The following is a 57,671-nucleotide window of genomic DNA, read 5'->3' on the forward strand; positions in this document are numbered from 1 at the left end:
CTTCTTGGTATCGATATGCAGCAGGTCGCCCGGTGCGGCATGTTCATAGCGCATCACGGGCTCACGAGGCTGCAGATCGGCGAGCCTGGACAGGCCAGCGCGCGCGAGCACCCGGCTGACCGTGGATTCGGACACGCCAACGCTGCGGGCAATTTGCCGCTGAAGCATCCGGCGCTGGCGCAACTCCACGATCAACGGGGCCTTGGATGAATCAATGGCCCGGGGCGAACGTACCGGCCGGGACGAGGCGTCGCCCAGCGCCGGCACGCCACCGGCCAGATAGCGGCCCAGCCACTTACGAGCCGTTGGTGCTGTCACGCCATGACTCGCGGCGGCTTCAGGCACGCTCAGGCCATGTTCGGTGATGTCTTGAACCATCTCCAGTCGACGGGCAAAGGTGAGTCGGGCATTCTTATGGGTGTTCATCCGGCTGAGCTCCTGGAAGTCTGGGTGTTTGGCGACTTCCAGTTTTCCAGACTCAGATCGGATGAACCACGGATACAACATATTGAAGCTTCACAACTAGTCGCTCACCCGGCGCTTTATTCGGGGATGACGGTGGCCTTTCCTAATATTCGGCGACCCCGATCTTCGCTTGTCACGACTCCGGCCGCTTCGATGCATCGATGCTTTGCTCTCGACCTCGTTCATCGCGGCTGACAAATCCAAACTCCCACCAACATTATCGGCAGCGGTCCGCCTCAGCAGCACTCGCCTGCACCCTAGTTGAGTCGTTCGCGTCCGCGCGCCCCGGCGAATCCAGAAAGCCAGCCACTACCAGCGACGATCCGTGCAGCGCAGTCCCGTGGTGCACAGCACGCCCACCGAACCCCAAAATGCGCGCACGATCCTGACGCCATCGCCCGTTGATCGTGTCTTCTGGTCAGCCTCGCACATAGGATGTCCTTCGTGGTTGGCCAACACAACTTCCGACATCGCAGCAAGCCTCTTTCTAATAGAAACCCTTACAAATCAACTGGTTAGCGGGCTAAGCACGGAACTCCCAAAAAACGGGGTCCCTACGCAAAAACCCATGGATTTCATAACCCATTGATTTTATTGAGTTTCTACTAGAAACCGGCTCGCCTTGTATCTAGTCCACCGACAAAGCTGGACATCTGACCAACACCTCCTCAGCGCCAAAAGGCATCTCGCAAACATAGGCCCGCCGCAGTCAGCAAAAGCTAACGAAATAACACGAACGGGAATTCTCCTTCCCGTGACAGCACTTCCAGCCGATCGAACACGGTGATGCCGCCGACGTAGCCTTTCCCCACCTCAAGCTTGGACAAGCGATCGATGGCCGTGGCCGCAGCACAAGCTACGCGAGCGATGATCGTCGAATGATTAGCTGCCCCTTCTGCACGGCCATAGCGAAGCGCAGATTCACTGGGAACGACCCCCCCTGCCCCATGACGACCTGGGCATGTGCGTCAATCCGCCCCAAGCTTGTCCCGTCGCGTTTTACGACGGTCAATCCATGCGACTTAGCAAGGATCGAGCTCAGAAGGTTCTTCGCACTTTGCGCTTCAGCGGCGGCACGGATAGCACCTTCCTTGCCGGAAGCGATCGCAGCAAAGTCCAGGTCCTTTCCGGCAAGCGACCGAATGTAGGCGTATGCCTCGCGGCTCGATAGCGTCGACAGGCGTCCTCGGAATGCCGTGGCGATGTCCTCCAGTCGCTTGCCATGGCGTTTGGCGATACCCATGAGCGAAAACACCGCACGGGCAGTCAATCCGAGCTTGAGCAACCAGATCAGCGGAAGCGGGACCTTGGAAGCCGAGTCAATATCTCTGGACGGCTCGCTTGCGAATGAATTCTGTAAAGACTTCCGTTCGTTGGTATGTTCCTTATATTGGCCGTCTTCCACTGTGAGAGACGGTTCCTTGTGGATAACTTTTCGACGCGAATCTTCTTTTGATGACCTCCCGACCAGACCGAGAAGAATTTGTGCCTTCTCTGTAAGTCGAACGGGAGAGACGTGGAACCGTCCGGAACGCGCAATGCGAATCTGCTCACGGACAACGTAGCCATGCCGTTGCAAATCAGCCAGGCCGCGATAGAGAGACGACTCACTGTTGAGCAGGGATTCGGCACGCAGCAGATCGCGGCGCGGCCAGATGGAGGACGAAGGGCGAGACAAGTTGAAGAATCGCAGAATGCCAAAAAGGACCCGACGGGCGGTAGTCCCGAGGTCCAGGCAATTAAGCGGATCGAACACGGCAGCTCGGGCTTCGATGAGCGCGAGTGGCAGGGGAGAAGGGCGAGCGACAGCCTCGCCCGGCGCGTAGCGTTGCGCAATAGTCATATTGACTCCGATTTTTTAAGGACGAACGCCCTCCGGAGCTTGACTAGGCATAATCTCTCGCTACACTGAACACTCGTTGTGGCTCGTGTTCACGGTTCCCGCCGTAGATACGTGTAGGTTGAGCTTTGATCTATCAAACTCCACCAAATCGAGTTTCGGATTCCCGTCCGAATCTCAGCAGAGGCCTGGGTTCCCGCCCAGGCCTTTGTCTTTGTGGTGAGGGATGTGTCAAAAGCGTGCTTTAGTTCATTCGCTTCACTCTCTCATGTGTTTTAAAAGGCAGATATCCTGCTTTTTAGTGGTTCGTTCCTGCGTTGGCCTCGATGAACTCGCGCACCCGCTTTTCCCAGGCTTGTGCGTCTTCCGCCTTCTTGAACTTGAGCGTGACCGTCCCATTCCGCGTCGTCACGGCACACAGTTCACGCGTTCCCACCTTGATTCGATGCGTTTCCGCAGCCGCCGGCGCAGCAGTTTTTTGCCGCACGCGCGCATGGAGGAGGGCGATAGCTTGCTTCTGCGTGACCTTCTCATCGCTCAGTAGCTTCTCCACGACCTCCGTGACCGCGGCTTCCTGATCCGGGTGTTCACCCAAAAACGTTGCCATCTCGTAAGCGGCGTTCACGCCCAGGCGACCGCGATCGCTTGCCGCTTCCAGCGCGGCGATGGCGGATCCGGGTAAACGCGCGTACGAGAACAGCTTGCTCAGGTGCCCAGCCGAAATGCCCGCGGCCGCCGCAATGTCCTGTTGCGACTGCCCTGTGCGGTCGACGTGCTTCTGGAACCCCAGATACTTCTCGAAGTCGGGCAGCGACGGGGAAAGCAGATTCGAATAGAACGCAGCTTCCTCGATCTGCTCGACGTCCGCCAGATCGGCGAACACCGCCGGGATCGCGTCCCGGCCGAGCTCCCTGAAGACGTAAAACCGGTTGTGACCGGCTACGAGTTCCTTCTTGCCATCCCCACGCACGACGAGCGTGATCGGGTGAACCAGTTTGTTATTACGCAGGTTCTCCCGTAGCTCAGCGTACTGTTCAGGCGTGAGCTTGCGCCGACGTCCGGGGACTTCGGCAATCTCGTCGAGCGCGACTTCGACGGCCTTGCCGACGTTCGCTTCGAGCTCGGCAACCCGGCGTTCGGCCGCCGCCACGGCAGACTGCGCGGCAAGCATGCGGCCGGGCGATGTCTTCGGCTCGTTGGCGTCGGGCTTAGGCGGACTGGTTTTGACTGCGATGTTGGCGGTCTTCGCCAACAACTTGTCGCCGATTCTCATACTTCTTTCCTTTCTGTCCACGCCCTGACGAACTGGTCGTCGACATGCAGGGCGAGCTTGTCCAGCGGATCGCGGAAACGCTGATACGCTTCGACACTGCCGTCGGGCTTGGAGAGGTCATAGACGGTCGCCAGCTGTGCCGAAGCGCCCTTGGGGACCGATGACTCGGGAATTTCGATGCTCAGTACACGATTGCCGTAGGCCTTGACCATCCACTCGCGCACGACCCGCGACACCGCATCCTGCTTCACCTTGGTGAGCACGATGTTGATGAAGTCATAGCGCTTGGACTCGAGTACGCCAGGCAGCTTCTTCGCGATATCCGAGAAGAGGTGCCAGAACTGCGTCGAGCTGGCAAAGTCCAGCCCGTCAGGCGGGCAGGGCATCAGAATGCCATCCGAGGCAATCAGCGCATTGATCGTGATGTAGCTCAGCGCAGGCGGCGTGTCGATGACGATCACGTCGTACTGCTCGGACAGCGGCACCAGACCCTTGCGCAGGATGTCCCAGAACTCGAAGCCCGACTCGGACAGCACCTTCGACGGAATCTCGAACTCCGCGTCGAACAGTGCCGACGAGGCCGGGATCAGATCCAGATTGTGCCAATAGGTCGTCTGGACGGCATAGTCCAGCGTCGTCTGGTCACCATAGATCAGCGGCAGCAGCGTCTGCTCTTCGGCAATCTCGGCATCCGGAGCCCAGCCGCAAAGCTGGGTTGTCGTACCCTGCGGATCGCAGTCGACAATCAAAACCCGCCGGCCGAGCAGGGTGAGGGCCTGCGCCAGGCAGACCGCGGTCGTGGTCTTCGCCACACCGCCCTTGAAATTACCAACTGTGACGATGCGCCCGCGCTGGCCCTCCGGCCGCTTGGCGCGACCGTTGGCGTGTTGTACCCACGCGATGGCGTCTTCCAGGCTAAACACCTTGGCCCGGCCGTTGCCTTGCGAGGTGCCCGCTGGCAAGCCGCCTTTGGTGGCAAGATAGTGGAAGCGCGCCTTGTCCACACCGCACAGCGAGGCGATCTGGCTACTGGTAAACGTCGGAGGGATCTTGCGGGGGTAGGGCTCCAGCATGGCATCCCGAATCTGCCCAAAGACGTCATTAGCCTGCGCAGCAACGGCCGCCAGCCCGTCGATTGACAGGCCGTGGTCGTCTGAAAAGTCTGGGCGCGGGAGTTCTGCCTTGAGTAAGCTCGTGCGTGCCATAAAAGTTGTAAATCCGTTGGAAAGGTCCCGAAGCGCTCGACTGACGCCGAACCGAAAACTTAGACGCTTTCCGTCAATTAAATGGTTGGCCGTAGAATAGCGACCGTATACGTAAACCGCAAGAAGTTTACGTCACACCGATGCGTATACGCGTCATTACCGCGTCATTTCTGTGTCAGCCGGCGTTGATTTTCCATTGCAGGGCCCGTGGCAGTTCTCCATTTAACCCCTGAACTCGTCGTTGTTCGGTGAACTGGGTTGGGTGCGTATTTCCCATCCGCATTTGGCAAACGCCAATCGCATTTCAAGAAGGCGTGACGCGGACCAGGTGCTCCGGGTCCCAGCCGCGCCTTTCGCAGACGCCTCTGTATTGCGCGCAGATCACGAATCAGCTGAAGGTGAACGAGGCCTTGATCCCCGGAGGAACAGAGCGGAAGCTTCCAGCAATGTAAAGCGTCTTAGGATAAGTGGAGACTCACATCCAAACGATACGAAGTGGCAAGTGCGAACCGCCGCAGCGACGAAACGCTGGACCCTAATTGCGGACACGCGAGGCGTCACGCCCCAATTCTGTTCACCTTTATCCGAGAAGCTGACTTTGCCGTCCCTTGTGCCGTCCCCTGTGCCGTCCCATTCGAATCGAAAATGCCCTTCACCTTTGCAACTGGGGATTTGTAGGGGCCACGGCAAAACGATGTTGAGCTGAAGGTGAATCGTATTGGGGAAACTCGACCGGTATTAGCAATGGGTGAACACATTTAGGGAATTGACCGTCACCCTTTCCATAAAGGTGAAGACAATTGGGGAATGGCGATCGCAAATGTCAGGTGAAGGGATTTGGGGATAGACAAGATAGGACGCCGCCAGGACCGCAGGCACACCAGTGGATGCGCTAACCATCGTCACTGCACGATTAGGTGACACTATTTGGGGAATCCAAAAAGGTGAACGAATTAGGGGACGCTCCACTGGTAAGGACCACGGGATTCGAATTTGGACACCCAACCCACTTCGTGCTTCCTACCTATGTGTGCACCGACTTACAGCTGACAGAGCAGATCCATCATCGCCAATGACCCGCTCAAGGTGAACGGATTTGGGGTGCCAGACGGCCGACTCGTGGCTGGGAGAGATCGACAATGGAATATCGCGCACTTCAGAGACACCGTTCCTCAAAATCGTTCACCTTTTCCAGCGCTTACCCCACCGCCGCTCCCGTATTTGCCGGGCATGCCGCGCGTGTCGCCAGGTGTGTCACACCATAGGTGAACAGTTTTGGGGGCCGCACCGTCTTTCTGGACAGCAATTCGTGACGCGAACGCGCTTCATGTTGATAGGTGAACGCAAGCCGTCTAACATTTCACCCATCCAAAAATCGCAGGTAAAGTCGATGGCACACGCGAAGGCACCCAAGGGCAGCCAGATCACCCTGTTTCAGCAGCCGGAGGCGGCCGAGCCCTTCAAGAAGGCGGTTCAGGCCATCCACGTTTCACCGGTGGGCGGCTCGCTTACGCTGCAACAACGACGCCTGTTCAACGCGCTCATCAAGAATGCGATCGAACACCGCTTCGGGGAGGCCGGGACGGTTGAGACGTTCCAGATCTCGATCCCCGAGATGATGGCCAACCTCGCGCTTACCACCAAGGACACCACCTATATCAAGGAGACGGCCAAGTCGCTGATGCGTACGGTTGTCGACTGGGACCAACTTGACAGCGACGGGACAGCGACCTGGACGGGCTCAACCCTGCTGGCGGGGGCGCGGATTACGGGCTCCTTGCTGTCCTACTCCTTTGCTCCGCAGATTCGCGAAGAACTGTTGAACCCCGAGCGCTACGCGATGATCGATATGCGGATCGCGAAGCTGTTCCGTCGGGCCCATTCGCTCGCGCTCTGGGAAAACACGGTGCGTTACGAACGCGCAGGGATCACGGCGCGCATACCGCTGACCGTCTTCCGCAATCTGATCCTTGGGCGCGAGGAGAGCGAGACCAAGTACAAGGAATACAAGATCTTCAAGCGCGCGGTGCTCAACCCCTGTATCGCGGAGATCTGCGATGTGTCGGATCACGAAGTCGAACTCATCGAGCACAAGGTGGGTCGCTCCGTTACCGAACTGCAGTTCAGGATCACCCGTAAGGCGTCCGCCAGCGGCGATGTGCCGGGCGACGCGTCTGCCGGAGCCGGTGAGGCCGATATCAGCGAACTGATCCAGGCGATCGTCGATCTGGGCCTGCCGGCAAGCGAGGCCAGCAGGCTGGCCAAAGCCCATGCCCCTGCGATCCTGTTCGAGGCGATCGCCCACGTCCGCGCGCGCGTGTCCGCAAGCGATGTCCCAGTGATCGAAAACGTGAGCGCGCATTTTCGCAAGATCCTGACCGACATGGTCGCGCGCGGCACCGACAGTGGCACCAGCAGCGGCGCCGATGGCAACTTGGCCAGCGCCGGGGAGGGCGGGGCGGCGGAAGAGGAACCGGCGGTCGTGCCGCCCGTGCCGGCGAAGTCCGCGCAAGAGGCGATGGAGCGCTATATCGCCGCGCGACTGCCCAGCGCACACGGGTATTTTGTCAGCCTGGCCGCCGATGAGCAGATATCGCTGATCGAGCGATACAACGAACAGTGCGTGCTTGCGGACCAGAAACTCGCCACCCACAAGCGGGCCACCAAGGTCGCCCAGACACGCTTCTACCAATGGCTCGCCGACCAGACCTGGGGCGTGCCCACCGCTGACGATGTGCTTTCGTTTGTCCTGACAGGCAAGGTGGCAGCCTGACTCGCCGCTGCCGGGAAACCGGCTGCGCAGTCTTCGCAATATTTTTCCTCGTTCGCCTCCACTTTGCTGGCACGTGATGAACACGGGAACTTCCACCCCGCATCGCCCGAGCAGATCCTCACCGCGGCCCGACAGGTGATCGACGAGATGATCCCGCGCGGACGTGTGTTCGTGGCGGCGACACAGGTCAAGGACTACGTCCGCACGTAGCTCGCCGGCCGCGAACACGAGGTCTATTCCGTCATCTTCCTCGACGCGCTGCTCGTGGCTTTCGTAGTCGGAATTCCGATGTTCTTCGAAGTCGGGCTGGTTGTGATGTTGCCGTTGATCTTCAGTGTTGCGCGCAAACTCGAGGGCAAGGGCCGTTTCAAGGGATCGGCCTATGTCTATGTAGGCGTTCCGGTCATCTCTGCGCTGGCCGCGATGCATGGCATGGTGCCGCCCCACCCGGGGCCGCTGACGGCGATCGCCAGTCTGAAAACGTCTGTGGGTCCGACGATGCTGTACGGCTTTCTTGCGGCGATTCCAGCCATGATTCTTGGCGGTCCACTTTATGGTGCCTTCATGTCTCCCCGCATGACCACCCGGCCCGATCAGGCCCTGCTGGACCAGTTCACTCTCACGGAGAAAACCGCTGGTGACCGGCAGCCCGGCGCCGGGATCGGCGTGCTGGCAGCATTGCTGCCAGCGATCCTGATGCTCGGGCATGCCATTGCGGAGACGGTGCTGCCCAAGGGGAGTGCCGCGCTGCACGTGGCAAGTTTCCTCGGCAATCCGTTGATCGCCATGTTGTTGGGCGTGCTGTTCGCGATCGTGGCACTCGTGTCGTCCCGCGGCGGCGACCCCGAGAAACTGCGCGGTGCGCTGGGCAACAGTCTCAAGCCCATTGCCTCGATCATCATGATCATCGCGGGCGGCGGCGCATTTCAGCAGATGCTCACCAGCGCCAAGGTGGGCGATGCCATCGTGCATCTGACTCAGCAGCTCGCGTTTCCGCCGCTGATCCTGGGCTGGCTGATCGCGATGCTGCTATCGGTCTCGACGGGGTCGGCGACCGTGGGCATCGTCGGTGCTGCCGGCTTGCTTGCGCCGCTGGCCGGCAGCGATCCGAGCCTCAACCTGCCGTTGCTGGCATTGTCGATCGGTTGCGGATCGCTGTTCTTCAACTACGCCAATCACGCGGACTTCTGGATGGTCAAGGAATCGTTCGGCATGACCATGAGTGAAGCGACAAAGACGATTTCGGTGGTCCAATCGATCGTTGCGGTCGTCGGACTGCTCATGGTGCTGATCTTCAATGCGGCGATTCCCATGCATTGAGGAACAGGCAGGCGGATGAGGCTGCTTTGCGTGATCTTCCGCGAAGTGGATGTTAAGACAACGAGAGGATTCAATGAGGCGCGACGAGTTCGATCCGTCTTGCAGATCCTTGAACAGGCCTGCACGGTTGTACTGCCGTGCAATGGCCTCTTCACGGTATCGACCCGTCCTCCCGGGCTCGTGGCCTCCCCGGCCTCGTGCGATGCCGTACGGTGATCAATCGTCGAGACCGCAGCGATATTGCGCGGAACTGTTAAGGAGGAGTGAGACCATCATGTGCCGATCGCGGCTTTGATATCCGGTTCGGGTCGAGGAGAATTTCGGGTGGCGATCCAATAGAGCAGGCAACTCGATGCCGCGGCGACTGTGCCCACGATGGCGAGCGCCGTGGCCAGTCCATGCTGCGGATCGGCCAACCGCTCATTGATCCAGCCCACCGCGAACGGACCAACGCCTCCGCTGATGGCATTGGTGAGAAACACGAGCATCGCGATGGCCCGGCCGCGCATCCGATTGGGAATGGCAATCTGCAGCGGCACGGGCGCAAGCGCCATGACGACGCTCGCGGCGAAGGCGCAAACGCCGTACATAAGCAGGGCCAGCATCGCCGTAGGGGCGAGCGGCGCGAGGCAAGCCGCCGGAACGAGTGCAGTGGCAGCGCATGCGGCGATACGTAGCACCTTGCGCAACGCCCCGAGATCCGTGACCTTTCCGACGAGTAGCGTGGCGGCTATCACGCCTGCCATTCCTCCGAGCATGTACATGGGTCCAGCAAGTTTGCCTACCTCGCTGGCACTCAGCCCGAATCGGCGGATGACCATCGTTGGAAACCACGCCGCGTGTGAGTAGAACAGCAGGATCAGCGCCACATACCCGAAGAAATAGGGCAGGCAGAAGCGGTTGCGCACGAACAGTTCCTTCAGAACCTCGCGCAACGGCGGGGCGTCGCAGGTTCCCGCTGCATCAAGGACGCCCTGCCGCCTGGGCTCTCTGATGGTCAGCGCCACCAGCGCAGCGAGTCCGATGCCGGGAAGCCCCACGGTAAAGAACACCATCTGCCAGGGGCGGAGGTCATGCGCGGACAGCCATGCGGCCATTGCAGGCTGCTCCATCCACCCGAGCAGCGCACCCCCGCCAAGCAGCGCGACGCCGCCTCCCGCATACGGGCCCAGCATGAACGCGCCGCTGGCCCGCGCAACTTTCCGGGGCGGGAAGAGATCGCTGAAGATCGACAACGCTGCGGGACTCAGAGCGGCCTCGGCGATCGCCGTTCCCGCGCGCCACATCAGCAGCTCCCAAAACGTCGTGGCGGTACCGCACATCGCGGTCGAGATGGCCCAGATGGCTACGCATGCAGCACTGAGCAAGACGCGATTGGACCGGTCCACGAGCCGCGCCACGAAGACGCCCGCGGTCGCGTAGCACATCGTAAAGGTGATGCCTTGAAGCAGACCGATCTGCGTGTCACTCAGCGACAGCGATGCCTTGAGCGGCTGAACCAGAATGCTGACCACCTGGCGGTCGATATAGGAGAATGCAAAGCACAGGAAAAACATCCCAACAATGTACGCATGGGAGAACGCGCTATGCGATGCGTCGGGAGAAGGGTATCGGTTGTTCGGCATGGAGCTGGCAGGGGTATTGGTAACGGGAGCCGGTGGGACGTGACCGCGGGCGACGTGCATCGCGGCCTGCTACTGCTATTGCCACTGCGTTTCTCCCGCCAGCAACGCGATGCAGTCGCCAGGTTCCACGCGCGCGAACGTCCGTGCGCAGACCACCATGCCATCGCCCGCGAAATGCAGTTCGCGCGGCGCCTCCCATGGTGCGTGCGGATCGAAAAGTCGACCCGCCAGTTGGCCCGCCGCCACGGTATCGCCCCGTCGGAAGCAAGGCTCGAACACGCCATGCCGGGGGGCAAAGAGATAGTGGCGGGCGCCGTCGACCCGAAGCAGGGTGGTTGGGGGCGCGATCTCTGCGCGCGGGTCGTCGCGCGTGAGCCCTGCCGCCTGAAGGAAGCGGCGCAACCCGTCCTCGACGATCTTCACGCCATCGACGTTGCAAGCCGCGCCGCCGCCAAACTCGCCACACAGGAACAGCGTGCCATGGCGCTCCGCCGCGGCACCGTAGGTCCGGTCTTCACCTAGCAAATCCATGACCATCGTGTGCGGCGCGGCGAACGCGTCCACAAGCCGGATGTATTCCGCATGCCGTCCTGCATTTCCGGGAAGCGCCGCGAGCAAGGTCGGCATGTGGTCGAACGATGCGCCGCCTGCGTGCAGGTCGAACACGATGTCCGCACGCGGAAAGAGCTCCGTATCGACATAGTGCGCAATCATTGCCGTCAGCGATCCATTGCGATCGCCAGGAAACATGCGATTCAGATTGCCCCGGTCGATCGGTGAGGTCCGCGAGCCGTTGAGGAACGCGGGGAAGTTCAACGCAGGAATGACGATCAGGCGCCCCTCTATGCGCATCGCAGGCATGCGTTGCAGCAGCTTCATCAACGCCACCGGCCCTTCGTACTCGTCGCCATGATTGCCTCCCGTCAGCAGGATCGTGGGGCCTTCGCCGCGCTTGAGCACGGCGACGGGCGTGGGAATATGTCCGTAGGCCGAGCGATCGTGCGAATACGGAATGCGCAAGGTGCCCGTCTGGAAGCCCTCGCGGTCATAGTCGATGTCCGTAGAGATCAACGATTTCTGTGAAGCTGCACGGGTCTCGGGGAAGTTTTGGTTAGGCAAGTGATGTCTCCTGGAAGCCGGGAACGAACATGCACAAACTATTGACTATTTGATGAGGCCGGACAATTGCCGTTGATTGCGGCTGCCGATGCTTAGGAGGCATCGCCTCGCCTATCTTCCAGGCAGACAAGGTAGTACGACTTTGGCGACACGTAAGCGATCGTAGACAGGCGGATCAATCGTCCAGCGCGGATATCCCCAGACGGGCGGGGCGTGACGGTATCATCGCCGGACGATCGCTTTGTTCGGAAACCTTTGTTGGGAAACGTCATGGAACTCAGGCACCTTCGCTATTTCAGCGCCGTTGCGGAACTGCGCAGTGTGCGCGCCGCTTCGGAACAGCTCCATGTCACCCAGCCCGCGATATCGCGGCAGATCCAGGATCTCGAGGAGTCGATAGGCGCAGCGCTGTTCGAGCGCACCCCGCGCGGCCTGAAGCTGACGCCGGCGGGGCAGGCATACCTGGAGGAAACACGTCAGATCCTGGCGCACGTCGATGCAGCCAACCGCCTTGCGCGCAGGATTGCGGAAGGCGTGCAGGGCCATCTGCGTATCGGGTTCGTGGAGAACGCGGCCTGGAGTGGCGTCGTCTCGGAAGCGCTGCACGCCTTCGAACAAGCTGCGCCGCATATCGCCCTCGAACTCATGCCGATGAATACGCCGGAACAGCTGGACGCCATTTCCACCGATCGGCTCGACGGAGGCTTTTGCTATCGCTTCGGTACGCTGCCAGAAGGTATCGCCAGCGTTCGCATTCTCGAACAGAACGTCGTGCTGGCCGTGCCAACGACGTGGCCGCTTGCGGACCTTGCCTCCGTCGCTGCAGCCGACTTGGGCGGGAAACCGTTTATTGCCTTTCCGCGGCATGTCTATCCCGCTTACTACGATCACCTGCTTTCCGCGTGCGCGGCGGCCAGCCTCACGCTCGATATCCGCCAGGAGGCCACGACGGAAACGGCGATTCTATCGCTCGTGTCGGCGGGCATGGGTGCCGCCATCGTCAATGCGGCAAATCGCGACCGTCCGCCAACGCGCGTGCGCTTTGTCGCATTGCGTGATCTATCGGTGCCGTTGCCGCTCGAATTCTGCTTTGCGGCTGCAGAACAGAATCCCGCGCTGAAGCGCTTCGCGGCGCAATTCGGCTAGCCTGGAAGGCATGACCGTCCTACCTGAAAGGCATTGGTAGCGACCGGCGTCTTGCGCGATACTAAACGCATGTCATTTGTCAGGACGTCGCAGGCGTCCGTATGTCCATGAAGACTTTCCCACACACCCACCAAGTGGGAGCGGCAAAGATTACTCGCATCGACGAAACCAGCTTTGCGCTGGCACCCGAGCAGCTCTTTCCTGCATGGACCGAGGCGCATGGGCTTGCGTTGCGAGAGCGCTTTGCAACAGATAGCCTTGACCTGACCAATCGACGCGTACCGCTCAAGACTCACTTGTGGCTCGTCGAGATAGAAGGGCACACGATTGTCGTTGATACTGGCATTGGGAATGGCAAGTCGCGCCCGTTCAGCGCGTTGTTCGACCGCCTCGACAATCCGGTGCTTGCGCGTCTCGAAGCCGCGGGTTTTCGCACTGAACAAGTGGATTACGTGCTGCTGACCCACTTGCACGTCGATCACGTCGGTTGGAACACGGTTAACCGGGGCGGAAGCTGGATGCCGCTGTTCGACCATGCCACCTACGTGTTCGGCGAACGGGAGCGAGACTTCTTTGCGTCACCGGAAGGTGCGGGCCGACGCATGGTGTTCGAGGACAGCGTCAAGCCTGTTATGGAGGCGGGGCAGGCGCGCGTCGTGCCGGATGAGGGGGCGGAGATTCTCGATGGCATCAGGTTTATCCCGACGTTTGGACATAGCGTCGGGCATATGGCCATCGAGATCCGCTCTCGCGGAGAAACGGCGCTTTTCACGGGCGACGTCATGCACAGCGCGCTGCAAGTCCATCACCCGGAATGGAATTCGGTCTTCTGCCAGTTGCCGGAGCAGGCCCGCGCCTCCCGTCTTGCCATGCTCGATTACGCCGCAAGGACGGAGGCGACGGTCTTTTCCGCGCATTTTGCCGAGACTTCGGCAGGAACCGTCAAGCGCGCTAGCACTGGATTCGAGTGGTCCTACGCTAATCAGAATCTTGAGTGATACGCTGGCAAGCTTCAACAAACAGTCGGTAGGCCCGGTCGCAGTCGTCCGGCGCATATCGAGCCTGTCTCCTTGGCTCCCTACCACGCGTACTTCATTCCCACGCGCAGTGCGTACTGGTAGTAGCTCTGCGCGCCCCAGGCGCCTGACACGTTGGACCACGCCGTCCAGCGTTTGCCCATATCTGCATTCACGCCGAGCTTCACCTCGTAGCGGTTGCTCGGATACATGCTGCCCAGCGGCAGGTCGTTGAACGAGATGCTGCTGGAAACGCTGGTGTGCCACCAGTTGAGCGTCAGGTACGGCTGGATCTTGCGATTGTCCGCGCGAAGGAAAGTGCGATGAAAGCGTGCGCCAAGCCGGGTAATCCAGCCATGCGAGTTGGCGCCGCTGACGTTGGTGCCATTGGGCTCGGTGATGTCGGATTCGTTGTAGCCCACGTAGATCAACTGGCCCTGCGGCTCGATGACCCAGTCGTTGCGCAGCGGTACCGCATAGCCGGTCTCGCCAGACGCGGCCCAGCCCTGCGCGTTGTAGCGCACCGAGGGCAGGTACTGGCCGTCGACATGGTTGGTGAACCAGCCGTACTGCAACCAGGTGTCGACATAGGCACCGAGTTTTCTCTCATCGTTCTGGTACCAGGTGGCATAGCCACCCACGCTCCAGCCCTCGACGGTACCCTTCGCGCTGAACGGATTGCCTTGCGCGTTGGCATTGGTGTTGGCGTAGCCGTAGCTGCCCATCAGGCCGAGGTGGCCGCGATCCGCGCCGTTGCCGAAGACCTTCCACTTGGCCAGTTCGGCACCGCCGTGCAGCAGGAACGAGTTGGTGCTGGCCTTGAAGATGCCATTCGCGCTCTTGCTGCCCTGCCAGTTGCCCACCGCGCGCAGCCATCCCGAACGGGGCTTGTCCTGATCGGGAATGAAGCCCTGGTCCTCGACGTACTGCGGCTCGCCGAGGCGGTCATGCAGACTGTGCACGAACATCTCGCCGACCAGGCGCTGGTTGGCGAGGTAGGCGGCGATTTCCGGGCGATACAGCGGGTTGGGCGGGTCCGGTGGCGTCGGCGGAACCGGGCCCGCCTCCGAACGCAGATACCACGCATCGGCGTTGGTGCCATCGGTGCTGCCGCGGAACAGGCGGTATTCGTAGGCACCTGCCACGGCGCGTCCGTCGAGCGCGAACGCGCTGGCGGCAGTGGTGCCGCCGTTCGTGGCATTCACCACCTGGATGCCGTTGGCGGTGGTCAGCGCGCCTGTACCACCGACGTTGGCGATACGCAGGGCTGTGGTGCCGGTGGCGGTGCCGCCGTTGACGACCACCTGGTCGCTGGCCGCGCCATCGCTCGCGAGCACGGTGTTCAGGCCGATGGTGCCGCTGCCGGTCAGCGCACTCTGCACGGTAAGTGTCTTGAAGGCGCCGGCCACGGGCGGCTGGAACTGGATCAGCGCGCCGCTCGCCATGCCCAGGTTGTTGAGCTGCGAACTGGCGGTCATGTTCCAGCGGCTGGTACCGTCGACGGTCAGACTGACCGGGTCGATCTTGCCGGTCAGTACGGAGCTGTTCTGAAGGTTGGCGGTCACGATGCTGGCGGCATCCGAAGCGATATCGCCGGTCGCGCTGACGCCGTTCATGACGAAGTTGACCCGGCTGCCGCTTGCGCCAGATGTCAGCGCATTGAGCAGCAGGCCGCTGCCGGTGCTGGTCTGGGCGCCGCCGGAAAGCGTGATGCTCGCGGACGTGCCCTCGACGTGGAACAGGTCGCCACCGGCGCTGATACTGCCGCCCTGCACGGTTACCGTGTTCGAAGCGGGGGCGGCGGGCGGGGTGGCTGGCACGGCTTGGGTCGCGCCGTCCGGCAACTCTGGCGGCAATGCCGTGATCAGGCCCGATTGTGCCGCGACGCTGATGCCATGTCCTGCGGCGGTCAGCGTGGTATTAGTGAGCGCTACCGCGCTGCTTCCGACGGCCAGTGCGCCGGCACCGGCATTGCTTGCAAGTGTGGCGCCTGTGACGTTGATAATCGACGCGCGCGCGGCGATGGCCGATGCATCGGTGCCAGCGGTGGTGACCGTGCCACCATTCAAGGTGATGATGCCCCCCTCGCGCGCCAGCAGTCCATGCGCCTGGGCGCCGGACGTATCAATGGTGCCCGTGATGCCGAGATTCAGCGTCGCCGGCGAGCGCAGACCGCCGGCATCTGCGCCGTACGCGCGCGCGCCTTGCGTCGATACCTTCAGCGTACCGGTGACGTCAACAGTGCCGCCCTGTCCGACATGTATGCCGATGGCGTCGTCGCTGGCCGTCGTGATGTCCATGTTGTTCAGCGATGCATTCGCACCGGTGATGACGTGCACCGCGTTGGAGCCATTGCCGGTCGTGGTGATCGTGACGCCGTTCGCGGTCAGTTGGTTTCCGGCCGGACCGCTGGTGTCCACGCGGTCCGCATACAGGCCGTATGAGTTGGCGCCGCTCACGGCGACGGTGCCGCCCGTCACGCTCATCGAGGCGCCTTGGCTGGCGGCCCCTCGTAGCTGGTCGCCGGTTACCGTGATATCCGTGTTGAGGGTGCTGACCGAGCCTTTGGTCAGCGCCAGCACTGCGATGGCTGGTTCAACGCCGGTGGGACTGGCCCGGGTTAGCGAAACAGTGCCGTCGGTCAGATTTGCCTGGCCTGAATCCGAAGCGACCACGGCGGAAGATGCGACGCTGGTAACGGCAACGTTGTTCAGCGTGATCGATGAACCAGCATTGCGCGCGAACACCGCGTAGGAGAGTGCGGGTTGCTGCGCCAGCAAGAATGTCGAGGCCAGGGTTCCGCCAGTCAGCGATGCAATGCCACCGCCATCGGCTGCGAGGGCGGAGGCGGCGGAGTTCGTCGTTGTCGCGGTTAGATTCTTTCCAGTGAGATTACCGTTAGTCGTGACATAGATCGCCGAGCCCGAGCGACCATTGCCGTTACTCGCAATGTTCAATCCGGTGCGCGCCGTGATGGTATCGACGAACAGACCCGCGGCCAGTGCGGTTTGGGATGTTCCCAGAGACAGCGTTTCGCCGGCCACTGCCGCTAGAAACAGGGTCCGCCTGAAGGCCCGGCGACGCAAATCACATCGGATTCTCATTTGATGGACTCCCCGCGAAGGTGCTTTCCGAACAGCGCAGCGAAAGGGCTGACGGCAGGGTACGACCACCCGTGATGATGGAGGAAGTGAATAATTTCAAAGGAAGATTTAGGGAATTCTATTTGCCGGGATCGCGCAATCGGATCATAGACTCTGACGAGTCAATTTTTGCTTGGGCGCGTTTTGGCTTGCCGCTACCAATGTTCAGCGCGAACATTTTGGTCGGTCGGACGACTCGGTAGAGGATGCGCTTATGCGAGATCGGTTTCCAAATCGCGACCGATATCCAGGGCCAAGTTCAATGCTGTGGCCAGGCGCCTCAATGAACACCCGCGCAAGACACTAGACCTCGATACACCGGCTGAACGACTCCATCAAGCTGTGGCGTTGACCGGGTGAATCCAGCCGGCGGTCAGATGGCCTGCTGACGGGTCAGCCGCGCGCGGCAATGGATGCACGCGTCGCGCACCATGAAGTTCACCAGCGTCGGCGAAACGCCAAGCTGCGACGCGATGTCCTTCTGCGCCATGCCCTGCACCCGGCACATCTCGAACGCACGCTGCGTGCGCTCGGGCAACTCCGCCAGCGCCCCGGCCAGTGCGCACAGCGCCTGCCGGCCAATCACGATCAGGTCAGGCGACATGGCCAGCGATGAGACATCCATGCCTTCGTCCTCGGGCGCCATCCATTTCTGCTCCAGCGTCTGGCGGCGGTAGGTGTCGATGGCCAGGTTGCGTACCGTCTGAAACAGGTAGCTCAGCCGGCAGCGGATGGCGCCATCGTCGGAGGTGTCGCGCAGCCGCAGGAAGGCGTCTTGCACCACGTCCTCGGCCAGGTCGCGCGAACCGACGATGCGCGCGGCGGCGCCTACCAGCGCGCGTCGGTTTTCCATGAACAACCCAAGCAGCGTCTCTCCGCCCACGGGCGGCGCCGGGCGGTTGGCAATTTCTGTTGCGGGAATCACGGGGGCGGCTCCATTGAGCATTACGGTGATGTAATGCGGAGCACGTACGTTAATGAGAATGCGAATGAGTGTCAATTAACTAAAAAGTAACCCTGTTGTTACTTGAGGTGCAATTTTTGTCACAGTTTCAGGATGTGAGAGGCATTAAATTTCACGATTCGCCGTTCGTCTTGTGCGCGCCGGAGGCAAGGGCGGCGGACTAAATATCCTCGCGGCCCGCTCGTCTTTATCCAGATGGACGTCCGAGACTTCGCCGCGATGCGGCTACCAAGGCAACTTGCCAGCCCGGTATCGCAGGTGGCACTTTGGCAACTCGATCTGAAGGATCCCGTTGTTAGCCTTCGGGCGGCGGCCAACTGCCTCAATGCCGCCGAGCGCGATCACGCCGCCGCGCTGCGCCGTCCGGCCGACCGGCTACGCTTCGTCGCCACGCGCAGCGCCTTGCGATGGCTGCTCGGACAGGCGCTCGATTGCGAGCTCGATTGCGCGCCCGATGCGCTGACGCTGGAAACCGGGCCGCATGGCAAGCCGATGCTGGCGATGCCCGGCGCGCCCGCGTTCAACGTGTCGCACGCGGGCGACCACGCCTGGATCGCGCTGACACAGGGCCGCACTGTTGGCGGAGAACAGGTGGGCGTCGATATCGAATGGATGGACCCGGCGCTGGACCGCGACACGCTGCGCGGCATGACCGATCACTGCCTGACGCCGCGCGAGCGCGCCTGGCTGGAATTGCTGCCGCCGCCAGCGTGGCGGCACGGGTTCTTCACGCTCTGGACTGCCAAGGAAGCGGTGCTGAAGGCGCTGGGCGTGGGCATTGCCGATTACCTCCAGCATGTGTCGGTGATGCCTGGCGCCGACGGCGCGGTGCGCCGCCACGTGGTACTGCCCGAGCCGGGCCAGGGCGCCGGGATGGCGCCCCATGAAGCGGCGTTGGCGAGGATCCAGCTATACGGGCTGCAGGCACCCGCTGGCTATGCGGCCGCAATGGCCTGGCTGCCGCCGGCCTGAACCGGTTGCGCGCCCCAGCCGCTCCCCGCGTGCAGCGCGTCGTGGATGGCGCCCGCGATTTCCTCGGCGCGCGCCGGCAGCACCGACAGCAGCGTATCGCTGAGGCCGTGGCTGCTCTGGCAGAAGCCTTGCAGATACACGGGCACGGCCAGTTCGGGCGCGGTCTGCACGCGGTAGTTGCGATCTACCGAGAAGTCGCCCAGGTAGTCCGCCAGCGGCGCCAGCAGCCGGCGATGGCTTTCGCGCTCGTAGCCGGTGGCCAGCACCACGGCATCGTAGCGGCGTGTCTCGCAATCGGCGGTGGCCGCCGTGCTCGGCGCCGTGCTGGCGATCGTCAGCTCCACGCCATACGCCCCCGCGTGGGCGGCCTGCACGGCCTTGCACGTCAGCAGGTTCACGCGGAACTGGCCGCTGACCTTCTGGCGGTACAGCATCGCGTAGATGCGCTCGATCAGGTCGGCGTCGATCACCGAGTAGTTGGTGTTCAGGTACTCGTCGATCAGGTGGTCGCGGCCGGCCTGCGTCTGCTCGAACACCACGTCGGTATAGGCCGGCGCAAAGATCTCGTTGACGAACGGGCTGTCGTCGGCCGGTTTCAACGCCGCGCCGCGCACCAGCCAGTCCACTTTGACCGACGGATAGTTGTCGTGCAGGTCGATGAACGCCTCGGCCGCGCTTTGCCCGGCGCCGATCACGGCAATGCGCATCGGCTTGCCGTCCGCGCACGGCTGCTTGAGGATCCAGTTCAGGTAGCCGCTGTGATGGCTGATGCGCGCATCGTCGCGCACGCTGGCAAACGCTTCCGGAACGCGCGGCGTGCCGCCCGTGGACAGCACCACCGAACGCGCCACGCGCACACGTTCGCGGCCCTGGGCATCCACCGAGACCACGCGCACGCGGTCGATCCGGCCGCCATCGGCCTTGCCATCGGGTTCGATGCGCTGCACGTTCTCGCCGTGGCTGCACTGGCTGGCGAAGTGGCTGGCCGTCCAGCGCAGGTAGTCGTTGTACTCCATGCGGCTCGGATAGAACGTGCGCAGGTTGATGAAGTCCACCAGGCGGCCGTGGCGATGCAGGTAGTTCACAAAGCTGTACGGGCTGGTGGGGTTGCGCATCGACACCAGGTCTTTCAGGAACGAGATCTGCATCTCGCTCTGCGACACCAGCGTATTGCCGTGCCACTGATAGTGCTGCTGCTTTTCCAGGAAGTGGGCGTCCAGCGGGCGGCCGGCGCCAGCCTGTTCCTGCAGCGCGATGGCCAGGGCCAGGTTGGACGGCCCGAAGCCGATGCCGATCAGGTCGTGGACGGCGGGAGAGATGTCGCGAAGCGTCATGGTTTCGGTCCTAAGCGGAAGTCGGAAGGAAAGAAGAGGCCCGTGCCCCTCCAGGGCAGGGATTCAGGCGCGCGGCGCGCTGGATTCCGAGGGCGCCGAAGGTGTCGGCGGTGCTGGCAAGAGCAGGTGTTCGCCGAAGAACCGCTCGCGCAGCAGCATCACCAGCATCGCGCGCTTGTGCGGGAAGTCGAATTCCTTGATCTTCGAAAAGCCGGCCTTGTCCAGGTTGGCGATCTGGCGCACGTGGTCGGCGCGCGGCTCGCCCACGATGCGCTGCGTGCGCGAATCGTCCAGAAACTGGAAGTGCTGGATGGCCGGGAACCACGCGGTCAGGAACGCCTTGCCGCGGAACGCTGGTTCGCCAATCAGCACGTGCCAGCCACGGTCGTGGTCCTGCGCGTCGTAGAACGGCGCGATGCGGTTTTCCTTGGCCCAGTAGACCTCGAAGTAGCCGAACGGCTCGTCGTCGAACGCGGCAATCAGCGGCAGCATGTGCGCATCGTCGATCAGCCCCTGCAGATACGCGCGATGCTTGGCCTCGTCGCCTTCCTCGTTCCAGAAGTAGGCCACGTCGGGGTCGTTCATCCAGCGGTGCAGCAGCGGCAGGTCGCGCTCCAGCTCGGCGGCACGCAGCGTCAGCGTCTTGCCAAGCCACGGGATGTGGCGCGCGTACACCACGCCGGCCGGCTTGGGCGGGCGCAGCGGATGGCGGCTGGCGCCGGTCATCGTGTACTGCAGCGGATAGGCACCGGCCGACGCCGTCATGTACAGCTCGGCACGCTGCCACAACTGGCCGGCATGCGCCACGTTGGCGCGCGTCAACACGCCAGCGTCCTGCAGGCGGCGCGTGGCGTCGCGCGATTCCACCTCCACGCGCAGCGCGTAGGGCGCACCGTGCGCGAACGCGGCATCCAGCGCGGCCATCGTGGCGTGCGCCAGTGCCTGGCTGTCGGCATCGCCATCCAGCAGGCGCAGCGTGGCGTCGTCGTACGCAAAGCGGGCCGGCTGGTGGCCGTCGCGCGTGACGGTCAGCACATTGCCCTCGAGGCGGCTTTCGCTGCGCAGCGCAGGCTGGGCGGCGAACGACAGGTGGCGTGAGAAAGGCGTGAGCTGAGTCGGCATATGGGTGTGTTCCTGGCAATGCGTTGTTGTTGTCGTGACGATGCAGGGCGCGCCGAATTTAGATGGCGGCAGCCAGTTGCTCTGGAGCTTCGTGGGCGTACATCGCACCGGCCAGCGCTCGCGCGATGTCCTCGTGCGCCTGCGCCGCTTCGGCCACGATGTTGCCCATGCGCAGGAACTCATGGACCATGCCCGCGTATTCGCGCACCGTCACCGGCACGCCGGCGTCCGCCAGCTTGCGCGCATAGGCGTGGCCTTCGTCGCACAGCGGATCGCACTCGGCCAGCACGATCCAGGCCGGCGCCACGCCCCGGTGATCGGCCGCGCGCAGCGGTGCGAAGCGCCAGTCGTGGCGGTCCTGCGCGTCGTGCAGGTACTGGCGGTAGAACCAGTCGATGGTCTCGGTATCGAGCAGATGGCCTTGCCCGTAGCGCCGATGCGACGGGCTGTCCGTGTCGCCGCCCAGCCCCGCGTAGCAGAGCACCTGCAGGCAGGGCTGCGGCAGGGTGGGATCATCGCGTGCCGCCAGCGCCAGCACGGCGCTGAGCGTGCCGCCGGCGCTGTCGCCGCCCACCGCGATACGTGTGGCGTCGAGGCCCAGCGCGGCGCCGTGCGTGCCAAGCCAGGCCAGCGCGTCGATGGCGTCGTGCACGGCGGTCGGAAACTTGTGCTCCGGGGCGAGCCGGTAGGCCACCGATACCACTGCGCAAGGCGTATGTGTGGCCAGCGCGCTGCACAACGAGGCGTGAGAGGCGAGGCTGCCCACCGTGAAGCCGCCGCTGTGAAAATGGAGCAGCACCGGCAGGGCGGGGTCATCCCCACGTGCACGCGGCGCGTACAGGCGCGCATCGATGTGCGAGCCATCGCGCGTGGCGATTTGCAGCGCTTCCACGCGGGCCAGCGCCTCGGGCGGCAGATCGAGCGCGGTGGACGCCTCGTCGAATTCGCGCCGCGCCTGCGTGGGCGTCAGTTCATGGATGACCGGGCGCTTGCCCGTGGCGGTGGCAATTTCCACCATGTCGAGCAGGGCTTCCAGGTCGGGATGCAGCGGCATTGGCGTGTCTCCGGTGTAGGTGGGTCAGGCGGCGGAGGCCACGGCCAGCGGCGATGGCGGGGTGGGCGTAGCGTGCGCAACGTGCGATGCCGAGTCGGACACGATCTGCCCGTTCTCGATCTTGATCATCCGGTCGGCCAGGTCGAAGTAGCGGTCGTCGTGCGAGATCACCAATACGGCCTTGCCCTGCGCGCGCAGTTCCGGCAGCACTTCGCGATAGAAGATGTCCTTGAACAGCGGGTCCTGGTCGGCGGCCCATTCGTCCAGGATCAGCACCGGGCGTCGCTCCAGGCAGGCCACGATCAGCGCCAGCCGCTTGCGCTGGCCTTGCGACAGCGCCTGCGTGGTGAAGCGTCCGTCGCGCACGGCCACCTTGTGGCCCAACTGGAAGCGCTGGATCAGGTGATTGGCCAGCGCCTCGTCCTGCGGGTCGTGGGCCAGCAGCGTGTCGAACAGGTGGAAGTCCGAGAACACCGCGGAGAACAGGGCGCGGTAGTCGGCCAGGTGCGCCGCATCGGCCGCCTTGCCGTTGTGCAGCAGGTGACCGGCCAGCGGCGGATAGAGCCCGGCGATCAGCTTGGCCAGCGTGGTCTTGCCGCTGCCGTTGCCACCCACCAGGAACACGATCTCGCCCGCGTGCAGCGTCAGGTCGACCGGACCGAGCGCGAAAAAGCTGTTCTCGGCCTCGTGGAAGTAGCGGTGGCTGGCACCGTCCAGCGCCACCGACGCAAATGGCGTGCTGACCGTGGCGCGGGGCGGCGCCTCGGGGTCGGCATCGGCGCCCAGCGCCTCGATGCGAGCATAGGCCACGCGTCCCATGCTCAGTGCCGGCAGCGCATTGAGCAGCGACTCCAGCGGCGACATGATGTACAGGAACATGATCGTGAAGCCGGTCATCACCGCCGGGTCCAGCGGCGTGGCGCGCGGCAAGAACAGCACGCCGCCGATCACCGCGAAGAACAGGAAGCTGCCAAAGCCCAGCGCGACAAAAAAAATCGACAGGCCGCGCGTGCGTGCGCTGCGTACCGCTTCGAGCGTGGCGCCCAGGCTGTCACGCAGAAAGCTCTGCTGCTTGCCGTGGTTCAGTTTCAGTTCACGGGCACCGGACACCAGCGCCTTGAACTGCCCGTGCAGCGCGTCCTGCGCCGCGCCGGCTTGCTTCAGGTGCACCAGCGCGCGCCGGTGGTTCAGGTGGTAGACCCACGAGCCGATGCCCAGGATGGCGCACGCGATGCCGAACGTCGGCAGCGACAACCACGCCAGGTAGCCCAGGCAGCCGAGCACGACCATGGCGTTGGTCAGCACCACCGGAATCACGGACAGGCCATTGGCCACGTGCTGGCTGTCGTCCGCCAGCGCGGCCTGCACGCGTGCATTGCCGGTCTGCTCGATATGCGGATAGGGGGCGCCGATAAAGCGCTCGCAGATCTGTGCGCGAATACGGGCCAGTGCGCTCTGGCTCATGCGTACGAATAACGTGGACGCCAGCGTGCGGCAAGCCAGCACGGCAATGGCCAGCGCCGCGAACGGCAAGGCCAGCCGGGGCGCGTCGGCGCCTTGCGTGGCCAGTACGCGGTTGATCAGGGCGACCATGCTGACGGCACAAAGACCGGCGGCAAGGCTGGCCGCGGCGGCCAGCACGATGGTCATGCGCAGTTTGCGCGGCAGGGAGGCGATTAGCGACATGCGGACGAGGGGTGAGGGCGGATCCTGTCCTGAAAGACGCGTGGCCTCGGCGGAAAGTTAATTTCCTGCGGCCCTGGCTCGTCATACGTGGTGGGCCAGTCGTGCCGCCGGAAGCCTGGGCGCGCCACTGGCACCGATCCCCGATTTCGCCCGGCAATCCACCTGCATGCTCGACTTCCTTGCCCCATTCTTCACCGGCCCGCTGCGCCCCTTCGGCGAACGCCTGCACGCCGGCGGGGCGCTGACCATGCAAGCGGCATGGCCCGCCGAGGCACTGGCCCGCTGCGCGCAGACGATGGCTTGCGACGACCCCCGTGCGCTGGCGGCGGCCTGGTTCCGGGACTACACGAAGGCGGTGTTGCCGGGCGCGCTGGTCGCCGCCGCTGTATTCCGGCGCCGGCTGCCATTCGAAGGTGCCGGCATCGAGATCGGCGATGACGGCCGACTGGCCGCGCTACGCCTGGCCGATGTGGGGGTGAGTACGGAAGAGAGCCTGCCGGCGCTGTTGTCGCCGCTGATGGATGCGCACCTGCCGCTGTTGGTGGATGCGCTGGCGGTGGCGAGCCGCGCATCGCCGCGGCTGCTGTGGTGTACGGGCGGCGTCTCCGCGCACGGCATCGCTCGCCAACTCGCCGCGCATCCGGCGCTTGGCGCCAAACGCCGTGCGGAATTGCTGGCGTGGATCGGAAACGGCAAATCGGCCGATGGCTACCAGAACCCGCTGCATGGCGCGTTCCGGCCCAGTACGGAACCGGGGACGCCCGGCGTGGCGCCGCTGCGGCGTGTCTGCTGCCTTGGCTATCGCCTGCCCAACGAAGGGCATTGCGGCACGTGTCCGCGCGTGGCGGCTATCGCTGCGCGCCGCGAGCGCGCCACTGACGCCACAGCCACCACGCTGTAACGCCCACGGGCACACCCAGCCCGACCCAGCACAGCGCGTCCCAGGCGCCATCGCCAAAAATGCCGGCGGCCAGGCCGCCCAGCGACAGCACGCCCAGCAGCACGGGCATCGGCCAGGTATCGTCGATCAGCTTCATGCCTGGTCTCCGGACAGTTGCGGTGGCAGCGTCGAGCCGGCGTCCTCGCGGCTGCGGCGCGGGCGCTTGAGCCAGAAGATAAAGCCCGTCACCGTGGCACCGGCCGTGATGAGGGTCAGCAGCGCCCACAGGACCTGTAGCGGACGGCCCGCGTAATCGCCAAAGTGGAACGGTGCCGACAGCAGTAGCACTTGCAGATACCACGGCATGCCACGCACGGCGGCCACGCTGCCGTCTCCGGCATCCACCAGCACGATCGCGTAGACGCGCTTCTGCAGCTCGGTATGGCCACGCAGCACCACGCCATAGTGGCGGCCCGTGGAGAACTCGGTATTCGGATAGAACACAAAGGCCGCGTCCTTGCCGGGCACGGCTTCGTTGGCGGCGGCCAGCGCGCGGTCCACTGGCACCAGCGACGGCGGCGTCGGCCCAGGCAGCGTGGCAATCAGGTGCTGCAGTTCGGTCTTCTGCCAGACGCCGATGATCAGCGGCGAGAACGACAGGAAAGTGCCGGTCAGGCCCACCACCAGCGCCCATACCATCACGACGATGCCGAACAGGTTATGCAGGTCGGCCTGCACGATGCGCACCGGCTTGCCAAAACGCACCAGCCCGAAGGCCAGCTTGCGCATGAACGGCGCGTACACCACCAGGCCGCTGATCAGGCTCAGCGTGAACAGCACGCCGATGAAGCCAATGAAGAACTGGCCCGGCAACCCCAGGAACAGGTTCAGGTGCAGCTTGAGGATGAATCCGCTGAAGGTCTCGCCCGGCGGCCCCGGCTTGCGCGTGGCGCCCGTGGCGGCATCGAACTGCGTGGTGGTGCCGTTGCGCAGCTTAGGCTCGCCTGGCGGCCCCACGCGCACGCCCACGGCGTCGGCATCGTCATCGGCGAACGAGATCGACTTGGTGACCTGGCCCGGATGGGCAGCCTGCGCGGTATCGACCAGCGACTGCAGCGACGGACGCTGCGCCGGCACTGCCACAGTGCGCTCGGCGGCCACCTGGCCGTGATGCGCCTGGCCCAGCAGCGCGTCGATGTCCTCGTGGAAGATCAGCAGCAGGCCGGTCACACACAGCACCAGCAGGTTCAGCGTGCAGAGCAGGCTGGTCCATCGGTGAATCGCGTACCAGATGCGTAGCGTGGGGGCTTTCATGTTCTTCTCCTGCAAAGCAAAACGGCCCGCCCCGGATTGCGGGCGGGCCGTTGGTGCTGCTTACCAGCGGTAGCTGGCCGTACCGATGATGGTGCGGCGGCGGCCGTAGTAGCAGTTCGTGGCGCTGTCGCACGCGGCCACGTAGGTCTTGTCGAACAGGTTGTTGATGTTCAGGCGCAGCGTGTAGTGCTTGGCAAACGAGTAGCTCGCGGCCAGGTCGAACAGCGTGAACGCCGGGACCGTCGTCACATTGGTCTGGTCGTAGGTCTTGCTCACGTAGCGCACGCCACCGCCTAGCCACACCCCTTGCAGGAAGCCGAAATCGCTGCCCAGGCGGTAGTCCGCCCACAGCGAAGCCATGTGTTTCGGAATGTACTGGGGGGTCTTGCCTGCGTTCGGCGCTGCCGGGCCGGCCTCGGTCACTTCGGCATCGGTGTACGTGTACGACGCCAGCACGTTGAAGTTCGGCGTCACGGCCCACGTGCCTTCCAGTTCCACGCCACGCGACCGCACTTCACCGATCTGCGAGAACTGGCCCAGCACCGGCGACGTGGTCAGCACGTTTTCCTGCGTCAGGTTGAACAGCGACAACTGCGCAAAGCTGCGGCTGCCCACCGGCTGGAACTTCAGGCCGGCTTCGTACTGCTTGCCGGTGGTGGGCTTGGGCGAACCGCCGCCATACAACGTGGTGGCGCCGGTCGGCTCGAACGACGTCGAGTACGCAAAGTACGGCGACAGTCCGTACGGGCCTTCCCACAGCACCCCGGCGCGGCCGGTGAACTTGCCGTCGTTGGTGCCGGTGTTGGCCACGGCGTTGGTGGCGATGGTGCGCGTATCGGTGTCGACGCGAGCCTTGTCGTAGCGGCCGGCGGCCTGGAATACGAAGCGGTCCGCCACACGCAACATGTCTTGCAGGTAGAAGCCGATCTGGCTGCGGCGCACATCTGAATCCGTCTGGTACGCCGTCCGGACGAAGTTGCCGTAGGCCGGATTGAATACGTTAAGCGGTGGCTCGGTGGTCGGCGTGCTGACGCCGTTGGCGGGCGTTACCGCAGTCTGGCCAAGCTGCCGGTCGAAGTACGAGTACGTATAGTCGACCCCTGCCAGGATCGTGTGGTCGAACATGCCATGCTTGACCTTGACCTGTGCCTGGTTGTCGACGGTGAACACGTCGAAGGATTCGGTCGAACGCAGGCCCAGGCGGCGTAGCAGGTAGGGGCCATTCGGCGGATTTGCCACCAGCCCGCTGTTGCTGCCGATGTTCTCGTAGCTCACGTACTGGTGAGCGTAGCGCAAGTTCTGGCGCAGCGTAAGCGTCTCGTTCACGCGGTGCGAGAACTCGTAGCCGGCGATGTACTGCTCGCGCTTGAAGCGGTCAAAGCCCGGTTCGCCCGTGAACAGGCTGGTCGGGATCTTCGAGCCGTTGGCCAGCGGCGTGATGGTGCCCAGCGCCGGCAGGAAGTTGGCGCTGTTGCCCGCGTTGTCGTGATAGATCTGCGTGTAGAGCGTGAAATTGGTGTCCGCGCTCGGGCGCCACGTGATCTGCGGCGCGATGAACAGGCGGTCGTCGCCGGCCTTGTCGGTCTGCGTGCCGCTGTCGCGTGCCAGCGCGGTCAGGCGGTACAGCACCTTGCCGTCCTGGTCCAGTGCGCCGGTGAAGTCGCCTGACAACTCCTTGCGGTCGTAGTTGCCGAAGCTCAGGTTGATCTCGTTGGACGATTCGGCCTGCGGTCGCTTGCTGACCTGGTTCACCAGGCCGCCCGGCGATGTCTGGCCATACAGCACCGACGACGGCCCGCGAACGATGTCCACGCGCTCCAGGCTGTACGGCTCCACGTCCCAATAGCCGTAGCCGCCCGACCATGGCAGCTTCAGGCCGTCCAGGTACTGGCCGTTTTGCGCCGCGTTGAAACCGCGGATATAGAACGTGCCGCGCCGGGTATCGACGATGGGCTGGGTCCGCACGCCGGCGCTGTACCGTAGCGATTCCTCCACGGTCGTGGCGCCCTGGTTGCGGATCTGGTCAGCGGTGATCACGCTGATCGATTGCGGCGTGTCCTCGATCGGTACGTCGGACTTGGTGCCCGACGTCGATTTCTTGCCCACCGGGCCGTAGTTCTCGGCCACGGTGTCGGCGCGCACGCTGACGGCGGGCAGCGTGGTTTCGCCGGTGGCGGCCGGCGTCGTCGTCTGCGTGGTGGTTTGCGCATACGCAGCCTGCATCGATACGGCCAATGCCAGCGCGGTCAGTGCGAACGCTTGACGGCTCCCCTGGGCCTGGGCAGGCCCGCCGTTTTTACCCCTTTTCATATTTCTCCTGTTTTCTGCAGTTTTTATGATGGCGCCCGACATTTTAAATACAAATCATTCGCATTTCTATTACAGGGGTGTTGCACTTTACCTACGTCGGGAGGGTTGCGGGCCGGGCCTCCACGGCGGCCGCAGGGGGTTGGTGGTCGCGTGGATTCCCGGCGCCAGCGGCAAGCTGCTGGCCAAGATCGGCCAGCAGCCGGGCATCGCGGACGATTGCATGGTGGTCGACGCCATCGAGCGCGGCCTCGCGCCAAGGTGCCCCCTCCCAGCCAGCCAGACGCGCGATGGCGTCATCGCGACCTGTACGCCACCACACAGAGCGTGGTGCCCGCACGACAGGTACGGCGGATTCGCGCGCCACAAGCGCCCCGAGCCGATGCGCGGCGACGAACATTTGCGCCAGTTCGTCGGCGCCAAGGCCCGCCGAGGGCGCGCGTGTTGACGCTACAAGCGGTGCCAGCAACGCGCTGACGCTGGCGGCATCAGGGGCCTCGGCGGTGGTGTCGGGCACCGCCAGCGGACCCGCGCCCGGCAGCAGCCGCGCGGCAAACTCGGCCAGGGCTGCCGGCCAGCCCGGCCGGCCGGAGGCAGCAGCTGCCTCCGGGACGAATGGATCCACCAGACCGAGCCACTGCACGGTTTGCCCCTGTGCTTCGAGTTCGCGGGCCATCCACGTCGCCAGCGTGGCGCCCAGCGACCAGCCCAGCAGCAGGTACGGGCCTTGCGGCTGCACCGCACGCCATTCGCGCACGTAATCGGCGGCAATGGCGGCCAGTGAGCCGTCCTGCCAGGCCGGATCGACCAGCGCACGGGACTGGAAGCCATACACGGTGCGCTGGCTGCCTAGCTGCGCGACGATGGCGTCGTAGTCGAACAGCGTGCCCAGCGCCGCGTGCACGCAGGCCACGGGCGGCAGCGTGCCACCGGCCGGGCCTTGCGCCAGCACGCGTAACGCGGCCGGCGGCGCGGCGGCTGGCGTGCCATCGCCGGCGCCATCGGGCAGCAATTGGCCGATGGTGGGGGTGCGCATCAGGTCACGCAATTTGAGGTCGATGCCGAGCGCCTTGTTGGCGCGCACGCGCGAAATCACCTTCAGGCTCAGCAGCGAATCGCCGCCGAGCGTGAAGAAGTTGTCGTCCAGGCCCACACGCTCCACGCCCAGCACGTCCTGCCACACCCCGGCCAGCCAGCGCTGCGCCTCGCTGCGTGGCGCGACGTAGCGGTCGGCGTGGTCGGCCGCCGGCGCGGGCAGCGCACGGCGGTCGAGCTTGCCGTTGGGCGTGAGCGGCAGCGCGTCGAGCACCACGAAGGCGGCCGGCACCATGTAGTCGGGCAGTTCGACGGCCAGTGCGGCGCGGATGGCCTGGACATCGACCGTGGTGCCATGGGCGGGCACCACATAGGCCGCCAGCCGCGCGCCGGAAGGCCCTTCGACGGCCAGCACGGCCGCTTCGGCCACGTTCGGCTGGGCGGCAATACGGGCCTCGATTTCACCGGGTTCGATCCGGAAGCCGCGAATCTTGAGCTGCTGGTCGATACGGCCCAGGTACTCAAGCTGGCCATCGGGCAGCCAGCGCGCCAGATCGCCAGTGCGGTACAGGCGTGCGCCGCCGTCACTGAACGGGTCCGGAATAAAGCGCTCGGCGGTCATGCCGGGGCGGTTCAGGTAGCCACGTGCCAACCCTTCGCCGCCGATGTACAACTCGCCAGCCACGCCCGGCGGCACGAGGTTGAGTTCGGCATCGAGCAGATAGCAGCGGCGATCACCCACCGGGCGGCCAATCGGCGCATAGGTGCCAGGGAAGTCGGCCGCCGGTGCATCGGCGCGCACCTTCCAGACCATCGGTGTGACCACGGTTTCGGTCGGGCCGTAGCCGTTGATATAGGTCTGTGCACCCAGCGCCCGGCGGGCCTGGGCGAACCCGGCACGCGACATGGCCTCGCCACCGAACGAATAGAGCGATACCGGCGGATGCTGGCCCGTCTGCTCGCAGTACTCGGCCAACTGGCGCAGATAGGCGGGCGGGAACCCGGCGTTGGTCACGCCGTGCCGCGCCATGGCCGAAGCGGTCTGCTCGGGCGTCCACAGCGCATCGTCGCGCAGCACCAGCGAACCGCCGCAGGCCAGCGCACACAGCCAGCGCTCGTGGGCGCCATCGAACGCGAACGACAGGAAATGCAGTTCGCGCGAATGCGTGCCCATCTCGTAGGCATCGATGGTGGCGGCGACGTGCATCGCCAGCGGGCCGTGGGCCACGCAGACGCCCTTGGGGCGGCCCGTGGAGCCGGACGTGTAGATCACGTAAGCGAGCTGGTCCGGATGTACGGCAACCTCGGCCAGCGGCGCCACGTCGGCTGGGACCATGTCGAGCGTGAGCACGGGCAGGCCGGCTGGAGCGGGCAGCACATCAAGCAAGGCCGGCTCGGTCACCAGCAGGCGGATCGCGCTGTCGTCGAACAGGTAGGCCAGACGGTCCTTGGGATAGGCCGGATCGAACGGCACATACGCGGCCCCGGCGCGCATGACGGCCAGCAGCGCGACGATGATGTCAGGCGAGCGGGACAGGGCGATGCCGACGCGATCATCGGGGCCGATGCCGCGTGCATGCAGCACAGCGGCCAGGCGGTCGGCACGGTCCAGCAGGTCGCCATAGCGCAGCGTTTGTTCGCCGCAGATCACCGCCACGGCATCGGGCTGCGCGGCGGCGTGGCGGGCAATGTGGGCGTGCACGGGCAGGCAGTCGTCGGCCGGGGCTTCGCCGTGGCCCAGCGTCAGCAGGCTGTCGCGCTCGGCGGGGTCGAGCAGGTCGACGGCATCGAGTTCTAGCGCGGGATCGTCGGCCAGTTGGCGCAGCAGCCGCAGGTAATGGCGCGCCAGCCGCTGGGCGGTGGCGGCGTCGAACAGCTCCTGTGCGTAGTGGAAGCATGCATGCACGCGTCCGGCGGCGTCCTCGCGCGTGTCGAGCGTCAGCTCCAGCGCCGTCGTGCGTTCGCCCACCGGCGCGCTCTCGATTTCCAGGCCCGGCAGCGACACGCGCGCGGCCCGGTCGCCCCGGCGGTGGTTGTGCACCACCTGGAACAGCGGGTGGTAGCTCATGCTGCGCTCGGGCTGCAGCGCATCCACCAGTTGCTCGAACGGCAGGTCCTGGTGTGCCTGCGCGCCCAGCACGGCCTGGCGCACGCCGTCGAGCAGCGCCGACAGCGGCTGGCGGCCGTCGATCCGTGCGCGCACGATCTGCGTGTTGACGAACAGGCCCACCACGCGCTCGGTCTCGATGCGGTTGCGGCCCGCCACCGGCACGCCCACGCAAATGTCGCGGCTGGCGGTGTAGCGATAGAGCAGCGCGTGAAATCCGGCCAGCAAGGCCATGAACAGTGTGCTGCCGTTGGCCTGGGCGCGCTCGCGCAAGGCGGTGGCGAGCGCGTCGGGGATGTCGACCTCGCAGCGCTGCGCCACATAGGCCGCGGTGGCGGGGCGCGGCCGGTCGGCGGGCAGCGCCAGCACGTCGGGCGCGCCGGCCAGCGTATCGCACCACCAGGACAGTTGCCGCGCCTGTTCGCCGGCTTCGAGCCAGTTGCGTTGCCACGCCGCATAGTCGGCGTAGCCAATCGGCGCGGCCGGCAGCGACAGCGCGTGGCCAGCGGACTGCGCCCGGTATGCGGCGGCCAGTTCGTCGATCAGCAACTGCATCGACCAGCCGTCGGACACGATGTGGTGCATCACCAGCACCAGCCGGTGCGTCTGGGGCCCGAGTTTCAGCAGATGCACGCGCAGCAGCGGCGCGCGAGCCAGGTCGAACGGGGCTTCGGCCAGCACGGCAGCGCGGGCGTCGGCGGCCGCGGGGTCGGCCGACAGGTCGGTCACCGGCAAGTCGATGGTGGCCGCCGGGTGCACGATCTGGCGGACATTGCCGTCGGCATCGGCCACGAACGCGCTGCGCAGTGCTTCGTGGCGCGCGGCCAGTGTGGCGAACGCCGCGTGCAGCGCGGCGACGTCGAGCGCGCCGCGCAGGTCCACGCTGCTGCTGATGTGGTACGCGGCGCTGTCGGGTTCGAAGCGGTGCAGGAACCACTGGCGCTGCTGGGCGTACGACAGCGGCGCGTCAAACGGGTCAGACGCCTGCGCGCGTGGCAGCGCGGGGATGGGCAGTTGCGAGAACGCGATGCCTTGCTCGGCCATCTTGTCGAGAAACGCGCGGCGCTGCGCCGGCGTCAGCGTGGCAAAACGCGCGGCCAGACGGGCCGCGGTGTTGGCTTCGATCATTCAGACTGACTCCAGGGAATTGGCGAACGCTTCGAGTTCCAGCAGGGCGGCTTCATCGGCATGGCGATGCTGCGCGGGCAACGCAGCGGCCAGTTCGGCCAGCGACGCGGCGCCGAACAGCAGCGCCAGCGGCGCGTCGATACCGAGTTCGCCCTGGACGCGGGACAGAAGCTGGACGGCCAGCAGGGAGTGGCCGCCCAATGCAAAGAAGTTGTCGTGGCGGCCCACCGCCGGCACGTGCAGCAGGTCTTGCCAGATGGCGGCCAACCGCGTCTCCAGATCGCCCTGCGGCGGCTCGCCGGCAACCGGGGCCGGCGCGTCGGCGCGGGGCAGCGCGCGGCGGTCGAGCTTGCCGTTGGCGGTCAGCGGCAGCGCGTCGAGCACCACCAGCGCGGCCGGCACCATGTGACTGGGCAGCACGGCGGCCAATGCGCGACGCAGTTCGCCTGCATCGGCCTGCGTACCGGCGTCGGGCACCGCATAGCCCACCAGCCGCAAGCCGCTGTCCGTGGTATCCGCCACGACGGCTGCCTGGCGAATGCCGGGCAGCGCCGCCAGTTGGGCGGCGATTTCGCCCGGTTCCACGCGGAAGCCGCGGATCTTGACCTGGTCGTCGATGCGGCCCAGGTACTCGAACAGGCCATCGGCGCGGCGCCGCACGCGGTCGCCGGTGCGATAGAGGCGCGCGCCGCGTTGCGCGAACGGATCGGGCACGAAGCGGTCTGCCGTCAGCGCAGCACGGCCCAGGTAGCCGCGCGCCAGCCCGGGGCCGCCCAGGTACAGCTCGCCGGCCACGCCGTCGGGCAGCAGCGCCAGTGCGGCGTCGAGCACGTATGCCACGGTATCGGGCAGCGGCTGGCCCAGCGGCAAGCCCGCGCCCGGTTGCGGCGTGGTGCCGGCCACATGTACCAACACGCCCACCGTGGTTTCGGTCGGGCCGTAGTGGTTGACCAGTCGGCAGCCGGGGCGGTCGGCATGGATGCGGGCGCGCAGCGCCGCGTCGCAGGCTTCGCCGCCGAGCACCAGCGTGTGGGCGGGTAGCACGTCGTGCGGCGCCGCACCTGCAGCTGCCGCGCCATCGAGCATCGCACGCAAATGGCTGGGCACGATCTTGAGCACGTCGATGCGATGCGCGGCCATGTAGTGCGCGAACGCGGCGGCGTCGAACACGCAGCGGCGTTCGGGCAGGTGCAGCGTGGCGCCGCTGGCCAGCGCGCCGAACAGCACGGTATGGCCCAGGTCGGCGGCTGGCGTGGACACCATCGCCATCTGCAGCCCCGGCGGCAGCGCCAGTTCCCCAAGCACGCCGTGCAGGTAGTGCGCGAGCGCGCCGTGGGACACGCCCACGCCCTTGGGCTGCCCGGTGGAGCCCGACGTGTAGATCACGTAGGCCAGGTGGCTCGCGTGCAGATTCACGGCGGGATTGGTGGCTTCGCCTGCGGCCTGAGGCGTGCGGGACAGGTCAATCACATCGAGCGACGCCGGCAGTGCCGGCAACCGGCCCGCATGCTGGGCCAGCAGCAGCGCCGCGCCGCTGTTGCCGAGCATGTAGGCCAGGCGGTCGGCCGGGTACTCGGGGTCGAGCGGTACATAGGCGCCGCCCGCTTTCAGGATCGCCAGCAGCGCGACGACCATCTCGGCCGAGCGTTCGGCCAGGACCGCCACGGGCACGTCGGCGCCCACGCCGCGCGCCATCAGATCGCGGGCCAGCAGGTTGGCACGGCGGTTTAGCTCGCGGTAGGTCAGTTGCTGGCCGTCGGCTACAAGCGCGACAACGTCGGGTGTGGTGGCGGCGTGGGCTTCGAAGCGATAGTGCGCGAATGGGGGGATGGGCATGGGCGCATGATCTTGCTCCCGGCCGCTCGATATGCTGCTCCCCTCTCCCGCGCTGCGGGAGAGGGGCTGGGGGAGAGGACTTGGCGGTGCAAGTTGCGACAGATCGGCAAGCAGAGCCTCGGCGCCCTCTCCCCCGACCCCTCTCCCGGCTTGCGGGAGAGGGGAGCAAACCAAGGGTGTCGGGTCGGTTATGCCGATTTGCCCCAGCGGCCGCGCTGCATCGGCGGCCATCTGCTGCATCACGGCCAGCAGGCTTTGCGCCAGCATGCTTGCCTGCGCCTCGCCCAGCACGGCGCGGTCGAAGCGGCAGGTCAGGCGCAGCGTGTCGGTGTGCGCCAGCACCAGCGTGAGCGGGTAGTTGGTTTCGGCGCGATTGCTGACGTTGCCGAACTGCAGGCCGCCGGGCGCGGTGCGCAGCGCGGCGTCTACCGGGTAGTTTTCGAACACGACGATCGAGTCGAACAGCGCCTGGCCCGCGTGGCCGGCCCAGCGCTGGATGTCATACAGCGGCGTGTGTTCGTGCTCGCGCAGGGCCAGGTTTAACGCCTGCACGTCGCGCAGCCAGTCGCCCACGGCCTGGCGCGGCTGCGGCGCGGCCACCACGGGCAGCGTGTTGATGAACAGGCCAAGCATGCGCTCGGCGGCGGGCAGGTCGGCCGGGCGGCCGGCGACCGTGGCACCGAACGCCACGCACGGCTGTCCGGTGCAGCGCTGTAGCACCAGCAGCCACGCGGCCTGCACCAGCGTGTTCAGCGTCACCTTTTGCGCTCGCGCGAAACTGGCCAGCGCCGTGGTGTCGGCGGCGCCGAGCATCAGGTGCTGTTCGGTGTGTCCGTGGACAGCATCGGGCACCGGCAGCGCGGCCAGCAGCCGGGTAGGCGGGTCGAGCGCGCGCAGTTGAGCGGTCCAGAACGATTCGCTGATGGATGCATCGCGCACCTGCAGCCAGCCGATGTAGTCGGCAAAGCGGCTGCCGGTGGCCGGCATGGGCTCGCCCGCATAGTGGCGTAGCACTTCGCCCAGCAGCTGCGCGGTGCTCCAGCCGTCCAGCAGCAGGTGGTGCACGGTCCAGACCAGATGGTGGCGCGTGGCACCGGTGCGCAGCAGCGCAAGCCGCATCAGCGGCGGTGCGTTGAGGTCGAAGCGCTGGGCCAGTTGATTGGCCGCGAATCGGTCGAGGTCGTCGGCATCGCGTCCGGTCCAGTCCTCGGCGATCACGGGCAGCGTCACGTCCCGGGCAACCCATTGCAGCGGTTGATCACCGCGATGGATAAAGCCGCAGCGCAGGCTGTCGTGGCGGGCCAGCGCAGCCTGCCACGCGGCAATAAAGCGATCCGGGTCCAGGCCGTCGACGTCGACACGTAATTGGTTCGTATACGCACTGCCTTCGGGCGCATAGACGCAGTGGAACAGCATGCCAGACTGCATCGCCGACAGCGGGTACAGATCCTGCACGCGGGCGGGGTCGAGCGCGAGCGCATCGAGCCGGGCCTGCGACAGCCGTGCCAGCGGAAAGTCGGACGGCGTGAAGCCGCGTGCCTGGGCGCCGCAGTGGCCGACCACGGCTTCCAGCTCGCGGCGCAGCGCTTGCGCCAGCCGATCGATGGTGCTGGCCTGGTGCCGCGTGCGGCTGTAGGCCAACGTCAGGCGCAGTTGCCCGTCGATGACCTGGCCGCCCACCGACAGCGGGTGCGATAGCGGCGCTGTGGGGTCCTGCGTAGCGCCCGTGGCGCCGGTGGATCGCTGCCACGGCGCGTCGTCGGCCAGTGTGGTGTCGAACTGGCCCAGGTAGTTGAAGACCACCTCGGGCGTTGGCACGGCGGCCAGCGCATCACGTTGGGCGGGCGTGCCCAGGCGTTGCAGCAGGCCGAAGCCGATACCTTCGCCGGGTACCGCGCGCAGTTGTTCCTTCACCGCCTGGATGGCCGGCCCGATGCCGGCCGTGGCATCAAGGGCCACCGGATACAGCGTGGTGAACCAGCCCACCGTGCGGCTCAGGTTCAGCGCGTCGTCGATGCCGCTCATCCGGCCGTGGCTTTCCAGGTCGACCAGCACCTGCGCGCGGCCTGTCCACTCGGCCAGCGCGCGGGCCAGCGCGGTCAGCAGCAGGTCGTTGACGCGCGTGCGGTAGGCCACGGGCGCCTGCTGCAGCAGCGCCTGGGTCAGCGCGGCCGGCAGCCACAGCGTGACCTCAGCGAGGTCGGCCACGCGCGGCGCGGCCCCGGGGTTGTCCGCCGGCAGCGTGCCGTCAATGGCGCAAAGGGATTGCCAGTGCGCCAGTTCCGCGTCGCGCGACACGGCGTTGGCGCGCAGTGCGTGCGACCACTGCTGGTACGAAGCGGTGCGCGCGGGCAGCGTCCGCGCCGTGCCTTGCTGCCGCTGTCGATATGCCGCCAGCAGGTCTTCGATCAGCACGCGCCACGACACACCGTCGACGGCCAGGTGGTGGATTGCAATCAGCAGTTGCCAGCGCCCGGCGGTCTCCAGCGCCACGGCGCGCAGCAGCGGGCCTTGCGTGATATCGAGGCTGCGCTGGGCGGCATCGCAATGGGCGATGCGTTCGGCTTCCGATGCGGCCTGGCGGACCCACAGCAGGTCTGTGGACGGTTCGGCGTCGGCATACGATTGCTGCCAGCCGTCGGGCGTCTCGGCAAAGCGCAGGCGCAGCGCGTCGTGATGGGCGACGACATCGGCCAGGGCCAGGCCCAGCGCCGCGACGTCGGGCGCCTCGCTGCACGCCAGCAGTACGGCCTGGTTCCAGTGGTTGCGCTGGGCCATCGGCATTGCCAGGAATGCGTGCTGGATCGGCAGCAACGGCACGTCGCCGGATGGGACAGGCTGGGCGGCGGCAGCGTCTTGCGCGACCGGGGTCGCCACGGCTGCCAATTCGCCCAGCGTCTGGCGCTCGAACAACTGGCGCGGCGTGACCACCCAGCCGGCAGTGCGCGCCCGCGCCACGATTTGCAGGCTCAGGATGGAGTCGCCGCCGAGTTCGAAGAAATTGTCGGCGCGGCCGATGCGCGGCACGCCTAGCACCTCGGCCCAGATGCCGGCCAGTGCGATTTCGGCGGGGCCTTCGGGCGGCACGACCGCCTGGCCGCCATCGAATGACGGCTGCGGCAGCGCGTGGCGGTTGAGCTTGCCGTTGGGCGTGAGCGGCAGGGCGGGCACCACGACGAATGCAGCTGGCACCATGTAGTCGGGCAGTTCCGCGCCCAGCGCGTTCCGTAGCGCGGCGATGTCCGGCGTGCTGCCGGCTGCCGGCACCACGTAGGCCACCAGCCGTGCGCCGGCCGGGCCATCGACGGCCAGTACCGCGACGTTGCCCACCGTGCCGTGCGCCAGGATGCGCGCCGCGATCTCGCCCGGTTCGATGCGGAAGCCGCGAATCTTGACCTGCTGGTCGATCCGGCCCAGGTATTCGAGCTGGCCGTCGGGCAGCCAGCGCGCCAGGTCGCCAGTGCGGTAGAGCCGGGCGCCGTCGTCTGCGAACGGGTCGGGAATGAAGCGTTCGGCGGTCAGCCCGGGCCGGTTCAGGTAGCCGCGCGCCAGGCCGTCGCCGGCGATATGGAGTTCACCGGCCACGCCGGGCGCCACCGGGTTCAGGCTCGGATCGAGCACGCGCATGCCAAGGTCCGGAATGCGGTCGCCAATCGGGCTGCGCGCGCGGCTGGCCGGGTCCAGATCAGCACGCGTGATCGGGCGATACGTGACGTGCACCGTGGTTTCGGTGATGCCATACATATTGATCAGTTGCGGCGTGGCGTCGCCAAATTGGTCGATCCACGGCTGCAGCGCCTGCGGGTCGAGCGCCTCGCCGCCGAAGATCACGTGGCGCAGCGCCAGCGGTGCGCCGTACAGCTCGGGCTGCGCCAGCAGCGCGCGGAACGCCGACGGGGTCTGGTTCAGCACCGTCACGCGCTCGCGGCGCAGCAACGCCACGAAGTCCTGCGGCGAGCGGCTCACGTCGAACGGCACGATCACGAGCTGGCCGCCATGGCACAACGCGCCAAAGATCTCCCATACGGAGAAATCGAACGCGTAGGAGTGGAACAGCGTCCAGACGTCGTCGGCGCCAAAGCCGAACCAGTGCTGCGTGGACGCCAGCAGCCGCGACAGGTTGCCGTGCTGCAGCTGCGCACCCTTGGGCCGGCCCGTGGAGCCCGACGTGTAGATCACGTAGGCCAGGTGATCGGCGCGAACTGGCACTTCCGGCGCGGTTTCCGGCCAGTCGCCGCTGTCATCGGCATCGAGTTCCAGCACCGGCAAGCCGTGGCGCTGCGGCAGCAGCCCGCGGAGGCTGGGCTGGGTCAGCAGCGCCGAGATGCCGCTGTCGCCGAACAGGTACGCCAGCCGCTCGGCCGGGTAGGCAGGGTCGAACGGCACGTAGGCGCCGCCGGCCTTCAGGATGGCCAGCAGGCCCACGATCATCGCGGGTGAGCGTTCAACGGCGATGCCGACGCGCACTTCGGGCCCCACGCCCAGCGCGATCAGGCGGTGCGCGAGCCGGTTGGCGCGGCGTTCCAGTTCGCCATAGCTGACGCCGATGTTGCCGTGGCGCAGCGCGATGGCATCTGGCTGCAGTTCGGCCTGGCGCTGGATCTGCCGATGGGCTGGCTCGGGCGCTGCCACGCGCTGCAACGGCCGGCCAGCGGCGAGCTGGCCAGACAGGAACGCGTCGTCGCCGCCATCGGGCAGGCTATGGGCAGTCAGTGGCAGATCGGGGTGGGCCAGCAGGCCGGACAACTGCGTCACGTAGTGGCGCAGCATGCGTCGGGCCGTGGCGGCGTCGAACAGCGTGCTGTCGTATTCGAGCTGGAGCGTGATCGCGCCGGCACCGGGCCGGTTGTCGATCTCGACGTCGAGGATCAGGTCGAACTTGGCGCCGGTGGCGCGTGCTTCGACGGGCGCGGTGTGCAGGCCGGGCAGCGCGAGCGCGGCCGGGCCGGTGGTGGTGCGCAGGTTGAACATGACCTGGAACAGCGGGCTGCGGCCCGCATCGCGCGGCACCTGCATGGTGCCGAGCAGCACCTCGAACGGCAGGTCGGCGTGTTGCAGCGCGCCCAGCGCGTCGCCGCGCACCGCGTCGCACAGCGCGCGGCCTGTGATGCCGGGCACGGTGCGCGAGCGGTAGACGTGGGTGTTGGCGAAGAAGCCCACCACGTCGTCGTGGTCGTCGTCGCCCCGACCCGCGTGCGGCACGCCCACCGCGAAATCGTCCTGGCCGGCATAGCGGGCCAGCAACGCCTGCCATGCGGCCAGCAGCGCCACGAATGGCGTGCTGCGCTGGGCCACGCAGAAGTCTTGCAGCGCGCTGGCGAGCGACGCAGATAGCGTGGTCTCGACGCGCCGTGCAAGGCGCGCCGCATTGCCGCCATGCGGGTGATCGGTGGGCAGTTGCAGCGTGGGAATGTGGCTGCCCAGCATGTGCTGCCACCAGTCGCGTTGCGTGTCGAGTGCGCCGCTGTCGAGCCGCTCGCGCTGGCGCCGCGCGTGGGCGGCAAAGCTGGCTGCCGGGGCGGGCAGGATCACCTCGCCGTCGGCCAGTGCCTGTGCGTAGGCCGAGGCCAGGTCACGCGCGATGATCGCGTTGGATACAGCGTCGGAGACGATATGGTGCAGCGACAGCAGCAGCACGTGATCGTCGGCGGCACGGGTCAGCAGCGTGGCGCGCAGCAGCGGCGCCTGGCCGAGATCGAACGGGCGCGCGGCTTCGGCGTCGATGCATGCTTGCAGCGCGTCGGTACCGGCGGCGAGCGTAGCCTGAAGCAGCGCGAACGGCGGCGCGTGCTCCACGACTTGCCGGGGCAGCGCGCCGGGCGTGGCGGCGTCGGCCACGAAGCGCGTGCGCAGCGCGGGGTGGCGCGCGATCACGGCCCGCAGCGCGGTTTCCAGGGCGGCATGGTCCAGCGCGCCGCGCAGCACGAAGGCGCGGGTCTGGTTATAGGCAGTGCTGCCCGGTTCGTACTGCAGCAGGAACCACAGCCGCTGCTGCGAGAACGACAGCGGCGCGTCGTCCGGGTTGGCTGCGGTGTCGGCGACGGGCGCCGCGTCGGCGTCCTGTTCCAGCAGCAGCGCCAGCAGCGCTGCCTGATCGGAGGTCGAAGGGAGCGTCATGAATCGGGTCCTGAAAGCGAAGTTATGCCGTGGCGGCGGCGCTGGCGCGAAGGGCGGCAAGCGCCTCGGGCGACATGGCTGCGAGCTGGCGCTGCAGGCCAGCCAGCGTCTCCAGGCCCTCGGGCTCGGGGCTGGCCGCGCGCAGCGCGGTGGCGAGCGCGGCGGCGCTGGGCGCGTCGAAGACCACGGCCGGGGCGATATCGAGCTTGAGCAGCTTGCGCACGCGCGCCACCAGCTTGATGACCAGCAGCGAATGGCCGCCGGCCTCGAACAGGTCTTCGGTCACGCCAAGCTGCGGCGCACCCAGCAGGTCGCGCATCTGGTCGAGCAGCAGCGCTTCGATTGCCGTGGCCGGCTCGCGGTGCGGCACGTTGGCGGTGTCCGGTGCGGCTGCCGCGTTTGCGATCAACGTGCGGCGGTCGATCTTGCCGTTGGGCAAGCGCGGCAGTTCGGCGATGGCGAACCACTGGGTCGGGATCATCGGATCGGGCAGGCGCTCGGCCAGCGCCTGGCGCAGCGCCTGACGCTGGACGGCGGAAAGCGGCCCGCCGTTCGCGTGGGCATCGGCCGGCACCAGCCACGCGGCCAGTCGCGTGGCGCCGCCGTCCGGCGTGAGCGGCAGCACCACGGCGTGGCGCACGCCGGGCAGCGTTGACAGCGCATGCTCCACCTCGCCGCACTCGATGCGGAAGCCGCGCACCTTGACCTGGCTGTCGGCACGGCCGATCAGTTCGATGCCGCCGTGCGGCAGGTATCGCGCGAGGTCGCCGCTGCGGTAGAACCGTCGGCCGGCATGGTCGGGGTGCGCGACAAACGCGTCGGTATTGGCGTCCCGATTGACGTAGCCGGCGCAGAGCTGGGCGCCGCCCAGGAACAGCTCGCCCGTTTCGCCCACCGTGGCCGCATGTCCGGCCGCCGTGCGCACGCGCGCCTCGCAGTTGGCCAGCACGCGCGTCAGCGGCAGCGCCGCGCCGGACAGGCCGGAGGCCAACCCGGCTTCGTGAACCAGGATGCCGACCGTGGTTTCGGTCGGGCCGTAGTGGTTGAACAGACGGGCGGCCGGCGCGCAGTCGCGCAGGCGGGCCAGAAATGCGGGCGAAGCCGATTCGCCGCCCACCACGATCACCGCGTGCGGCGGCAGCGGCAGGGGCGCGCCGTCGCCTTCGATCAGCGCATCGAGATGGGACGGGACGATCTTGAGGCAGTCCACGCGCTCGCGCGACAGGAACGCGGCAAAGCTCGTGGCATGCTGCATGTCGGCGTCGTCGGCCACGCACAGGCAGGCGCCGTGCCACAGCGCGCCGAACAGCGTGGTGTTGCCGAGGTCGGCCGCCACGGTGGAGGTCAGCGCGAAGCGTTCGCAGCGCTCCAAGCCCAGCGCTTGCCCGGACGCCGCCACGTAGTTCAGCAACTGGCCGTGCGTGATGGCTACACCCTTGGGCGCGCCGGTCGAGCCCGAGGTGAACAGCACGTAGGCGGGCTGGCTGGCTTGCGGGAAAGGCAGCGACGCTTGGGGCACGGTGTCTTCGCCAGCAAGTTGTGCCAGGTCGGACAGCACCAGCGTGGCACCCGCATCGGCCAGTATCTGCGTGCGGCGCCGCGCCGGCCACGCCGGGTCCAGCGGCAGGTAGGCGGCACCGGCGCGCATGACGGCCAGCAGGGCGATGACCAGGTCGGCGGAACGCGGCAGCAGCAGGCCCACTGGCTGGCCGGGCAGGAGGCCGAGCGCGGGCAAGCGCCTCGCCACGGCGTCCACGCGCCGCGACAGATCGGCGTAGGTCCAGCGCTGGCCGGCGGCCGACAGGGCGATGTCATTCGGGCGCTCGCTGGCCCAGCGGACCAGCCGTTGCGGCAGCAATTCGGCGCCGAAGTCGACGGCGGGCGCGTGCATGGCATTCGCACGCGCCAGGTCGGCGGCGGTGACCAGCGGCAGCGCGCCGATAGCGGTGCCGGGCTGCGCGCGCAGGGTTGGCAGCAGCGTGCGGTACTGGTCGAGCAGGCACGCCATGGCATCGGCGGCATGGTGGTGGTCGTGATGCAGCGCCAGCGTGCGCGGCTGGTCCGCGTCGTCGAGGCTGACGTGCAGCATGATCTCGATCCCGGGCAACGGGGCGGCCGGTGCGCCGATATGCCATGGCTGTCCGTTGTGGGTGACGGTTGCCGTGACGGGACCGGACACGCCGAACGCGATGCGGCCCGGTGCGTCTGTGGCGACGTCGGCCGGGGCGTGTTCACGCCAGTCCAGGTGTTGCTGGAGCTGCGCGGCAAAGCCGGCCAGCCAATCGCCGAACGATGCGGCGGGATCATACTGGACGGCCACGGGCAGCAGCGATGCATAGCGGCCCACGGCGCCGGCCAGCGCCTCGAAGTCGTCGCGGCAGTCGTTGTGCCAGTCGCCACGGAACGCGCCCGTGCCGTCGAGCCGGGCCAACAGCAGCCACCATGCGGTCTGCAGCACGTGGGCCAGCGGGCAATCGAACTGGGTGGCCCAGGCAGCCACGCCGGCTGCTTCGGCATCGTCGAGGTCGATGGCCAGCGTCTGCATGGCGCCGGGTGCGGCTTGGGTCTGGCGCCACGGCAGCCGTGGCGCGTCGAGCGCGGACAGGCGGTCGCGCTGGGCCTGCCAGTAGTCGCGGCCCGCGTCGCTGTTGTCCTGCGCCAGACCGGCCGTCCAGTCGAGGTAGTCCATATAGGAAAGCGGCGCTTCGCCGGCCGGCCCGGCGTCGTCGGCGTAGGCCTGGGCCAGCTCGCGCATCAGCGTGGTCAGGCTGGCGCCGTCGATGGCCAGGGGGTGCGCGGCCAGCGTCAGTTGTGTGCGTTGCGGATCGAGCGTGCGTACGCTGGCCTGCAGGGTCGGCAGATTGCCGGCCTGGCCCCATACCGGCGCCGTGCCCGCGAACTGCTGCCGCAGGCCGCGCAGGCCATCGACGCGGCCAAAGGCGAGGCCGGTGGCCGGGTGGCGCTCGGCCACGCGGGATAGCGCGCGCACCAGGCGTGCGGCGTCGAGCGGGCCGTCGATATCGGCGCTCAGCGTGACCGGCTGACTTGCATGGGTTTCGATGGCGCGTTGTTCGCGGCCCAGTGCCTGGGCGTGGCCGGCCAGATCGGTAACGATGGCGTTCATCGATCAGCCCTCCAACGTCGCGGCCAGCACATTGCCGGCGTTCTGCGACTTGGCCGGGCCCGCGTCGAGCGCGGGCAGATCGCGACGCTCGAACATGTCGCCCATGGCTACGACGATCTTGCGCGGACCCTGGTAGGGGTCGCGTGCATGGGCCGCCAGCATGTTGTCGAGCATGACCACGTCGCCCTGGCGCCAGTCGAACCGGACTGCGCAGGCTTCGTACAGGTCGCCGAGCAGCGCCATGGTGGCATCGTCAATGGGGCTGCCGTCGCCAAACGTCACCTGGCGCGGCATGCGCTCCGGGCCGACGATTTCCAGCAGGTCGCGGCGGACTTCGGCGTCCAGGCAGGCCGTGTGGTGCAGCTGCACCTGGTTGAAGAAGCTGCGCTCACCGGTGACGGGGTGGGCGATCACGGCCGGGCACAGTTCGCGGGTCTGCAGCGTGTCGGCGTCAAGCCACGTGAAATCGGTGCCCGAGGCGCGCAGGCGCGCTTCCACGTCGTCACGCGAATCGGTCTTGAAGAAATCTCGCCAGCTGACGTCGAGCTTGTCGTTGAACGTGCGCACGTAGCGCAGCCCCTTGCTTTCGAATTGCGCGGCCAGTTCGCGCGGCAGGCGGCGGTACATCTCGCGGCAGTCGACGATGGGCGTGGCGCCGCCCACCGGCGACGGCAGCTCGCAGAAGAACCACTGCTTGCGCGGCCAGCGTGACAGGTGCGCGCTTTCGTTGTGGAACAGGATCATTTCGCGCTCCGGGTACGGCGTGGAGCGGTAGGTGTTGCGGCCGCCTTCCTTCTTGGGCAGGTCGCCATAGGCGCCGTAGAGGCCCGGCTCGATCGATTCCGCGAACGCTTCGAATTCCTGCGGCGTACGCAGCCCGAAGCCGCGCAGCAGGATGCCGCCGTGGCGGCACAGCGTGGCCTCGATGTCGTGGCGATGTGCAAGCGCCCAGGCCACGGGGTCCAGGTCAGGCGATGCGGGCTCGATCACAACGGGGAAGGTGCGGGCCGGCGCCAGGAACGACGTGCGCACCAGCGATGACGGCGCCGCCGGTTGTGCGGCGTGAGCGGCCTGAGCGGCGAGGGCGGGCTGCCGGGCGAGCCTGCCCAGTTTTGCGAGCTTGTCGAGTTTGCTGGGGCTGGACACTTGGCTGGAAGTCATGGCGGGCTTGTCGGTGGCGGGTTCGCAAAGGCCGGCCGGCACATCGAGGCCGGACAGCAGGCAGGCGGGATCGGCTACGGCCTGCGCCAGCACGGCGCCATAGGCGTCGGCCATGCGCTGCACCGTGGCGCGCGGGAACAGCGCCGTGGCGTACACCCATTCGGCGCGCAGGCCGTCGGGCTGTGGGTTCAGGAACACGGCGAGGTCGAACTTGGCCGCGTGGACCGGCGTAGGCAGGCGCTGGGCCTGCAGGCCGTGGAACGGGCGGGCATCGGCGGGGGTGTTCTGCAGCACGAACAGCATCTGCACCAGCGGGTGCCACGCGCGTTCGCGCGGCACACCGGCGGCCTCGACAATGCGCTCGAACGGCAGCGCCTGGTGGTCGAAGGCGGCCAGCGTCTGCGCGCGTACCTGGTCGAGCAGGTCGGCGAACGACATCGCGGCGCGGGGCTGTGCCCGCAACGGCAGTACGTTGACGAAGAAGCCGATCAACGCTTCGAGTTCGCGACGCGCGCGGCCCGCCACGTCGATCCCGACCAGCTGGTCCTCGGCGCCGCCCAGGCGGTGCAGCAGCGCGTGGAACGCGGCCAGCAGCACCATGTAGCGTGTGGCATCGTGGCGGCGCGCCACGGCGTCGGCCTGCGCCAGCAACGCGGCGGGCAGGTCGCTGTAGCACGCGTCGCCGGTGGCCGAGGCCACGGGGGGGCGGCGGTTCGGCGTGGGCAGCGTAGGCAGGCGGGGCGCCCCTTCCAGCGCGGCGCTCCAGTAGGCGGTATCGGCCACGCTCTGCGCGTGGTCTTCGGTGTGCTGGTGCTGCGCGTAGTCAGCGTACTGCACGGGCAGCGGCGTCAGGTCGGCAGGTTGGCCCGTGCAGGAGGCGTTGTAGCCGGCGGCCAGCGTATCGAGCAGGATGCCGATGGACCATCCGTCGCCGACGATATGGTGCAGCGTGACCAGCAACGCGTGATCATCATCGGCCAGCCGTACCAGCCGGGCGCGCAGCAGCGGCGCATGGGCCAGGTCGAACGGCTCGCGTGCCTGCACGTCGGCCAGTTCGCGCAGCGCGGCTTCGCGTGCGGTGGCGTTCAGCGCGGCAAGGTCGCTGCGCGGCAGGTCGATGGTAATGCTGTCGGCGATGCTGGCATACGGCGCGCCGTGGGCATCGGCCGGATAGGCGGTGCGCAGGATCTCGTGGCGGGCCACCAGCGCGGCAAGACTGGCCTGCAGCGCCGCGAAGTCGAGCGTGCCGTGCAGGCGCAGGCCGCCGGCCATGTTGTAGGTCCAGCGGTCGGTCGGCGCGGCGATGCGGTCGGCCAGCCAGAGCCGGTGCTGGGCCGGCGCCAGAGCCATTTGAGCCGTGCGCGGGGCCGTGGCGATGGCCGGCATCGACGGCGCGATGCCGGCCGGTAGTTGTTCGAGCGCGGCGGCGCAGGCGGCCAGCGTCGGATGGTCGAACGGCAGCCGCATCGGCACGGTGGCGCCGAATTGCTCGCGCAGCCGCGCCACGAGTCGTGCGGCGGTCAGCGAACTACCGCCGCTGGCGAAAAAATGCGCATGCCGGTCGCCGGGCGCCGTGCCGAGCAGCTCTTGCCACAGCAAGGCGAGCGCGGTTTCGGCATCGCCCTGCGGCGGCTCGGCGGCCTGTGCGGCCACGCCGCCAGCCGTGGTGCCGCCCACCGTGAACGTGCCGTGCGCCCAGATCGCGCAGGCGTCCAGGCTTTGATCGAGCCACCCCTGGCGACACGCGCTGCGCTGCAGCTTGCCGCTGGTTGTCTTGGGCAGGCCGCCCGGGTTCAGCAGCAACGCGACGGCCAGCGGTGCGCCGCAGACATTGCCGACTGCTTCGGCCAGCGCCTGCACCAGCGCCACGTGGCCCACGCGTTTCTGGTCCGGGCGCGAGATCTCGGCGGCGATGCCGATGGCTTCGCCGTCGGGCGTCTGGACTGGGAACGCCGCTACGCGGCCAAGGCGCGCGGCGGGCACATGGTGTTCCACGGCACGCTCGATGTCCTGCGGGTAAAGGTTCTGGCCGCGTACGACGATCAGGTCCTTGCGGCGGCCGGTGATATAGAGCTGGCCATCGCGCAGCAGGCCAAGGTCGCCAGTGCGCAGCCAGGCGTCGCCGTTGCCGCCGTTGAACGTGGCGGCCGTGGCGTCGGCGTTGCGCCAGTAGCCATGCGTGACGCTGGCGCCGGCCACCTCGATTTCGCCAACCTGGCCGTCGGGCAGGGTGCAGCCGTCGGCCGTGACAATACGAACGGTGTGCGCACTGCGCGGAAATCCGCAGGCGACCAGTTCCAGGCCGTCTTGTGCCGTTTCGCCGTGGCCCTGCGCGAGCGCGTTGGCATCGAACGTCGTGCAAAGCATGCCGCTTCCACGCCTGCCGCCAGTGACGAACAGCGTGGCTTCTGCCAGTCCGTAGCATGGATACAGCGCCTGCTCGCTGAAGCCCGCCGGGGCAAAGCGATCGCGGAACGCGCGCAGCGTGTCGGCGCGCACGGGCTCGGCGCCGGAATAGGCAACCTTCCAGCAGGACAGGTCGAGCCCTTCCAGATGGCTGTCGCGCACGCGTTCCACGCAAAGCCGGTACGCGAAATCGGGGCCGCCCGAGACCGTGGCGCGATGGCGGCTGATGGCCTGCAGCCAGCGTGCCGGACGCTCCAGGAAGAACTGCGGCGACATCATCACCACGGGCACACCGGTGTACACCGGCTGCAGCAGGCCGCCGATCAGACCCATGTCGTGGTAGAGCGGCAGCCAGGTGGCAATCACGTCGTCGGGGCCGATGCCCATGCCGTCCGCGATGGCCACCTCGTTCGCCATCACGTTGCCATGGCTGACCATCACGCCCTTGGGCGCGGCGGTGGAGCCCGACGTGTATTGCAGGAAGGCCAGCGTGTCGGGCGTGGCGGCATACGGCTGCCAGCCGTCGGGGGCCGGTGCGTGAGGGCCATCGGCCAGCACGATGCGGGCGTCGGGGGCGATGGCGCCCAGTGCCTCGGCGTGCAGCGTTGCCTGCGCGGCCGTGGTGATGATCAGCGCGGGCTCGGCATCGCTGGCGATGGCGCGCAGGCGTGCCACTTGCGCGGAGCGCACGGCGCCGGGCTCGAAGGCCGGCACGGCGGTCAGTCCCGCATACAGGCAGGCAAAGAACGCGGTGACATAGTCGATACCGCTGTCCATCAGCAGCAGCGCGCGCCCTGCCGGTGCGGCGGTGCGGGCGAGTTCAGCCGCCAGGTTGCGCACGCGGGCGTGCAGGGCGGCGTAGTCGTAGCGGGTTTCGCCGGTGGCGTCGATGATGATCAGCGCCGTGTCGCCGGCACGCTGCGCGGCCAGACGGCCGAGGTGGGCCACCAGCGTGGCCGGGACGTTCGGATCGGACTGCATTGGAATCGGCTTTCCAGGAAGACGGTTGGCGGTGGAGGCGGTGTGGCGCGCGGGTCAGGCCGGCGCGGGAACGGGGGCGGTGGACGGCGAGGGCAGGCGAGGCAGGGTCAGGCAGGCGACGAGGCTGCGCACCACATCGGCCTGGCTGTCGTGCACGAAAAAATGCCCGCCCGCGAACCATTCAAGCGAGTAGCCCGCATGCGTCTCGGCGGCCCAGGCGTGCAGGTCGGGCGGGGCGATCGGATCGTCATGGCCGGCGAATACATGCAGCGGAATGGGCAGTGGTGCGACGTCCACGCGGCGGAAGCTCTCGCAGACGCGGTAGTCCGCGTCGAGCACGTCCAGCGTCAGGCGCAGCAGTTCGGCATCGGCAAACACGGCCTCCGGCGTGCCGCCGTGGCGGCGCAGGTCGGCCACCAGCGCCGCGTCGCCGCGCAATGCGGCCAGCCGTTGCGGATCACGCCGGCTGGGCGCGGCGCTGCCCGATACGATCAGCCGCTGCGGCAACGGCAGGCCGCGCTCGCGCAGCAGATGGCAGACGCGCCAGCCGAGCAGGCCGCCCATGCTGTGGCCAAAGATCGCGTACGGCATGTCGGCCAGCTTGTCGGCCAGCATGTCGGTCATTTCGGCGGCCAGCGGCTCGAAGTCGCGCAGGAGCGGCTCGTCAAGCCGCGCGCCGCGGCCCGGGGGCTCCAGCGCGATCAGCTCGACACCGACCGGCAGCAGGCGGCGCCAGCGCAGGTATGCCATGGCACTGGCTCCGGCATGGGGCAGGCAGAACAGTTGCAGCGCGGGCATGGTCAGGCATCCGCCCGCGTTGGCTCCTCCATGAATCGACGCAGGCTCAGCGGGCGCATGTCGGTCCAGACGCGTTCGATATGGTCCAGGCAAGCTTGCTTGTTGCCGCTGAAGCCGGCCATGCGCCAGCCGCCGGGCACGGGCTTGTAGTTGGGCCAGATCGAGTACTGCTCTTCGTGGTTGACGAGAACCAGGAACGTGGCGTCGTCGCGGTCGAAACTCATGAAAGGCTCCCTTTCGGTACGGGTGGTGTCTGGCGCCACGAAAACTTGGTGGTGCATCACCCTGTTCGACGAAAGGGGCCGGGGATTATTTAGTGGCGGGGCGGCAAGGCCGGCGGCGGGTGTCGCCGGAGGGTGCGGTAAGTGCCTGATTCCTATGGCTGGATGCCGCCGGGCGTCATGGCGTGATGGTTATCTTGAGCACGCCGTCGCGCTGGTTGGCAAAGAGGTCGTAGGCGGCTTCGATGTCGGCCAGCCTGTATTGATGGGTGACCAGCGGCGCCAGGCCCACGCGATGCGTTTCGATCACGTTCATCAGCCGGCGCATGCGTTCCTTGCTGCCCGGGCACAGCGACGTGACGATGCGATAGTCGCCCAGCCCGGCCGCGATGGGCTTTAGCGTAATGCGCGGGTCGGTGGATGAAACCCCCGCCGACCGAATAGATAGTCTGGACAGACGGCGATACACCATCGATATCCGGGGCCGTCAGTGTCAGTGTCAGTGTCAGTGCGTTAGGGCGATCGGGCAGAGGTGTCTGGAGATAACGAATGTCTTCCGAAGCGTTGAACGCCGAGAACCCGCTTTGCCCTTATCCCCCGTGGCACTTTTTGAACTTCTTGCCGCTGCCGCAAGGGCAAGGGTCGTTGCGGCCGGGCTGGTCTCCCTTCACCACGGCCTCCACGCGCGGGCCCAGGCTCTTCCAGATCTGGCGCAGGTCGTAGACAGCCCAGATCGCCTCGCCGAAGGCTTCCAAGCGCGCCTGGCTGGTGCTGGGCGGGCCATCCTCGCTGTACATGCAGACCTCGGGCTCGCCGGTGTCGTCCTCGGTCAGGGCGACGATGCTGTCGAGCGCGTCGTCCAGCCACTGGGCTACCTCCTTGTCGCGCGGGGCGGCCCATTCCTCGGGCCAGTTCTCCACCACGAACATGAACCCCAGCGCCCACACCTGGCCAAACGAGGGGATTTCCCGCCCGTCCATCTCGGCGCGTTCTTCCTCGGGCAGGCTCAGGATGGCGCCGCGAATGTCCATGGCCTCGGGATGGAAGGTGCGTTCGTCCTCGAGCGTCTCCACGGGCTGGTCGAGCCGGTGCTCCACCTCGTTCCATCGGCGCTGCCACAGCTCCATAAAGCGGGTCTGCTGGGCCGCTTCATGGAATGCGGGCAGCAACGGCAGCGGGCTGCCCTCTGCCACGTCGAGCGCCGCGCCGTCGCCCAGCAGCATGGGCAGGTAGTCGGCAGCGGGGATGCGGCGGCGCGTGCAAACCAAGGCCGTGAGAAAGCCGTCGCAGAACTCCCATTGCGGGATTTCCTCGGCGCGCTGGCGCAGGTCGTCCAGCAGATCGTCAAGCTCGTGGAGTTCGTCGGGCGTCAGGGCGGTGGCTTCGGTCATGGTGCGGGTTCTCGCGGTGCTGGGTGGGGATGATGCGCTGGACGCATCGCCGCGAAGTATAGCGCTGGCCCTTGCAGAAGTGGGGCGTGCGGCCTCCAAGGAGCCCGCCGCGCTATGCCTCCTGGAAGGCTTTCTCGCGCTTGGCCTAATCAAACGGCCGCCGGCAGCGACTTCCCGTCAGGGGCAATGCGTCCCGCCAACGGTCCGACCGCAATCGCGATTTTTCCCTGTAGGCCATTGTTGGCACTCTCGAGTCTGGCGTGAGCCAAGGGGATGTCGGCGAGGGCGTAGACAGCGCCTACGTGCGGCCGCAGTTGGCCGCGCTCGACCAACGCGCTCAGTTCATCCAGCTTGCCGCGGTTCTGCCGTGTGAACACGAAGTGGTAGCTCGCGTTCTTGCCCCATGCCTGTATCACGTTCTGTGGCTGCGCGGTATCGACGATCGTGACAACGCGGCCCAGTTGGGCAAGGGCGTCGGGGCTGCGGGACAGCGTGTTACCGCCGATGGTGTCCAACACAACATCCACGCCACGGCCGCCTGTTTCGCGCAGGATCGCGTCGACGTAGTCCTCTTTCCGGTAGTCAATGGCCACGTCGGCGCCCATGCGTCTTGCGAACGCAAAGTTGGCGTCGCGCACGGTCGTGAACACTCTGGCTCCCATCGCTTTCGCGACCTGGATCGCAATATGGCCGACGCCGCCCGCGCCCCCGTGGATCAGGATGCTTTCTCCCACGCGTAGCGCTGCACGTGCAACCAGCGCTTCCCAAACCGTTCCGCCCGCGAGGCTCAAGCTTGCCGCTTCGACGTGGCTCAGGGACGCGGGCTTCTTCGCTACGATGTGCTCGGATGCAACGTGGTATTCGGCATAGCTTCCCCGGCCTTCGAAGATCGGCGGGGTGTACCAGACTTCGTCTCCTGGCAGGAAGGCTGTCACGCCAGGGCCGATTGCTTCGACGACGCCAGAGACGTCATGGCCGGTGATGGCAGGCAGTGGCACGAGGTCAGCGTAGTCGCCACGCCGGACCTGGTAGTCCAGTGGATTGAGCGACGTGGCCTCGACCCGGACCAGGACTTGTCCCGCCTGAGGCGCGGGCTTCGGCACGTCGCAAAGTTCGAACGCGTCGGGGCCGCCGAATGTTTTCAGTACCAGTGCTTTCATTGCGAACCATCTCCAATTCGTTTCGGTAAAAAGGGATATCGGGAAATATCGATATATCGGGACAAAAAATTACAGCTCCTTCCCAATCAACTGGGCGAGGGCATTGATGGCAGCTTCGTTTCGCTTGTAGTAGGTCCACTGCCCAATGCGCTGGACGTCGACCAGCCCCGCGCGTTGGAGGGTCGCAAGGTAATCCGACACCGTCGATTGCGACAGTCCGACACCTTCCTGAATGCTGCTCACGCAAACGCCCACCGTGTGAACGTCGCCCTCGTCCTGGGGCGGGAAGTTCTTCACGGGATCTTTCAAGCCGCGCAAAATCTCGAGGCGAGTGCGGTTCGAGAGCGCTTTGAAAATTTCGAGCAAGTCCATGCGGGCAGTATATCGGCATTTCCCGATATGTCAATGTGCGGTGCCGTTTCGATGCGTAACGCGGGGCTGACGCCCCGCCTTTGATCTATTCACCTCTGCTTTAGACAGACCTGTCCTCCAGGCAGTCTGCGCCAGTCGGTGCTGACTGCTGTCGGACAGCCTGTTGCTTTCGATTGACGTCGTAGACCGTCAGCACGCCATGGGCCACCATGTCCAGCGCTGGGCGGGTATCGCCGTTCTTGTCAGTCCAAACCTTCGGTGTGAGCGTGCCAGACAGGGCAACGGAATCGCCGTCATCCAGCGCGAGCAGTGCTGCCCGTACTTCGTCGCTAAACGCAATGACGTTGACGAACAGCGATTCGCCGTCGCCGCTGGGGGCGAGCACCTTGGCTGTGACATACGTCGTACCGCCTTGCCCTTGGCGCTCTGCGGACTTTCCGTAGACCTTGCCGCCAATCAGACCATCAATCATTCTTCACCTCGCTATCCCGGGCGACTATCGCCCAGGCTCAAATTTCGCGGCAGCCTACCACGCTCAACGATTCTTCCGGTCCTCTGCCTGTCGTTTGGGCAAAGACGCTCCCGGCTCCGGTATCTGGCCGCGATCCATACCCCACTAAAGTTGGGTTGAGGATGTGATTGGAACAGCCGTTCTGCAAGCGGTAGTGCCAAATCTTGCTCGTCAACTACGCGGCAGGGCAGACAAAAACCAAACAGGACCTATCGCCGAGGCCGTAGGGAATGGGGACACGAATGACGTTCATCGGCAACATGAAGATTGGCAAGCGGCTGGCTCTTGGCTTCGCCCTGATTCTGGCATTTTCCATTGCAATTACCGCTATCGCCATCTGGCGGCTCGACAACGTCGCAGCCGCGACGCGCGAGATGATGAATGAGCCGCTCCTGAAGGAGAGACTGATTGGTGACTGGTATGCCAATCTGGCATCGGGCATCCGACGCACTAGCGCAATCGCGAAGAGCAGTGATCCTGCGCTGGGCCCTTATTTCGCCGAAGAGGCAGCGGCGTCGTCCAAGAGTTCAGGCGAACTTCAGAAAAAAGTGGAAGCCCTGATTTCCTCTGAAGAAGAAAGGGCGCTTTTCGGAAAGATCGGCGAATCGCGGAAGGCCTACCTGAGTTCTCGCGATGAGATCAACAAGGCCAAGGCGGCTGGGAATGTCGATGAAGCCACGCGTATTCTGGACAAGGTGTTCACCCCGGCGGCGAACACCTACCAAGGCACCATGCGCGAGCTGGTTGAAGTGCAGCGACGCACGATTGACGATACCGCCAAGGCGATTGATGGCGTTGCCGCCAAGAGCCGCGCGCTATTGCTCGTGCTCGAAGGACTCATTCTGCTGCTCGGGATCATCTGTGCATACTTCCTGACGCGCAGCATCAGCCGTCCGCTGGCAGTGGCTGTCAGCGTGTCGCGTCGCGTGGCCGATGGTGACTTGTCCAGCGAGATCGTGGTCACATCCAGTGACGAGACCGGTGAGCTGCTGCAAGCGCTGAAGGACATGAATGACAAGCTCGGAGGCACGGTCGGCAATATCCGATCGGCCAGTGTGGCGGTCGCCAGCGCCGCCGGGCAAATTGCATCCGGCAATCTGGATCTGTCTTCCCGCACCGAGGAGCAGGCTGCTTCGATTGAGCAGACTGCGGCCAGTATGGTCGAGCTGACGGAAACGGTGAATCAGAATGCCGACCATGCGCGTCAGGCGACTTCCCTTGCCGGAAGTGCCAGGGAAATGACGGAGTCCGGGCGTTCCGATGTGGCCGCGATGGTGCAGACGGTTGGTGAGGTGAACGCCGAGTCGAAGAAGATCGCAGAGATCACCGGCATGATTGAAGGCATCGCATTTCAGACGAATATCCTGGCGCTCAATGCTGCAGTAGAGGCGGCACGTGCCGGTGAGCAAGGTCGAGGCTTCGCGGTGGTCGCCGGCGAGGTACGATCGCTGGCGCAAAGGGCGTCTGGCGCAGCCAAGGAAATCAAGGAGCTGATTGAGGCATCAACCTTGAAGGTGCAAGTTGGTGCTCAGCAGGCCGAGGGTGTCAGTGCCGCGATGGAACGGATTAGTACGGCAATCGAGCGCGTCTCGGACATCATCGGCGAGATTTCCGCGGCGTCCGACGAGCAGAGCAAGAACCTTGAACAGGTGAGTGTTGCCATTGCCCAGATTGACCAGGCGACGCAGCAAAATGCAGCGCTGGTCGAGGAGTCCTCCGCAGCCGCACAGGCGCTGCGCGAGCAGGCCGTCGGTATGAAGGACGAGGTGATGTATTTCAAGACCGCAGGCCAATTCGCGTAAGGGCGAAGCGGGTTGAACTGCCCGGGTTTGCGCCACGCACCTTCCCGGGCGGCTATCGGGTAGGCCAAGGTTACAACTGGTTTGGAGGTTCCTGACGCCTTATGGCACTTTCGAGACCAGTCAACATCGTCCACGCCTTGGCCGTCCGTACGCACGAAGTCGTCGTCAGAATCCCGCGACGACCTGGAAGTGCACGCGCTGGTGCCGCTGCAGGTCGGCGCGGTCATTGAAGCCGTATCCATAGGCCAGCCGTGCCGTCAAATACTTGCCATAGTTGAGGTCGAAGCCAAGACCGGCGCTGGTCAGGCTGGTGAGGCCGCCGTCGGTGCCCGGCGGCGCGTATGCCTTCACCGCGCCATGATCGACGAAAATGAATGCGCTTAGGCCCAGCGAGCGGCTGTCCGGCGCAGTGCTGCCATACAGCCGGCGGTGCAGTTCGGCCGACAGCGTGTAGCCGTTGTAGCCGCCCAGCGCGGCGCTGTCGTAGCCGCGCACCGATCCGTCGCCGCCGATGAAGAACTGTTCGCTGCTGGGCAGCAACTGGTCGCGCGTCCATTGGAAGCTGCCGCCCACCTGCAGCGAGAGTGCCGCGCCGAGGTCGTGCAAGTGGCGCGCATAGCCGCGCACCAGCCGGAAATCCTGCCAGTCGGTGCTGGCATTGCGGCCTTCGCCGGTGGCAAAGCTCAGTTGCGCGAAGGTGAAGTTGCCGTCGGTGCCGGCGCGCATGTCGACCCCCACGGCGGTGGTGTTGGTCTGGTTATGCGATAGCTCGATCGGATCGATGCGGCTGTCCGAATCCTGCCGCTTGTGCGAGACGGTCAGGTCGAGCTGCACCGCCTGCACGAACAGCAGCGGCTGGCGCAGGCCGAACAGGTTGGTGCGCGAGGTGCCCTCGATGCCCAGCGACGCGAACGGGCCATTCCTGATCTTGGTCTCGTCGTGGAAATAGCCGTAGGACAGGCGCGTGCCCCAGGGGGTGACCGGTACGCTGTAGTTCACGGAGCCGCCGCGATAGCCTTCGGCGGCCGCGCCACTCAGCGTGAGCTCATCGCGCCATCCGAGCAGGCTGCGGTTGGTGTAGATGGCGCCAAAGCGCGTTTCGCCGGTATAGCGGCTGCCGCCGTTGTCCGTATACGCGCGCACGCTCTGTCGCTCGGGCTCGGTGGCCACCAGCACGATGTCCGTGGCTCCGGTGTCCTGTCCCGGTTCCAGTTGGGCGCGCAACTGCATCTCATTGGTCCGATTGAAGCGCTCCAGGTCGGCCTCCAGCGTAGGCAGGTCCACCAGCGTGCCGGGCGCCTGACCCGCGCGCCAGCGGATATAGCGGTCGGCGGTCGACGCATTGCCTTCGATGCGCACCGCGCCCACGCGACCCTCCACCAGGCGAATTTGCACCACGCCCGTGGTGACCTCCTGCGGCGGAATCACCGCCATGGCCGTGGCGATGTTGCGCGCCCGGTATTGCGCGTTGATGGCGGCCACCAGTTCGCGCAGTTCGGCCAGCGACACCTCGCGGCCCTCGTATGGCGCAGCCAGTTCGCGCAGCAGCGATTCGGGCAGGATGGCCGATGGCGTGAACGCAATCTGCCTGACCTGGAAGCGGATCGTGGCGTCCTGGCCCAAAACGTCAGGCGCCGGCTTCTGCTCGATCAGCTTGTCTGGCGCGGGCACATCAGGCTCGGTGCGTCGACGAATGCGCTGCTCGTTCTCGATGGCCTGCCGCTGGATCACGGCTGGGTCGGCAGCCGGTGGTACGGGCACGGGCGGCACCTGCGCGCCGGCCTGCCGCACGGGCAGCGTACCGAGTGCCGCGGCCAGCGCCACCGGCGCCAGCGTGAAGGTTGGCGCGGCGCGACGCGACAGCAATCTGTTGAGCATGCTTGAAAAGTCTGGGATACGGAACGAGGGGATGCGCGTCATTCGGCCACGCATGTGGTGTCATCGGGGCGGCAGGGCGCCAGCAGCATCCGCTCGATGGTCCAGCTTCCGGATGCCGATGCCGGGGTGCCGGGCGACGCGGCGCGCGCGGTCCACGATGCCGAGGCAAGGTCGCCCAGGCCAACCGGGATGCCGGTCATCGCGATCAGTTGCGCCGGCTGGGCCGCCGCCGGACGCGGGCTGCCATCCGGGTCGGGACGTGGCACGGCATTGGCGCGCGTGGTCATTTCCGCGCCCGCGTCGCGCAGGCTGACGTTCTCGCCGGCCGGCGTACGGGTGCGGAAGGCTGGCTCCCGCAGCACCACGAAGGCATCGGTCGTCACCAGGTTGCCGTTCATATTGAGTGCGAAGCGGGTGGTCGGCGCGTAAAGCTGCACGTCGTATGGCCGTGGCTGAACGCTGCGGTTGTCCATCAGCACGCGCATGGCCTCGTTGCTGAAGACGAACTGGTCCAGCACACGCCCCTTCGCAATATCGAGCGCGCCGCCGCGCATGGCCAACTGGCCGCCAGCCGTCCACAGCCTCCCGAAGTTGGCGCCTGCGGTGCTGTCGATCGTCAGGTCGATCCGCTCGGCGAGCGCGCCGCTGTCGGTATCCACCGCAGTGGCGGCAAGGCCGTTCGTACCGGTGGCTGCCAGTGTCAGCGGCGTGGCGGGGTCCGTGGCACGTACGTTGGCGACGATGGTGCGCCCGCCAAACGCGGCACGCTGTTGGGCGCGGGCCTCGTCGACGCGCAGCGCGTTACCTGCCGACAGCGTCATTGTGTTGGCCTGCACCGCATTGGCGTGCAGGTCGTGCCCGGCAGCGGCCTGCACCTCGGCCGTGGCGGACAGCCTGCCGACGTTGAGATCGCCACCGGCGGCAAGCTGCGCGCTGCCCGCCGTGATCTGCGTGGCCGTCAGCGTATCGGCCGCCTGCAGGACGAGGGCGTCGGACGATGCGTCATCCACCCGCAGACTTCCGCCGCTCGTGACGCGGGCGGGGCCGTTGCTCGCCAACTGGCCGATTGCCACATCGCCGCCGAT

33 protein-coding genes and 2 pseudogenes (1 of these 35 running past the window's edge) are annotated in these 57,671 nt (G+C 66.3%); 7 read left to right on the forward strand and 28 right to left on the reverse strand.

The window, feature by feature from the left end; genetic code table 11:
* The 4 genes from A9J21_RS30160 to A9J21_RS30180 all read right to left on the reverse strand — a co-directional run.
* On the reverse strand, positions 1-426 hold a 426-nt coding region (locus tag A9J21_RS30160; protein WP_156546374.1), incomplete at its 3' end, for a helix-turn-helix domain-containing protein.
* Between the two features lie 895 nt (positions 427-1,321).
* Complete coding sequence (locus A9J21_RS31845; RefSeq protein ID WP_156546377.1) at positions 1,322-2,308, reverse strand: hypothetical protein; 987 nt, start codon at positions 2,306-2,308, stop codon at positions 1,322-1,324.
* 295 nt (positions 2,309-2,603) lie between these two features.
* On the reverse strand, positions 2,604-3,578 hold the full coding sequence (locus A9J21_RS30175; protein WP_066742867.1) for a ParB N-terminal domain-containing protein: 975 nt from the start codon (positions 3,576-3,578) through the stop codon (positions 2,604-2,606).
* The gene (locus A9J21_RS30180; RefSeq protein WP_066742870.1) at positions 3,575-4,783 is read right to left on the reverse strand and encodes a ParA family protein; all 1,209 of its coding nucleotides are present in this window, start codon (positions 4,781-4,783) and stop codon (positions 3,575-3,577) included. Before A9J21_RS30180 ends, A9J21_RS30175 begins: the two co-directional genes overlap by 4 nt.
* Before the next feature lie 1,390 nt (positions 4,784-6,173).
* Between A9J21_RS30180 and A9J21_RS30185 the strand changes: the two genes are divergently transcribed.
* Entirely contained in the window at positions 6,174-7,556 is a 1,383-nt protein-coding gene (locus A9J21_RS30185; RefSeq protein ID WP_066742872.1) for a replication initiation protein, read from the forward strand.
* Positions 7,557-7,817: 261 nt separating this feature from the next.
* Positions 7,818-8,876: pseudogene (locus A9J21_RS30190) on the forward strand (GntP family permease); the annotation flags it as partial.
* Between the two features lie 272 nt (positions 8,877-9,148).
* Here the strand turns inward: A9J21_RS30190 and A9J21_RS30195 are convergent.
* Positions 9,149-10,501, reverse strand: coding sequence for an MFS transporter (locus A9J21_RS30195; protein WP_066742874.1), 1,353 nt, complete (start codon positions 10,499-10,501; stop codon positions 9,149-9,151).
* Between the two features lie 75 nt (positions 10,502-10,576).
* Entirely contained in the window at positions 10,577-11,620 is a 1,044-nt protein-coding gene (locus A9J21_RS30200) for a succinylglutamate desuccinylase/aspartoacylase family protein (RefSeq protein ID WP_066742877.1), read from the reverse strand.
* 270 nt (positions 11,621-11,890) lie between these two features.
* Here A9J21_RS30200 and A9J21_RS30205 point away from each other — a divergent pair, with 270 nt between their 5' ends.
* Entirely contained in the window at positions 11,891-12,766 is an 876-nt protein-coding gene (locus A9J21_RS30205) for a LysR family transcriptional regulator (RefSeq protein WP_066742880.1), read from the forward strand.
* A 107-nt stretch (positions 12,767-12,873) separates the two neighbouring features.
* On the forward strand, positions 12,874-13,764 hold the full coding sequence (locus A9J21_RS30210; protein WP_156546393.1) for an MBL fold metallo-hydrolase: 891 nt from the start codon (positions 12,874-12,876) through the stop codon (positions 13,762-13,764).
* Positions 13,765-13,844: 80 nt separating this feature from the next.
* On the opposite strand, the gene A9J21_RS30215 is transcribed toward A9J21_RS30210, so the two are convergent.
* Positions 13,845-16,562, reverse strand: coding sequence for an autotransporter outer membrane beta-barrel domain-containing protein (locus A9J21_RS30215; RefSeq protein WP_066742886.1), 2,718 nt, complete (start codon positions 16,560-16,562; stop codon positions 13,845-13,847).
* Between the two features lie 736 nt (positions 16,563-17,298).
* Positions 17,299-17,850, reverse strand: coding sequence for an RNA polymerase factor sigma-70 (locus tag A9J21_RS30220; RefSeq protein ID WP_066743095.1), 552 nt, complete (start codon positions 17,848-17,850; stop codon positions 17,299-17,301).
* A gap of 234 nt (positions 17,851-18,084) precedes the next feature.
* On the opposite strand from A9J21_RS30220, the gene A9J21_RS30225 reads away from it, so the two are divergent.
* A complete protein-coding gene (locus A9J21_RS30225) occupies positions 18,085-18,861 on the forward strand; it encodes a 4'-phosphopantetheinyl transferase superfamily protein (protein ID WP_231907091.1) in 777 nt (258 codons plus the stop codon).
* Here the strand turns inward: A9J21_RS30225 and A9J21_RS30230 are convergent.
* The 4 genes from A9J21_RS30230 to A9J21_RS30245 form a co-directional block, all read right to left on the reverse strand.
* On the reverse strand, positions 18,825-20,195 hold the full coding sequence (locus A9J21_RS30230) for a lysine N(6)-hydroxylase/L-ornithine N(5)-oxygenase family protein (protein ID WP_066742888.1): 1,371 nt from the start codon (positions 20,193-20,195) through the stop codon (positions 18,825-18,827). The genes A9J21_RS30225 and A9J21_RS30230 overlap by 37 nt on opposite strands.
* A gap of 63 nt (positions 20,196-20,258) precedes the next feature.
* Positions 20,259-21,317, reverse strand: coding sequence for a GNAT family N-acetyltransferase (locus tag A9J21_RS30235; RefSeq protein ID WP_082926708.1), 1,059 nt, complete (start codon positions 21,315-21,317; stop codon positions 20,259-20,261).
* 58 nt (positions 21,318-21,375) lie between these two features.
* Complete coding sequence (locus tag A9J21_RS30240) at positions 21,376-22,371, reverse strand: alpha/beta hydrolase (protein WP_066742890.1); 996 nt, start codon at positions 22,369-22,371, stop codon at positions 21,376-21,378.
* Positions 22,372-22,395: 24 nt separating this feature from the next.
* Complete coding sequence (locus tag A9J21_RS30245) at positions 22,396-24,021, reverse strand: cyclic peptide export ABC transporter (protein WP_231907092.1); 1,626 nt, start codon at positions 24,019-24,021, stop codon at positions 22,396-22,398.
* Between the two features lie 202 nt (positions 24,022-24,223).
* On the opposite strand from A9J21_RS30245, the gene fhuF reads away from it, so the two are divergent.
* Positions 24,224-24,958 carry a siderophore-iron reductase FhuF gene (gene fhuF / locus A9J21_RS30250; RefSeq protein ID WP_066742896.1) on the forward strand — a complete coding sequence of 245 codons (735 nt, stop codon included), beginning with the start codon at positions 24,224-24,226 and terminating at the stop codon, positions 24,956-24,958.
* On the opposite strand, the gene A9J21_RS30255 is transcribed toward fhuF, so the two are convergent.
* The 14 genes and pseudogenes from A9J21_RS30255 to A9J21_RS30320 form a co-directional block, all read right to left on the reverse strand.
* Positions 24,906-25,094 (reverse strand): hypothetical protein, encoded by a 189-nt coding sequence (locus tag A9J21_RS30255; RefSeq protein ID WP_066742899.1) that lies wholly within the window; start codon positions 25,092-25,094, stop codon positions 24,906-24,908. The two genes, fhuF and A9J21_RS30255, sit on opposite strands and share 53 nt — an antisense overlap.
* Positions 25,091-26,251 (reverse strand): PepSY domain-containing protein, encoded by a 1,161-nt coding sequence (locus tag A9J21_RS30260; RefSeq protein WP_066742902.1) that lies wholly within the window; start codon positions 26,249-26,251, stop codon positions 25,091-25,093. Before A9J21_RS30260 ends, A9J21_RS30255 begins: the two co-directional genes overlap by 4 nt.
* Before the next feature lie 60 nt (positions 26,252-26,311).
* Positions 26,312-28,561 carry a TonB-dependent siderophore receptor gene (locus tag A9J21_RS30265; RefSeq protein WP_066742905.1) on the reverse strand — a complete coding sequence of 750 codons (2,250 nt, stop codon included), beginning with the start codon at positions 28,559-28,561 and terminating at the stop codon, positions 26,312-26,314.
* Between the two features lie 91 nt (positions 28,562-28,652).
* Positions 28,653-32,828 carry a non-ribosomal peptide synthetase gene (locus A9J21_RS30270; protein ID WP_066742908.1) on the reverse strand — a complete coding sequence of 1,392 codons (4,176 nt, stop codon included), beginning with the start codon at positions 32,826-32,828 and terminating at the stop codon, positions 28,653-28,655.
* Complete coding sequence (locus A9J21_RS30275) at positions 32,829-40,781, reverse strand: non-ribosomal peptide synthetase (RefSeq protein WP_066742911.1); 7,953 nt, start codon at positions 40,779-40,781, stop codon at positions 32,829-32,831. It lies immediately after the preceding gene.
* Between the two features lie 22 nt (positions 40,782-40,803).
* Complete coding sequence (locus tag A9J21_RS30280; protein ID WP_066742914.1) at positions 40,804-43,905, reverse strand: amino acid adenylation domain-containing protein; 3,102 nt, start codon at positions 43,903-43,905, stop codon at positions 40,804-40,806.
* Between the two features lie 3 nt (positions 43,906-43,908).
* Positions 43,909-48,453, reverse strand: a complete 4,545-nt coding sequence (locus A9J21_RS30285) for a condensation domain-containing protein (protein WP_066742917.1) — start codon at positions 48,451-48,453, stop codon at positions 43,909-43,911.
* A 54-nt stretch (positions 48,454-48,507) separates the two neighbouring features.
* On the reverse strand, positions 48,508-49,251 hold the full coding sequence (locus A9J21_RS30290; protein ID WP_066742927.1) for a thioesterase II family protein: 744 nt from the start codon (positions 49,249-49,251) through the stop codon (positions 48,508-48,510).
* Positions 49,252-49,253: 2 nt separating this feature from the next.
* Positions 49,254-49,475, reverse strand: a complete 222-nt coding sequence (locus A9J21_RS30295; RefSeq protein WP_066742929.1) for an MbtH family protein — start codon at positions 49,473-49,475, stop codon at positions 49,254-49,256.
* A gap of 175 nt (positions 49,476-49,650) precedes the next feature.
* A pseudogene (locus A9J21_RS30300) lies at positions 49,651-49,917 on the reverse strand (NAD(P)-dependent alcohol dehydrogenase); the annotation flags it as partial.
* A 145-nt stretch (positions 49,918-50,062) separates the two neighbouring features.
* Positions 50,063-50,863 (reverse strand): YecA family protein, encoded by an 801-nt coding sequence (locus A9J21_RS30305; protein ID WP_066742933.1) that lies wholly within the window; start codon positions 50,861-50,863, stop codon positions 50,063-50,065.
* Between the two features lie 149 nt (positions 50,864-51,012).
* A complete protein-coding gene (locus A9J21_RS30310; RefSeq protein ID WP_066742936.1) occupies positions 51,013-52,023 on the reverse strand; it encodes a zinc-dependent alcohol dehydrogenase family protein in 1,011 nt (336 codons plus the stop codon).
* 69 nt (positions 52,024-52,092) lie between these two features.
* Positions 52,093-52,395 (reverse strand): helix-turn-helix transcriptional regulator, encoded by a 303-nt coding sequence (locus tag A9J21_RS30315; protein WP_066742938.1) that lies wholly within the window; start codon positions 52,393-52,395, stop codon positions 52,093-52,095.
* Between the two features lie 100 nt (positions 52,396-52,495).
* On the reverse strand, positions 52,496-52,867 hold the full coding sequence (locus tag A9J21_RS30320) for a single-stranded DNA-binding protein (protein ID WP_066742940.1): 372 nt from the start codon (positions 52,865-52,867) through the stop codon (positions 52,496-52,498).
* 281 nt (positions 52,868-53,148) lie between these two features.
* Between A9J21_RS30320 and A9J21_RS30325 the strand changes: the two genes are divergently transcribed.
* Positions 53,149-54,708 carry a methyl-accepting chemotaxis protein gene (locus A9J21_RS30325; RefSeq protein ID WP_066742942.1) on the forward strand — a complete coding sequence of 520 codons (1,560 nt, stop codon included), beginning with the start codon at positions 53,149-53,151 and terminating at the stop codon, positions 54,706-54,708.
* Between the two features lie 165 nt (positions 54,709-54,873).
* On the opposite strand, the gene A9J21_RS30330 is transcribed toward A9J21_RS30325, so the two are convergent.
* Both A9J21_RS30330 and A9J21_RS30335 read right to left on the reverse strand, forming a co-directional pair.
* Positions 54,874-56,586, reverse strand: coding sequence for a ShlB/FhaC/HecB family hemolysin secretion/activation protein (locus A9J21_RS30330; RefSeq protein ID WP_066742944.1), 1,713 nt, complete (start codon positions 56,584-56,586; stop codon positions 54,874-54,876).
* 38 nt (positions 56,587-56,624) lie between these two features.
* On the reverse strand, positions 56,625-57,671 hold the 3' end of the coding sequence (locus A9J21_RS30335; RefSeq protein ID WP_066742947.1) for a leukotoxin LktA family filamentous adhesin. Its footprint extends 13,950 nt past the window's final position; the window shows 1,047 of its 14,997 coding nt (coding positions 13,951-14,997); its start codon lies beyond the right edge, outside the window; its stop codon occupies positions 56,625-56,627.

It is taken from the genome of Cupriavidus sp. D384 (assembly GCF_001652915.1).
In the GTDB taxonomy this organism is placed as follows: Bacteria; Pseudomonadota; Gammaproteobacteria; order Burkholderiales; family Burkholderiaceae; genus Cupriavidus.

Bases quoted from the DNA above. Each gene is read 5' to 3' on its own strand.
- A9J21_RS31845 (WP_156546377.1), bottom strand. From the start codon at position 2,308: ATGACTATTGCGCAACGCTACGCGCCGGGCGAGGCTGTCGCTCGCCCT.
- A9J21_RS30175 (WP_066742867.1), bottom strand. From the start codon at position 3,578: ATGAGAATCGGCGACAAGTTGTTGGCGAAGACCGCCAACATCGCAGTC.
- A9J21_RS30180 (WP_066742870.1), bottom strand. From the start codon at position 4,783: ATGGCACGCACGAGCTTACTCAAGGCAGAACTCCCGCGCCCAGACTTT.
- A9J21_RS30185 (WP_066742872.1), top strand. From the start codon at position 6,174: ATGGCACACGCGAAGGCACCCAAGGGCAGCCAGATCACCCTGTTTCAG.
- A9J21_RS30195 (WP_066742874.1), bottom strand. From the start codon at position 10,501: ATGCCGAACAACCGATACCCTTCTCCCGACGCATCGCATAGCGCGTTC.
- A9J21_RS30205 (WP_066742880.1), top strand. From the start codon at position 11,891: ATGGAACTCAGGCACCTTCGCTATTTCAGCGCCGTTGCGGAACTGCGC.
- A9J21_RS30210 (WP_156546393.1), top strand. From the start codon at position 12,874: ATGAAGACTTTCCCACACACCCACCAAGTGGGAGCGGCAAAGATTACT.
- A9J21_RS30225 (WP_231907091.1), top strand. From the start codon at position 18,085: ATGGACGTCCGAGACTTCGCCGCGATGCGGCTACCAAGGCAACTTGCC.
- A9J21_RS30230 (WP_066742888.1), bottom strand. From the start codon at position 20,195: ATGACGCTTCGCGACATCTCTCCCGCCGTCCACGACCTGATCGGCATC.
- A9J21_RS30235 (WP_082926708.1), bottom strand. From the start codon at position 21,317: ATGCCGACTCAGCTCACGCCTTTCTCACGCCACCTGTCGTTCGCCGCC.
- A9J21_RS30240 (WP_066742890.1), bottom strand. From the start codon at position 22,371: ATGCCGCTGCATCCCGACCTGGAAGCCCTGCTCGACATGGTGGAAATT.
- A9J21_RS30245 (WP_231907092.1), bottom strand. From the start codon at position 24,021: ATGACCATCGTGCTGGCCGCCGCGGCCAGCCTTGCCGCCGGTCTTTGT.
- fhuF (WP_066742896.1), top strand. From the start codon at position 24,224: ATGCTCGACTTCCTTGCCCCATTCTTCACCGGCCCGCTGCGCCCCTTC.
- A9J21_RS30255 (WP_066742899.1), bottom strand. From the start codon at position 25,094: ATGAAGCTGATCGACGATACCTGGCCGATGCCCGTGCTGCTGGGCGTG.
- A9J21_RS30260 (WP_066742902.1), bottom strand. From the start codon at position 26,251: ATGAAAGCCCCCACGCTACGCATCTGGTACGCGATTCACCGATGGACC.
- A9J21_RS30265 (WP_066742905.1), bottom strand. From the start codon at position 28,561: ATGAAAAGGGGTAAAAACGGCGGGCCTGCCCAGGCCCAGGGGAGCCGT.
- A9J21_RS30270 (WP_066742908.1), bottom strand. From the start codon at position 32,828: ATGATCGAAGCCAACACCGCGGCCCGTCTGGCCGCGCGTTTTGCCACG.
- A9J21_RS30275 (WP_066742911.1), bottom strand. From the start codon at position 40,781: ATGACGCTCCCTTCGACCTCCGATCAGGCAGCGCTGCTGGCGCTGCTG.
- A9J21_RS30280 (WP_066742914.1), bottom strand. From the start codon at position 43,905: ATGAACGCCATCGTTACCGATCTGGCCGGCCACGCCCAGGCACTGGGC.
- A9J21_RS30285 (WP_066742917.1), bottom strand. From the start codon at position 48,453: ATGCAGTCCGATCCGAACGTCCCGGCCACGCTGGTGGCCCACCTCGGC.
- A9J21_RS30290 (WP_066742927.1), bottom strand. From the start codon at position 49,251: ATGCCCGCGCTGCAACTGTTCTGCCTGCCCCATGCCGGAGCCAGTGCC.
- A9J21_RS30295 (WP_066742929.1), bottom strand. From the start codon at position 49,475: ATGAGTTTCGACCGCGACGACGCCACGTTCCTGGTTCTCGTCAACCAC.
- A9J21_RS30305 (WP_066742933.1), bottom strand. From the start codon at position 50,863: ATGACCGAAGCCACCGCCCTGACGCCCGACGAACTCCACGAGCTTGAC.
- A9J21_RS30310 (WP_066742936.1), bottom strand. From the start codon at position 52,023: ATGAAAGCACTGGTACTGAAAACATTCGGCGGCCCCGACGCGTTCGAA.
- A9J21_RS30315 (WP_066742938.1), bottom strand. From the start codon at position 52,395: ATGGACTTGCTCGAAATTTTCAAAGCGCTCTCGAACCGCACTCGCCTC.
- A9J21_RS30320 (WP_066742940.1), bottom strand. From the start codon at position 52,867: ATGATTGATGGTCTGATTGGCGGCAAGGTCTACGGAAAGTCCGCAGAG.
- A9J21_RS30325 (WP_066742942.1), top strand. From the start codon at position 53,149: ATGACGTTCATCGGCAACATGAAGATTGGCAAGCGGCTGGCTCTTGGC.
- A9J21_RS30330 (WP_066742944.1), bottom strand. From the start codon at position 56,586: ATGCTCAACAGATTGCTGTCGCGTCGCGCCGCGCCAACCTTCACGCTG.